This window comes from Micromonospora sp. NPDC049903, from assembly GCF_044460945.1.
GTDB lineage: Bacteria > Actinomycetota > Actinomycetes > Mycobacteriales > Micromonosporaceae > Micromonospora.
The window spans coordinates 114,399-166,614 of the sequence record NZ_JBITKL010000014.1; the positions used below are offsets into that span (position 1 = coordinate 114,399).

A 52,216-nucleotide genomic window follows, 5' to 3' on the forward strand; every position below is an offset into this window, starting at 1 on the left:
AGCCCCGACTCGGAGGTGAGCAGGTGCCCGCCCTTGCCCGGCTCGGTGGTGACCGAACCGAGGTACACCTCGCCCCGCGCCACCGCCGGCAGCACCTCGGCGCGCAGCTTCTCCCCGGCGTACGCGGCGAGCGCCGCCACCTGCTGACAGTGCATCGTGAAGACCATCGCCACCGACATGTCCACCCGACCCAACGCCTCGGTGACGTCGACCATGTCGGTGAGCGTGCCGCCGGGACCACCCTCGGCGGTCGGCACCAGCAGGCCCAGCAGCCGCGTACGGCGCATCGCGTCCAGCGCCTCGGTGGGAAACGTGGCCGTGGTGTCGGCGGCCTCGGCGTGTGCGGCGGCGACCTCCGCCACAGTGGTCAGTGCCTCGGCGTACCCGGTCATCGGGCACCACCACCGACCGGCGTTCGCAGATCCTCGATCACGTGCCACAACCCGCCCGCCGTGGCGAACGTTGAGTCGACCAGCTTGTCGTCGGGAACGGCGACGCCGAAGGTGTCCTCGATGGCGAAGAGCAGCTCGATCTCCCGCATCGAGTCCAGGCCCAGGTCACGCAGGCGGGACTCCTCGGTGATCTCCTTGTCGCCGGCGAACTTGAGGAACGGCCGGAGCATCTCGGTGAATTCGGCGTTCATGACGGTCACCTTTCGTCTCGTGGATCGGTCGGGTCGTCCGGTGCGGTGCCCGGCGTCCGGGTCAGCGTCAGCCGGGACGTCTCGACGACCTGCTCGCCGTCGCAGACGACCTCCAGCGGCGCCGGGTGGCCGAGGAAGGCCAGCAGGCTCGCGGAGAGCCCGTACGCGCCGACGTTCGGCACGCTGAGCACGTCACCGGGGCGTACGTCGGGCAGTGTCGCGGCACGGGCCCAGGTGTCCAGCGGAGTGCAGAGCGGACCGGCCACGATGGCCCCGGTCAGCGCCGGCTCGTCGGCCGAATCGGTGGACCCGTCCGCGTGCAGGGCCGGAACCAGCGGCGGCAGCCGACGCAGGCCGGACATCCCGCCGAGGTGGTTGATGCCGGACTCCAGCACCACCACGGGCGTACCGTGCGAGTGCTTGACGTCCAGCACCCGGGTCAGCAGGGTCCCGGCGGTGGCGGTGAGGAAGCGGCCGGACTCGAACGCGATCACCGGGTCGCCGTCCGGCCAGCCCGGGAAGAGGCCGTCCAGGGCGCTACGGACCTGCGCGTCGAGCCCGGTCAGGTCGGCGTTGTGCCCGGCGCGGGCGAACGGCGCGCCGAAGCCACCACCCAGGTTGAGCAGCGTCAGCTCGATGCCGAGCAGGTCGCGCAGCCGGTGCGCGGTGGCGGCGGCGGAGGCGAACTGGGTCACCAGCGCGTCCACCGACTCGACGTTGCTGCCGGTGTAGAGGTGGAACCCGGAGACGACCGCCGCCGACCGGGACCGGAACGTCTCCGGCTGGCGCTCGATCCAGTCCACGTCGGCACCGAACTGCGAGGCGACGCCGGTCATGGTCAACCCCTGGCCGGGGTTCGGCACCCGGTCGTTGACCCGCAGCAGGCAGTGCAACGTGGTGCCGAATCCACCGGCGATCCGGTCGGCCTGGTCGAGAGCGCCCGGCGAGTCGACCGAGAACCACCGCACACCCGCCTCGACGGCCTCGATCACCTCGGCGTCGCGCTTGCCGGGGCCGGTGTAGAGCATCCGGTCGCCGGGCACACCGGCGGCCAGCGCCGTGGCCAGTTCGCCGGGGGAGCAGATCTCGGCACCGCACCCGGCCTGGTGCAGTGCCGCCACGATCGCCGGGTGCGGGTTGGCCTTGAGCGAGTAGTAGAGGCGGCTGGGCGTGGGCAGGGCCGCGCGCAACGCGGCGTGGTTGGCGCGTACGTCGGCCAGGTCGTAACGGTAGGCCGGGGTCTCGAAGGGCAGGTCAGCCACGACGCTCACCCGCCAACCGGGCCAGCGCGCGGCGGTCGACCTTGCCGTTGCCGTTGAGCGGCAGGCTCGGCAGCACCACGCACCGCGCGGGCACCTTCATCTCCTCCAACTGGCCGCGCAGCCGGTGCAGGATGTCGTCGGCCGCCAGCTCGGCGACCACGAAGAGGGTGGCGCCGTCGCGGCCGTCGGCGGGCGGCAGCACTCCGGCCACCTCCACGCCGTCCACCCGGTACGCGGCGGCCTCCACCTCGGTCGCGCTGACCCGGGTCCCCTTCTCCTTGTAGACGTCGTCGCGCCGACCGGCGTAGTGCACGTAGCCGTCGGCGTCCACGTGGCCGTAGTCGCCGGTGTGCAGTTGCGGGAACAGTCCGTCGCGGCGGACGAAGCGTTCGGCGGTCAGTTCGGGGCGTCGCCAGTAGCCGGCCATCACGTGCGGGCCGCGCACCACCAGCTCACCCGGGGTGCCGGAGGGTTGCCGCCGGCCGGTGGAGTCCACCGTGAAGATCTCGGTGCCGGGCAGCGCCCGGCCGGCCGCGCCCGGCCGCCGCAGGTCCTCGTCCGGCGGCATGATGGCGGCACGCTTGCACTCGGTGAGTCCGAACATAAGTTGCACCTTCAGGTCGGGGAGCGCCTCGCGCAGACCGGCGAGCACCTCGGGCGGCATGGTCGCCCCGGTGTTGGTGATCAGGCGTAGCCGTGGGCGTTCCGCACCGGGACGGCGCAGCAGTCGCAGCAGGTTGATGGCGAGCGACGGCACGCAGGGCAGCACGGTGGCCCCGGACTCGCGCAGCGCGACCAGGAGGCGTCCCCCGGTCTGCCCGGCGTCGCCCAGGTGCAGCCGACATCCGGCGACCGTGCTCAGGAAGATCTGGTACAGGCCGTAGTCGAACGAGGTGGGCAGCACGTTGTGCACCACGTCGTCCGGGCGGTACGACAGTTCCGACTGGATCGCGCGTACCGCGAAGGTGACCTGGGCGTGGGTGGAGACCACCGCCTTCGGCATGCCGGTGCTGCCGGAGGTGTAGATCAGGCAGACCGGATCCACCGCCAGCGGCGACGCGCCGGTCAGGGCCAGCGGTGAAGTGCCCTCCGCCGCGCCGGCCAGGGCGGCCGAGTCGCGGACGGCGACGTTCCGGGCCCGCGCCAGCTCGCGCAGCAGCGGATCGTCGGTGACGACGAGCACCGGCTCGGCGTCGTCCAGCACGTGGGCGAGGGCGACCTCGGGAGCGGGCACCCGGATCACCGCGAAGACCGCACCGATCCGGGACACCGCGTAGAGCAGGGCGGGCAGGGTGGCGTCGGCGGTCACCGCGACCACCACCCGGTCACCGCGCCGCACGCCCTGCCGGTGCAGCCAGTCGGCGAGCCGGCGGCTGTGCGCGTCCACCTCCCGATGGCTGAGTCGGACCGTACCGTCGCTGACCGCGTCCGCGTCCGGCCACCGCGACGCGGCCCGGTCGAGCAGGCCGTGCAGCAGGTCGGTGCTCATCAGGCACCTCCGGTACGGCTGGCGTCGGCGAACATCGCGCACAGCGAGCCGACGTCCCGCAGGTCGGCGGCGGAGAGCGCGGTGGCCGGGACCTCGACACCCAGCCGCCGCTCGACCCGGTCGATGACGTCGACCAGCCGGAACGAGTCGAAGCCCGGCAGATCCCGCAGTACGTCCGTGGGGCGCAGACGGTCCTCGTCCAGGTGCAGCGTGTCCCGCAGCGCACCGAGCACCGCCGCCTGCACCGGGCCGTCACCGGTACGCGAGCCGTCAGCGGTACGCGGTTCGTCGTCGCTCGCCGCCGTCGTGGCCCCGATCGCCTCCACCGCCGAGAGGTACTCGTCGACCAGCGCGCCCAGCGCGTCGGCCAGCTCGGGGGAGGCGGGGCGTCCGGTCTGGGCGCGACGCAGCGCCACGTAACTGCGGGCGGAGAGCTGCTGCCATCGCTGCGCCTGCCCGGCCAGCGCGGCGGCGGCCTCCGGGCGGACCGACTCCAGCCAGTGCTCGTGCAACTGGCGGGCCCGTCCGAGCAGCCACACGTCGAGGACGAACCGGTGCAGGCCGTCCACGGTGGTCAGGCTCTCGGTGAGCGAGGTGAGATGTCCGGCCACCGCCGGACGGGACTGCCGGGCCCGCTCCGCGTTGCTTGCCAGCATCTCCGGCACGTCGAGGATCGGTGCCGGACCGGCCGTGATGGCCAGCGTGTGGGCACCGCCCGCCAGTGCCGTGTCGAACTCGTCCACCGGCAACCGCCACACCCCCGGGCGCGCCGGCCCCCAGGCGGTGTCGTTGTGGTACGCGTCCACCACGGTCACCGCACCCGAGCCCGCGTCGGTGGCGAGGAAGCTGTGCCGCATGTGCTCGTGCCCCTGGTACGGGCACCAGGGCAGGTCGTTGGCATCGGCGATGACGTACAGCGGCTGGCCGGTGGCGAACAGCCGGCGTACGCGCGGCCCGTCCAGTTGCGTCCACCGGCCCTCGACCCGCAGGCCGAGCAGACCCACCGCCTCGGCGGCGCGGTCGTCCGGCGTGGCCTCGACGGTGGGCAGCCCAGCACGTTCCCGGGTACGGAACTCGACGCGTGCGCCGAGGGCGAGATGGCTGCCGGTGCCGTGCGCGTGGTCGGCCAGCAGCGCGAAGCTCGTCTGGAGGCAGTCCAGCGCGGAGGCGCGCAGGGCGGTCAGGATCGGCGTCCACACCGGATCACCGGTCCGCCGGTCCGGCCGGCTCTGGGTTTGTGGGGGCATGGGAGGCTCCTCGTGGCTACGGCGGGCGGAACCGCCGGCGCGGTCGCCCGCGCCGGCGGCGCGGACGGCTCAGCTCTCGGCCTCGCGGTCGAGGCCGTTGGCCCACTCGGTGAGTGCCCGGGCCTGGTCGGCGAGGGCGTGCTCGTCGGAGCCGATCGGGTCCTTGAAGAAGAAGCCGAGCTCCTCGACCGGGCCGACGTGACCGGCCCGGTGCGCGGCGGCGGTCAGCCGGGCCAGGTCCAGCACCAGCGGCGCGGCCAGCGTCGAGTCGACGCCGCTCCAGGTGAGCTGCATGGACATCCGGACGCCGAGGAAGCCCTCGAAGGAGACGTGGTCCCAGGCGGTCTTGTGGTCGCCGAGGTCCGGCACGTTGTCGATGTGCAGCGGTGCGGTCACGTCCTCGCCGAGCAGCGCCGGCAGCACACCCGACTTGGAGCTCAGCTTGCTCTTGGCGTTCGCCGGGTCCTCCAGCGTCGCCCCGTCGCCGCCGCCGAGCAGGTTGACCCCGGCCCAGGAGAGCACGTGCAGCGCGCGGCAGGTGAACATCGGTGCGAGGGCGGTCCGCAGCAGCGTCTCACCGGTCTTGCCGTCCGAGCCGGCGAAGGGCACCTGCTGGCGGCGGGCCAGCAGCTCCAGAGCCGGCAACCGCGCCCCGGTCGACGGGGTGAAGTCGACGAACCCGCAACCGGCCTGGAAGGCCGCGTACGCGACGACCGAGCTGGGCGGCAGCACCCGGGCGTCCGGGTCGGTCAGCGCGCGGGCCAGCGCCTCCAGGTCGTCGTGTTCGGGCCGGAAGTCGACGGGCGGTTCGGTCGACGACACGTTGACCACCACCACCCGGGCCAGCCCGTGCCGGTTGCGGAACTCCTCGATGTCGGCGGCCAGCCGGTCGATCGCCTCGGCCTGGCTGCCGGTGTGGGACTGCGCGTCGTAGCCGGTGCGCAGCTCGCCCTCGACCTCGGGCAGGCTGCCCCGCACGGCGGCCAGGACCGGGGCCGGGATCACGCCGGAGTCGACTAGCGCCTCCGCCTTCTTCTCCAGTGGTGTGTCCACCACGTCGTGCCCACCGACGACCATGTCGGTCCAGCTCGCCAGCGGCGCGTCGCGCAGCATCTCGGTGTCGGTGACGCAGCCGGTGGACCGGGTCATCCCGGCCCGCAGCGCCAACAGGCCGGTGACGGCGGTGGTGGCGACCGAGCCTCGGGCGCCGTTGAGCCACAGGCCGATCGGCCCGTCGGAGGTCTGCGACGAGGACGTGCTCTGCGGGGTCTCGCTGTGCGTGATGGTCACGGAAGGGTCCCTTCTCTGGGCGCGCCGGGTCGGTGGCACGCGGATCGGTGGCGCGTTTCAGCGGGCCAGCACTTTGCCGAGGGCGCCGGCGACGTCGTGCATGTCGCGCTCGTCGCCGAGGAACGTGCTGTGGTGGGTCTGCACGGTGTGCGCGGCGAGCCACTCGGTCTTGGGGTACGCACGGTCGCGGTGGATCTCGGAGAACCGCTCGGCCAGCGGCGCGAGCAGCGGCTTGGTCCAGGGCTGGAGCAGCGGGCTGCGGTGCAGCGGCTCGTCGGTGACATAGAAGCGCTTGCCCAGCTCGGCGGTGAGCGCGGTGGCCAGGTCGGCGTTGCTCATCCCGGCGGGCAGCTCGTCGACGACGATGGTGCCCTCATAGATGGAGATCCGGGTCTGCGCCGGTGCGGGTTGCAGCAGGCGTACCCCGTCCAGGTCGGCCACCAGCTCGGTGAGCAGGGCGTAGTTGCGGTTCCGGACGGTGTGCTGCTCGTCCAGGAAGCCGAGTTGGGCACAGGCCACGGCGGCGGAGAACTCGCTCAGGCAGAAGTTCGCGCCCTGGATACCGGCGCTCTCCTCCAGGTCCAGCTCACCCGGGGCGGGGCGTCCGTCGCGGTAGCGGCGGGAGTCGGCCCGCAGCTCCTGGAGCACCGGTGCCAGCGAGTCGTCGTCGGTGACCACGGCACCGCCCTCGCCGCAGGTGAGGACCTTGCCGTGCTGGAAGCTGAAGCATCCGATCCGACCCAGGGAGCCGGCCTGGCGGCCCTGCCAGGTGGCGCCGTGCGCCTGGGCGCAGTCCTCCACGATCGAGATGTTCCGGGTCGCGGTGACCGCGTCCAACGCCGGGATGTCGGCCATGTTGGAGGCCCAGTGCACGGCCACCACGGCGCGCGGGTCCACCGACAGGTCGAGGTCGTCCGGCCCGATGCAGCCGGTGTCGGCGTCCACGTCGACAAGCACCGGCACCAGACCGGCACGCAGCGCGGCGGTCGCCGAGGCGGTCCAGGTCAGGGCCGGGACGAGCACGGTGTCACCGAAGTCGAGGCCGAGGGATTCGAGGGCCACCACCAGGGCGCTCGACCCGTGGTCCACGGGTACGCAGTGGCGGGTGCCGACGTAGCGGGCGAAGTCGGCGGCGAACCGGCGTTCGAAGAGCGGGGTGTCGCCGCACGTCGGGCTGCTGATCGCCCACCGGCCACCGTGCAGCACGGCGGCGAGGTTTCGCTCGGCGTCCGGGGCGGGGACCGGCCAGCGGGGCCACGGCCGGTCCGGCGGCCGCAACGGTCGGCCGCCGTCGACGGCGAGCCGTCGGTCGGTACGGATGGAGGTCGTCATGCCGTCGACACTGCTGCCGCTCGATACATCCTCCGTACACATCGGATACCGGCGGAGTTCGATGCCGTGTATCGGCGTTGTATCGGCCTGGCCGACCCTCGGGACATGAGCCGATCCCCGCAGTCATCCCGCAGCGAGCCGACCGCACCACCCGGCGTCGAGCGTGGCGTCTCGGTGGTCATCCCGGTCAAGGACCGGGTGCCCGAGATGCGCCGACAGCTCCGCAGCCTGCAACGCGCGGCCCGGAACTGCCCGGAGCCGGTGGAGGTGGTGGTGGTCGACGACTCCGCACCGGCGGCCGCCGCCGCGCACCGGGCCGCCTGCGCCCAGTACGGCGCCCGCTACGTACGCGGTCCCCGGCACGTCGGGGCCAAACGGAACCTGGGCGTCCGGCACGCCCGCCACGACCTGGTGCTGTTCACCGACTCCGACTGTCGGGTGCCGGAGGACCTGATCACCCGGTACGCCGCCCGGCTGCGCGCCAGCGGCGACGAGGTCGCCGGAGTCACCGGGCCGGTCCTGGTGGAACCCGGCGAGGGTGCCTTCTTCCGGGTGATGAGCCGCTCCTACCTGCTGCTCGGTGACCTGACCCGGCCGCTGCACCACGAGCGGGTGTCCTGGGGCGCCGGGGCGAACACGGCCGTGAAACGGGTCGCGTTCGACGCCGTCGGCGGCTTCCCGGAGGACTCCCCGATGCCGATCGGCGGCGAGGACCTGCACCTCGGCCTGCTGCTGACCGACGCCGGGTACGCGCTGCTCGCCGAGCCCGAGGCGGTCGTCACCCACGACACCTCGGTCGCCGACACCGTCGGAGCCGTCGCATACCGGTTCACCACGTACGGGCGATCCGAACAGTGGCTCTGCGTGGCCCACCCGCACCGCCGCCGGTTCGTCCTGAACACCGTCAGCGCGCTCGCGGTGACCGCTGCCGTCGGGCTGGCCACGGCTCGGCGTACCGGCGGACGCAGCCTGCTCGCGGTGCCGGCCGTCGCGGCGGCGCTGGTGGCCGCGAAGACACCCGGTCGGCTCGGCGACGACCGTGGCCCGCGCGCCCTCGCCGAGTCGGTGGCCTGTGCCGCGATCGAGACCCTCTTCGACGGCGCCGCCTTCGTCACCGCACTCCGGATGCGCCGCCCCGACCTGCTCTTCACCGGGTTCCGGGCCCCGAACGAGGACGACTACCAGCCGGTCGCCCCGTCGCGGGCGGAACCGGTCGCGGCGTGAGAGGAGCCGGTGTGCCGACCACCCTGCCGCTGGCCCCGAGCCAGCAGATGATGTGGGAGTTCATGACCGCCCTCGACCCGGCCCACCCGGGCGCCGCCCGACTGGTGGTGGTGGAGTTCCGTCGACTCTCCGGCCGACTCGACGTCGACGCGTTCGCGCAGGCCGTGCAGGACGTGATCGACCGGCACGACGCGCTGCGGATGCGGTTCGTCCGGATCGGCGTCCGGCCCGAGATCGAGATCCTGCCCCGGGTCCGGTCACCCCTGGTCCAGGTGGATCTCACCGGCCAGTCGCCGGCCGTCCAGCAGGCGCGGATCGAGCAGATCGCCTACGAGCACCGCACGGTCGCGTACGACCCGACCGAAGCGCCACTGTGGCGGGCCGCGTTGATCCGGCTCTCCGCGACCGAACACGTCCTCGCGCTCTGCTTCTTCCACATGGTCTCCGACGGCTGGTCGTGCCGGCTGTTCGTGGAGGACCTCTGCCACGCGTACGCGGCCCGGCTGGGCGCGGTCCGCCCACAACCGCCGCTCGGCGTCGACTTCGCCCGGCTCGCCGCCATCCAGGAGACGGAACTGGCCGGTGGCGGGGTCGACGCCGCCACCCGGGCCGCCCACTGGCGGGATCGGCTGCGGCCGGTGTCGCCGTACCAACTCTTCCCGGCCACCCCGCCGGCCCCCGACGCCGACCTGAGCGCCGAGGTGGCCACCCGCTTCGCGATCCCGCCCGAGGTGACCGCCCGTCTGCGCCCGGCCGCCCGACGTGCCCGGACCAGCCCGTACGTCCTGCTGCTCGCCGCCTACCTGGTGATGCTGTCGCTGCGTGCCGGTCGGGAGCGGATCGTGCTCGGCACCACCACGCTCGGCCGGGAGAGCCCGCTGTCGCAGCGCCTGATCTGCCAGTTCACCAACAACGTGTACGTGCCGGTGGAGATCGCGCCGGACGCGCCACTCGGCGCGGTGGTGCGTGCCGCCCACACCGCGCTGACCGAGGCGATCGCCCACGTGGCGCCGTTCCACCGGGTGGCCGAGGCGGTGCATCCCGACTTCGCCCGACAGCGTCCCTGGCCGGACAGCCACCTCTTCGACGCCTGGTTCCAGTCGGCGGCCACCGCCTCACCGGTGCTGCACTGCCCCGGGCTGCGGGTCGAGCCGCTCGACATCACCGCACGGGCCGTACCCGGCACACCGGCGCCGGTGGTCGCCGCCGACGTACCCGCCGACTGCCTGCCGGTCTGGCTCAAGCGGGGGTCGCCGATCGTGGTGGTGGACGACGACCGGGCCGGCGGGGTCTTCATCCGCAACCGCAGTTTCTTCGACGACGAGCTGGTCCGTGGGCTGATCGACGACTACCTGGCGGTCGTCGCCGCCCTCGTCGACGACCCGGACCGCTGCCCGGCGCAGCTCCGGCTTCCTGACGGCGCGTGCTTCTTCGATCACGCGGCGGGGTAGAAGGGGCGCGGAGAGGGGCGGGGACCAGGATCCAGGCCGACTCGGGAGAGGTACGACGATCATGACGGACACCTCGACGCACCAGCACGCCGACCGCGAGACGCCGCCGGTGCCGCGCAGCGCGGTCCGGGCCCGCTACTCGGTGGTGCTGCTCTTCGTCATCATGGGCCTGGCCATCGGCGGTTGGTCCTCCCGGGTGCCGGACGTCCGCAACGCGGTCGGCCTCGGCAACACCGGTTGGGGCCTGGCGAACATCGCCACCAACGCCGGTGAGCTGATCTCGCTCGTGGTGGTCGCGGTGCTGATCAGCCGGATCAACACCCGCCGCCTGGCCTTGGCCGGTGCCGCCCTGATCCTGGTCAACGCGCCGCTGCTCGCCGCCTCGACCACGGTGGTCGCGCTGGTGGGCGGGCTCGCCGTCTGGGGGTTCGCGGCCAACCTGCTGGCCACCCCGATGAACGCGCAGTCGGTCGAGGTGCAGAAGCAGTACGGCCGCCCGATCCTCTCCACGTTCCACGCCGGGTTCAGCATCGGCATGCTCGCCGGTGGTCTCAGCGGCACCGGAGCCGCCGCCGTCGGCCTCTCCCCGTCGATCCAGATGGCGATCACCAGCGCCCTGCTCGGTGCGGTGCTGATCGGCACCCAACGCTGGCTGCCCGACACGCCCCGTCAGGAGACGAAGGAGGGTGAGGCGCGCCGCCGGCTGCGCGACCGATTCACGCCCCAGTTGCTGCTGCTCGCCGCGATCGCGTTCCTGGCGTCGTTCGTGGAGATGGCGGGTGCCCAGTGGAGCGCCCTGTACGCCACCGAGGTCGCCGCCGCCGGGGCGGTGCTGGCCGCCGCGACGTACACCTGTCTCTCGCTGGCCGCCGCCGGTGCCCGGCTGGTCGGCGACTCGCTCGCCGGGCGCTTCGGCCGGATCCGGTTCGTCCGGCTCTCCGCCCTGGTCGCCGCCGCCGGGTTGGCGTTGCCGCTGGCCGTGCCCCATCCCGCCGCGGTGATGGCCGGGTTCGGCCTGCTCGGCTTCGGTCTCGCGTGCGTCACGCCGACGGTGCTCGGCTTCGCCGGTGAACAGCCCGGCCTGACCTCCGGTGAGGGGGTCTCGGTGGTGGCGATGGGCCAGTGGCCCGGCGCGCTGCTGGCCGCGCCGGTCATCGGTCTGCTCGCCGGTGCGCTCGACCTGCGGCTGGCCTTCGTGGTGGTGCTGGTGATGGTGCTGGCCGTGATCGTCCTGGTGGGACGGGTCCGGGCCGCCGCGCTGCCCGGCGAGGGCGCCGCCGGGTGAGCCGTCCGTCAGCGTCGCCGGGTCAACCGTCGCCTCAGCCGCCCCGGGCCACCGGTCCGATGAGCTGACCCTCGGTGCCGGTCATGCTGAGCATCACCCACTGCACCTTGCCCTTGGTGATCAGGCCGACCATCTCCGGGTGCAGTTGGGTGAACCAGCCCTGCACGCTGACCAGACCGAGGGCGGTGGCGGCGGTCGCCGCCTCGGCCTCGGTGAGCCGCTGGAGTACCACGATGTCGCTGCGGACCAGCACCTCGACGTCCCAACCGGCCAGGTCGTCGCGGACCACGAGGGTGGCCCGCCAGGGTGCGCTGAGGTTGGTGTCCGGGCCGGTGACCGGACCGGTGTCGATCACCACGAGTTGCGGTTCGGTGGGGGTGGCGGGCACCGGCGGGGCCACCCCCGGTGGAAGGAACGAGGCGATCTCCCGGCCGATCACACAGCGCCGCAGGAAGGCGTCCCACTCCTGCTCGCGAGCGGTCTGGATGAACAGCCGGGCACCGAGCGCGAGAGAGCGGAAGGCGAGCAGTTCGGCGGCGCGTACCCCGCCGGTCAGCATCAGCCGGGTCGGTTCGGCCCGGAACACCCGCAGCCCCACTGGCTCCTGCTGCCGGTTGCGCCCGACCACCAGCCCGCCGCCCCCGGCGACCAGGTGCAGGCCGGCGACGGCGGCCTCGTCGGTGACGTGCAGCCCCATCCGGCTGCCGGGGAACGCGACGCCGTTCACCTGAGGAAGCCTCCCAACGGCAGGGTGGCGGCCACGCCGTACGCGTGCTCGCCGTCGAGTCGTTGCAGGCGGCCACCGTGACCCCGGACCGCCTCCTCCAGGGCCCGGTCGGCGGCGGCGAGCGCGTCGGCGTCCGCGCCGATCAGCCGGAACGCCACCTCCACCACGGCGTCGGCGGCACCGGTGCGACCGGTCTCCCGGGCCACCGCGATGGACACCACGCCGGCCGCCGCGGGCAACCCACGCAGCAGTGGATCGACCTCCCACGACCGACGCGGCCAGTCGAGCAGCCGGTGGCAGCTCTGCGGGACGCCCTGCGCCGACCAGTGCCGCCAGCCCTCCCGGGCCAGCGGCCGGTCACCACCGGCCGGCCCGTCGGTGAGATGGGTCAGGCCGGCGACGGCGGCCAGCACCTCGTCCCGGTTGAGCAGCCGGGCGGCCACCCGATCCTGGCGCAACTGCCGCCGGGTGCGGCGGATCGCCGCAGTCAGCGCCGGGCGCAGGTCGCGGTCGGCATGGAAGTCGGGGGTACGCGGTGCCTGGAGCACCACCCACGCCTGCCGGCTCGCCGGCACCTCCCCGCCGGTCAGCTCGCGGTACGCCCGGTCCACCGCGGCGGAGCGGGCCCGAGGTGCCGGGGTGACCTGGATCAACACCTGGACCGCCACGGCCGGAGTGTCCGGGTCGGCGGCCGGCAACAGCGACACCGGCGACGGCAGGGCCTGCGGCGCGCCCATCAGCAGGGCACCCTCGGTCGGGTCCACCTCCAGCACGGCACTCAGGCCGCCCCGGTGGGTCAACAGCACGGCCGGCTGGTCGTCGATCTCGACCTGGTCGAGCTCGACGCTGCCCTCCAGATTGGTCAGCAGTTGCCAGGCCGCGTCCGTGCCGGTGGCGGTGAGCTGCCGACGTCGACCCCGGTAGCCCCACCAGACGGCCAGCCACTGATAGAGCCACCGTCCCCGGTGCCGCAGCAGGGTCGGCGAGAGCAGCAGCACCACACCGGTGGCCACCGCGATGGTCAACGGCAGTCCGTGCGCGCTCGCGGCCAGCACCCCGGCCGCACCCGCCTGCCAGGCCACGAGTTGGGCGACGTGGATCCCGCCGACCCGCAACGGACGCCGGTGCGGGCGTACCACCGGAATCGTCGCCGCGTCGGGCGCGGTCGCCGCCGTGTCGAGGCCCTCCGGTCGGACCGCCACGTCGGGCTGGGCCGGAGGCGCCGGTCTCTGCTCCACCGCCGGCTCGGCGGCCGGAGCGGCTGCGGCCAGCGCGGCGGCCTGGCTGGTGTACGCGGTCCCGACGGTCGCCCGCCCCTGCGTACGCTGAGCGGCCCACGCCTGCCCCGGCCCGGCCCCGCCGAGCGTCGGTGCCGGCGTGGCGGCCTGCTGCGGCGGTGCCGTGCGCTGCTGCGGCGGTGCCGTGCGCTGCTGCGGCGGTGCCGTGGCCCCCGGGTGTTGCTGCCAACCCGGTTCGCCCGGCCGTGCCGCACCCGGATGCGTCACCGCACGTCCCTCCCTGACCGGCCCGGCATGGTCAGCGTCCGATCGCGGCCTGGACGTCGGCGACCGTCACGGTGCGCAGCTCGTCGAGGCTGGGTCGCTGGCCGGACTGGCGCAGTCGCTGTGCCTGTGCCTTGCGTACGCCCTCGAACAGCTTGCGCGCCTCCCGGGCGTTGCCGAAGTTCTCGTCGCGCTCGATCGTGCCGAAGTGCTGCCGGAGCACCTCGGACGCCCCGTCGTCCAGAAGGTATTCGTCGCCGGAGGCCATCCGCTCCACGATGACCACCAACTGCTCCGGCGAGTAGTTGCCGAACTCGATCGTCCTCGCGAAACGGGAGGCCAGACCGGCGTTGGCGTCGAGGAACGTCACCATGTCACCGGTGTAGCCGGCGGCGATCACCGCGATCTCGTCCCGGTGGTCCTCCATCAGCTTGACCAGCGTGTCGATGGCCTCCTGGCCGAAGTCGCCGCCGCTGCCGAAGGACCGGGAGAGGGTGTACGCCTCGTCGATGAAGAGCACGCCGCCGCGCGCCTGCTCGAACGCTGCGGCGGTCTTCTCGGCGGTGTGGCCGAGATACTGCCCGACCAGGTCACGGCGGGACACCTCGCGGAACGAGCCGCCGGGCAGCGCACCCAGCGCGGCGAGCAACTCGCCGTAGATGCGCGCCACCGTGGTCTTACCGGTGCCCGGCGCACCGGCGAAGATCAGGTGGTGGCTCACCGCACCGACCGGCAGCCCGGCGCTGCGTCGCCACTCGTTGACCTGGATCTCGTCGATCAGGGCCCGGACCTCCTCCTTCACCGACTCCAGGCCGACCATCGCCTCCAGGTCGGCGAGCAGCTTCTCCACCCGCGCGGTGTCCTGCGGAGTGGCGGCGCGGGCCGCCGCCGCACCGAAGGCCGCCTGCCGGTGCACCCGGCCCTCCACGATGGTCGGTGAGGCGCCCTCGGCGATCTCGATCGCCGGTTCGGCGGTGTTCTCGGTGGTGCACTCGGTGACCGAGCCCTGGCAGCCCCGGCCGAAGGAGACCGCCGGGCCACGGGTGTCCCGGATCCGGCAGCGGCGCAGCACCGGTGCGCTCTGGTGCACGACGGCGATCCCGGCCTGACCGGTCTGCGAGATGTCGCACGCCTCGATGGTGGGCTTGCCGTACTGGTAGATGTAGATGCCCCGGTTGCCGCAGCGGGTGACGGTGGTGGTGCGGATCGTCGGGGCGGCGCCGATCCGCACGATGATGCCGTCCTCGGCGAGGTCGGTGAACTCGCAGCCCTCGACGCTGCCCTCGGAGTCCTCCACCACCAGGCCGTAGCGTCCCCCGGTGACCCGGCAGCGGGCCAGGTTGAACTCCGACCGACCGGCGACCTGGACGGCGGCGCCGAAACCGGCGCTCAGCTCGCAACCGGTCAGCGTCAGCTTCGCCCGGTCCGCCACCACGACCGGCGCGTCACCGGCCTTGAGCACGAGGTCACGCAGCTCCAGACGACCGGAGTTGCAGGAGACCGTCGGGTACGTCCCGGAGGAGGCGTCGATGGTGACCGTGCCCGGCCCCTCGGCGGCGACCACGGTGGCGCCACGGTCGTTGACGAACAGCGCCTCGTAGTAGGTGCCGGGGCTGACCGCGACGACGGTGTCGTCGCCCGCTGCCGCCAGCGCCTCACCGATGGACGGGTAGGCGCCGGCTTGGTCGGTCGAGACGAGAAGGGTGCGCGTCATGGCTCCGGGGCTTCGTGCGGCGAGCAGGCGGGGGGTCGGACCGACGATATCCCAGCCGCTCCACCGAATGTGAGCCCCGCACGCTCCTGGGACGGGCGACGCGCCTGGCCGGGACGACGCGGACCGGGCCGCGCCGCAGCGCCGTCGCTGGTTAGGCTCGGCGAGCGGTCCCGGCCGGTCGGCCCGGGAGACGACGACCTCCGGGAGGACGGATGACGCAGCCGCGGATGCTGCCGCTGGCGGCGGGTGCGCTGCTGGCCGACGGCACCGTCTACACCCACACCTCGGTACGCGGGGACGTGCCGCCGGACCTGCACCCGGTGGTCCGGCGCTTCCTGCACGGGTTGCCGGTCGACCAGCGCGAACGCTTCGCGGGCTGGTGCGCCGAGGCGGTGCTGGTCTCCGACCGCCTGTACGCCGCCGAGCAGGGTGGTCCGCCGATCGAGGCGGCGCGGGCCCGGGCGCTGCTCTGGGGCGCGAAGGTGCGGGTGACCCGGGTACGCGAGGAGGGCGACCCGCGCCACGGCGAGGTCCAGCCGCCCTGTCGATCCTGCGCCGCGCTGCTCGACTGGTTCGGTATGGAGGCGTTGACGTGACCGGACGATTCCCCGCCCTGGTGGCCGAGGCTCTGACCGAGGCGGGCTGGTCACCCGACGGCCGCGACGACGACCGGGGCCGCGAGTGGGGGCTGCGGATCGCCGCCCAGGCCAGCCCCGGCGGCCGTCAGCACATGATGACGGCAGCGGCCATCGCCGCGTACGCCGAGTTCGGGGGGTTGCGGATCAGCCCACGGGGCGACGGCGAGCAGATCGCGCCCAGCGAGTTCCACCTGGACCCGTTCCTGGTGCGGCAGTCGGTGGAGACGCTCGCCGAACTGGCCGAGGCGATCGGCGCGCCGCTGAGCCCACTCGGCGAGGAGGGCGGCGGCACCGGCATTCTCGCCGTCGACGCCCAGGGCCGGGTGTTCGTGCTGGACCACACCGGGGACTGGTTCCTCGGTGCGGACCTGGACGAGGCGATCACCGGTCTGGTGCTCGGCCGGCAGCCGCAGCGGGTGGACCGGGACGGCGGCTGGTGACCGACCGCCAGCCCATCACCGACCGGCAGCCCACCACTGACCGGCAACGCACCGACGGGCAGCCCACCATCGACTGGCAGCCCAGCACCGCGACCGAGCGGGCGATGCTGGCCGCCGCCGAGGCCGACGACCGGGCCGCCTTCCTCGCCGCACTCGCCGACGGTCCGCTGCTGCTGCCGGTGTCGCCGTCGGCGGCGGCCGGTCTGGAGCCGGTGGCCTGGCCCACCGGCACCCACGACGGGATCACCCACGTGCTGGCCTACACCTCGGCGGCGGCCGTCGCCGCCGGTCTACCCGGCCGGTCGGTCAGCTACCACGTGCTCGGGCTCGCCGACCTCGCCGTCGACTGGCCCGACGACGCCTGGATGCTGGCCGTCGACGCCGGGCTGCCGATCGCGCTGCGGCTGACCGCCGAGGAACTGCGGTCGGTCGCCGCGCCGGTGGTCGAGACGGAACGGCCGCTGCGCGAGGCGATTCGCCGACAGGACCCGAACGCGCTCATGTCGGCACTGTTCCGGGCCGAGTTGGTGCTGCCGCTGCGCCCGGACGGCCCGGTCACCCGGGACCTCTCCGACCCGGAGTTCCCCTGGTGGAGCCTGCCCGACGAGCAGGGCCGGACGAGCCTGCCGGTGTTCACCTCGGAGGCGCGGATGCGGCAGGCGTTCGGCGAGCACGACCTGGTGGTGATCAACAGCCTCCAGCTCACCGACCACTGGCCGGACCTCTCCTGGCAGTTGCTGCTCAACCCGGACACCGCGCTGGCGGCGGCGTTGCCCGGCGAGGCGTTGCTGAAGTTGCGTGAGTGGGTCGGCGAGCTGCGGCAGGTGATCACCGAGGCGACCGAGGAGGAGCAGCGTCGCCGCGAGGCGGCCGCGTACGCCGAGCCGTCGCGGCGGGGCGTGCCGGTGCCGCGTACGCCCTCGGAACCCGAGGTCGACGAGGGACCGGACCCGGACGTACCGCTGCTGCTGCAACTGGTCATCCCGCACCGCTACCTGCCGTCCTACCTCGACGACGGGTACGACCGGGCAGCCGGGCTGGTGCACGCCTGGCACGGCCCGGGACGCGACACCCCGGCACGGCTCTACCGCCGCCTCGGACTGCTCGGCGAGGGCTCGCCCTTCGAGGAGGGCGACGAGTGGGTGGCGGTGCTGCGCTGGCCGCCGGGCGAGACCACGCCGCCGGAGTGGGGCGAGGGCGGGCCCCGGATGGAGTCGCTTGTCGTACCGGACGGCACCGCCCTGCACTGCCTGCACCAGGACGGTCGTGACGAACTGCTGGCCCGCTTCGACGCCACCGCCCGGCGCTGGTCCCCGGCCTGATCAGGAGCGGCGGCGGGCGAACCAGGCGCGGGCCGGCGGACTGCACACCAGGGCGAGCGAGACGCCCGCGAGGCCGCCCACCACCAGCGGGGTGACCATCGTCGGCTGGAAGGTCAGCTTGCCCTGCGCCAGCAGCGTCACGATGACGACGACGAAGATCCCGAAGGTGAAGCCGGCCGGCACGGTCAATCCGGCCGCGCCGTCGCCCTGCCAGGCCATCATCATCCCGAGCGAGGCGAGGAACACCACCAGCAGCGCGAGCGCGAGGACGGCGCCGCCGATGCCCACCACCAGCAGCCGACCGATCCCGGTGCCCTCCGTGCGCAGCATGGCCAGGAAGAAGGCGATCCCGGCGACCAGCCAGACGACGACCGCAGGCACCATCAGCAACACTGCGAGCGTGACCACGGGCGGGCGCGGCGCGGCCGTCCGTTCGGGGCCAGGCAGGCTGGGCGGCTCACCCTGGGCACCGTGGGACGGCGCCGCCACCGACCCGGCCACCGCCGGGCCGAGGATCGGGGAAGGGCCAGGTGCTGGGTACGGGCCGGAGACCGGCGGGGGGCCGGGAGGCGGGTACGGAGATCCACCGGTGGGCGGCGACGTCACGGGTTCCTCCTCGGGCGCATCGGTCAGCCCGGCGGCCGGCGCCAGACCGAGTCGTCGGCGGGCTCGTCGGAGTCCGGTCCACCCGATGGGACGGGCGTCCCGGGTGCCGGTCCAACGGGTGCGGGTCGGTCGTCGTCCGGGGCGGCCCTGCCCCGACGGGCGCGACGCAGCAGCACGACGGCCGTCACGACCCCGACGAGGAGCACCAGGATCCCCACCCAGACCAGGACCACGACCATGGTCTCCGCCGGGCCGGGCCCCTCGACGGCACGGGCCGCCGCCAGATCCGCGTCGAGGTCCGGCTCGGTGGGGGCCGGTACGTTGCGGCCCCGGCCGTCCGGCTCACCGGTCAGGGCGGCCCGCAGGTCCAGAGCACCCCATCCGTAGTACAGGTCCTTGCCCGGATCACCGGCGTCCCGCGTGGTCTCGAGCAGCCGTTCGAAGAGCTGGAACGCGGTCAGGTTCGGGTACTTCGCCTTGACCAGGGCCAACGCCCCGGACACGATCGCTGCCGATCCGCTGTTGCCGACGGCGGTGACGTACCGGCCGCCGGGAGCGGCCTGGACGATGTCCTCGCCCGGCGCGGCGACGTCGACCTCCTCGGCCGGCAGCGCCGCCTCCTTGCTGATCACACCGGCCCGGTCGGTGCCGTTGACGGCGATCGCGCCGGGGTGCCGGGCCGGGTTACCGATGATCGCGTCCTTGCGGTTGCCGACCGCGGCGACCACGACGACGTTCCGCTGGTAGGCGCGGTCCACCGCCCGGTTCAGCTCCTCGCTGTGGCTCGCGCCCAGCGAGACGTTGACGATGTCCGCGCCGTTGTCGACCGCCCAGTTGATGCCGGCGGCGATCGCGGTCGGCGCGATCACGGCGGCACGTGGACTCTTGATCGTGACCGGCAGGATACGGGCCTTCGGCGCGACGCCGAGTACGCCGTCGCGGTTACCCGGTCCGTGTCCGTGTCCGGCGATCAGCGAGGCCATCCCGGTGCCGTGCCGCTCCCGGTCGACGCGCCCCTTGGCCTCGTCGTCATAGAGGTCGACGCCGGGCACGACGTTGTCCTTGAGATCCGGGTGTGTCGCGTCCACCCCGGTGTCGATCACCGCGACGGTGATGCCCTCGCCCCGGCTGATCTGGTGCATCTCGGCCAGTTCCAGGGCCCGGACGTGCCAGGAGTCGTCCCTGGTGGAGTCGGCCAGCGCGGGAGCGGCGGGCACGGCCAGAGCGGCCAGGACGCCCACGGCGGTCATCGCCACGGTGGTCACCGGTCGGGTGAGGACTCGCATACCCGTCAGCCTTCCGCTGTGGGCCGCCGGGTCGTCCGACGGCGAGGAACGTGGACGGTCACCGCATGGTACGGGCCGGCCACCGGAATTCCGGTGACCGGCCCGCCGCTGCTCAGGCCTGCCCGAGCGCCCGTCCCTGCTCGCGAGGGCGCTGCTCGGCCGGCGCCTCGACCACACCGACCGCCGACGACTCGGTGACCCAGAGTTCGTCGTCGCCCTCGCCGTACTCCCAGGTCTCCTGCTCCCCGTCGCGCGCCTGACCGGTACGCGGCTTGGGCACCGAGCCTCCGCCGCGGCGTCCGCCGAGGGAAGGTGCCGGGCCGGTGGTCGGTGCCGGGCGGGCGGCGCCGGTGCGACCGGTCAGGCCGGGCCGGGCACCGGTGCCCGGAGTGGGCTTGCCGGACGGCGTGGCCGGGGACGTGGCGCCCCGGCCACCCGGAGCGGCACCCGCCTTGGGCGGCGTGCCCGGTGCGGTGCCGCGCTGGCCGCCGAGGCTCGGCGGCGGCGAGGTCGCCGGACGGCCGGGGGCGGCACCCCGCTGGCCCGGACGGGCCGTGGAGCCCGGCAGTTGCGGGCTGGACGCCGGTGGGGTGGGTGCACCGGTCGGCCGCAGCCCGCCCGGTCGGCCCGGACGTGCACCCGGCGCGCCCGGTGCACCGGTGTTGCCCGGCAGGGTCGGGCGGTTCGGTGCGGGACCGCGCTTGCCGCCCGGAGGCGCTCCGGCGCCGTTACCCGGTCCACCGGCTCCAGGAAGCGTGGGACGGTTCGGTGCCGGCCCTCGGCTGCCCGGCGTGGTGGGTCCACCGGCGCCCGGCAGCGAGGTGCGGGGTGCGTTCGGTCGACCGCCCGTGCCCGGTTGGTTCAGGCCTGGGTTGGCCGGACGAAGTCCGGGACCCGTCACCGGCGGCGGGGCCGGGCCGGGTGCGACGGGCGTGTTCGGCGTGTTCACCGGCGGTGGTGCGGCCGGCGGCGGACCGGCCGGGGCGACCGGCGCCGTGGTGCCGGCGAGGCTGACGCCGTCCGGCGTACCCGGCGGCGGAGCGGCGGGTTCGGTGGGTCGGTCGCCCGTGTTCGGCCGGTTCGGCATGTCCGGCCGGTTCGGCCGGGCGCCGTTGAGCGAGGGCGCGCCGGGGCGACCGCCCGGTGGTCCGCCCGGCCCGGTGGGCCGGGGAACACTCGACTGGTCGAAGAGCACGGCGTCGGTCGGGCCCTTGAACTTCCCGCCCCGGGAGATGTTCGTGATGTACGTGTCGATGTAGAAGTCGGCCAGCGGCTTGACGATGTTCTTGGCGCGCTGGTGGTAGTCCTTCTGGACGTCCTCGTACGACCTGCCGTTGTTGCCGGTGACGCCGGGGATCCAGTCCACCAGATCGGAGGCCTGGAAACCCTTGTCGTCGGAGCGCCGTTCGCCCTGCCGGACCTGCTCGGCCCGGTACTCCTCCCAGAGGGTCTTCATCTCGGTCTGGGTGGTCTTGATCTTGCTGGCGAGCTGCTCCAGGCCGGTGGCGTTGTTGCTCGCCACGGTCTTCCACTCGTCCAGCGAGTGCAGGGTCGCGCCGACCCGGCCCATGAAGACGCGGGCGGCCGGCGACTGCCACTTGGCGTCGAGCGAGTCCGCGTGGCGTTGGAGGTTGTCCCGGGTCGACTGGAGCAGACTGGCGGCACGTCGCCACATCTCGGCGAGCGCGGTCGTGCGTTCGTCACTCTCCTTGCGGACGTACTCCCACATCTGCTCGATGTTCACCGAGTCCCACGACGTGGGTTCGTACGGCGTGGACTGGGCGGCCCGCTCGGCCGCGTAGTCGTCCGACACCCCGGAATACATGTGGTAGCTCGGCGGCTGCCAGCCGTAGTAGTCGCTCATCCCCGCTCCTCAGGTCCCACGTTCCGCCCCGCCGTCACTGCAGACTCGACTGGTCCAGTCGGAGATCCTCACCGTGCATACGCTCGCTGTCGCCCGGGATCACGTACGCGCCGGGACCCTCGCCGACGACCTCCCGCTGAGCCCACTCCGGCGTCTGTTCCCGCTGGTCACCCGTGGGGCAGGAGTCCATGCCGTAGTAGGGGTCCATGGGCACGGGGTTGGCGGCCTCCTGAGGAACGGTCCCGGCCGGATCGTCGGCGTTGCCCTCCTGCCAGGCGCCGCTGAGCGTCTCCTGACCGTCGACCCCGTGGAACGCGTTGAGGACGTCGTCGTTGGTGGCCTGGGCGAGCGCGTCACCGGTCAGGTACTCCGCCGAGATGGAGAGGGCGGCGGTGCTGAGCGCGACGAGTCCCTTCATCGCGTCGCCCATCAAGTGGGACACCGCCATCCGGCTCTCGTCGTGCCGGCCGCGGAAGAACGCGGCCTCCTTCATCCCGCCGCCGCCGAAGGGCGCCTGCACGGTGAGCATGGGTTGCAGGCCGCCCTCGAAACTGGGTCGGAAGTTCTCGTCCAGCTCCTTCTGAATCGCCTGCGCAAAGTCCTTGAGCTGCAGGATGTCGACGTTGATCTCCTCGTCGACGAGCCACTCGTCGCCCATGTCCCTCCCCCGATCACTCACCTGGCACCGGCGCGGCCGGCCGCTGCCTCCCGGTGAGGGCCGGGCCCTGCGCCGGAGTCAGCGCCTGCGGCTTCGCACCCGGGTGACGGTCCCGCAACCGCGCACGGTAATCCACTCTGGCCGACGGTAGCCCGTCCGGGCAACCCCGTACCGCGCTCAGGAACGCGGTGGGAGGTGCACCAACTGCACCAGCCGGGTCCCGCCGCGCCGGGACACCAGCCAACCCCGGCCGGGCGGCAGCGGCCCGGGACGGACGGTGCCGAGCAGCACCCCCTCGTCCCGGTTGCCGGACATCACGATGCCCGGCGTGCTGATCTCCCGCAGCCGCATCAGCACCGGCTCGTACAACGCCCGGCTCGCGCCACCGGTGCGTCGGGCGATGACCAGGTGCAGGCCGATGTCCCGGGCCTGGGGCAGGAACTCCAGCAACGGGGTCAGCGGGTTGCTGCCCGCGCCCGCCACCAGGTCGTAGTCGTCGACCAGCACGTACAGGTCGGGGCCCTTCCACCAGTCGCGGGCCCGCAGCCGTTCCGCGCTGATGTCCGGCGGTGGCAGCCGGTCCCGCATCACGGCGGCGACCTCGGTCACGATGCCCTCGGTGACCTGGGCCGTCGAGCCGTACCCGATCAGGTGCGGCGAGTCGATGTCACCCAGCAGGCTGCGCCGGTAGTCGACGAGGACCAGCCGCGCCTGGGTCAGCTCGTTGCGGTCGACGATCGTCTGCGCCAGCGACCGCAGGAACGTGCTCTTACCCGACTCGCCGTCGCCGAACAGGATGAAGTGCGGGTCGGCGGCGAAGTCCAGGTGCACCGGTTGCAGGTCCACCTCGGCGATGCCGATCGGCACCCCCGGTCGGCCGGTGTCCGGCAGGCTGCCGTACGGGACCACCGGCGGTAGCAGCCGGATCGGCGGGGCGCCCGGGCCCTGCCATGCGGCGGCCAGGTCGGTGACCAGCTTGCGTGCCCCCTCGGGCAGGGTCTCCGCCTCCTGCGAACTGTCAGCCCGGGGCAGCGCCGCGAGGAACTGCTGGCCGTCCGGCGTGATGCCGCGTCCCGGTGACTTGTCCGGCACGTTCATCGCCGCCCGGCGGTCCAGGTTGGAGTCGCTCGCGTCGGCCAGCCACAGCTCCAGCCGGGTGCCGAAGACGTCCCGGACGGCCGGACGCAGGTCCATCCAGCGTCCGGCGGTGACGATCAGATGGATGCCGAAGGAGAGCCCACGGTTGGCGATGTCGTTGATGGTGGGTTCGAGGTCCTCGAACTCCGACCGCAGCGTGGCCCAGCCGTCGATGACCAGGAAGACGTCGCCGAACGGGTCGTCGTCGTGCTGCCCGTGGCGACGTGCCCGCCGGTACTCGGACATCGAGTCGACGCCGCGCTCGGCGAACCGGCGCTCCCGCTCGCCCATCAGCAACTGCAACTCGGCCACCGTACGCCGCACCAGACCGGCGTCGAGTCGGGTCGCCACCGAACCGACGTGCGGCAGCTCGCGCAGCGAGGAGAGCGCGCTGCTGCCCAGGTCGAGGCAGTACACCTGGGCTTCCCGAGGGGTGTGCGTCAGGGCCAGCGAGGTGACCACGGTACGCAGCAACGTGCTCTTGCCGCTCTGCGGACCACCGACGATCACCGCGTGACCGGCCGCCCCGCCCAGGTCGAACCAGAGCACGTCCCGGCGCTGCTCGAACGGCTTGTCGACGATGCCCACCGCCACCTGCAACTCGCCCAGCAGACCGGCGTGCGCCACGGTCACCCCGCGCGCCGGGTCGGCGGTCAACGGCGGCAGCAACTGGTCCAACGTCGGCGGCTCGGCCAGCGGCGGCAACCACACCTGGTGGGCCGGCTTGCCCCGACCGGCGAGCCGGCCCACCAGGATGTCCAGCACGCTCTCGCCGACCCCGTCGAGCGGCTCCGGCTCCTCCTCCGGCTTCGGCGTCCGGGTCACCGGCGGGGCGACGTAGGCGGTGGTGTACTCGCGTACCCGGTCCCCGCCGTCACCGGCCGCGACCGCAGCGGCGGTCTTGCTCCGGTACGCGCCGGAGACGTACGCGGCCTTGAACCGCACCAGCGGCTCGGTGCCGAACCGCAGGTAGCCGTGACCCGGCGACCGAGGCAGCTCGTACGCGTCGGTCGCGCCGAGCACCACCCGCGACTCCATCGCGGAGAAGGTCCGCAGACCGATCCGGTACGACAGGTGGGTGTCGAGCCCCCGCAGCCGTCCCTCCTCCAGCCGTTGGCTGGCCAGCAGCAGGTGCACGCCGAGCGAGCGGCCGACCCGGCCGATCTGCACGAACATGTCGATGAAGTCGGGCTTCGCGGTGAGCAGCTCGGAGAACTCGTCACAGATGATGAGCAGGCTCGGCAACGGCGACAGCGGCGCACCCGCCGCCCGGGCCTTCTCGTAGTCGCGCTGCGAGGCGTAGTTGCCGGCGGCCCGCAGCAGCTCCTGCCGGCGGACCAGCTCACCGTTGATGGAGTCCGTCATCCGGTCCACCAACGGCAGCTCGTCGGCCAGGTTCGTGATCACCGCGCTGGTGTGCGGCAACCCGTCCAGCCGGGTGAAGGTGGCACCACCCTTGAAGTCGACCAGGACGAAGTTGAGGCTCTCCGACGAGTGGGTCGCCGCCAGCGCCAGCACCAGCGTGCGGAGCAGCTCGGACTTGCCGGACCCGGTCGCGCCGATGAGCAGCCCGTGCGGACCCATGCCGTCCTGCGCGGACTCCTTCAGGTCCAGCTCCACCGGCCCACCGTCGGTGCCGATCCCGATCGGCACCCGCAACTTGTCACGGTTGGGTCGCGGCTGCCAGGCCCGGTCGACGTCGAACTCGTACGGGTCGCCGATGTCGAGCAGGTCGGCCAGGCCCAACTCGCTGGTCAGCGGGGTGTCGCCGCCTCGCGAGGCAGCCGACAGGCGCAGCGGAGCCAACTGCATGGCCAGCGCCTCGACCTCGGCCGGGCGGCAGTCGTCGGCCCGCCCGATCTCCGCCGGCCCGTCCACCGTGACGCTGTCCAGCTTGCGGTCGGCCGACACCTCCAGCACCAGTCGCGCCCGGTCGAGCAGACGCGGCGCCGGGGTGGAGAGGTCGAGCAGGGTCACGCCCTCCACCCCGCCCTCGGTCATCAGGTGGTCGGAACCGGCGGTGTCACCGCCGTCGACGACCACCAGCACGTGCGGTCCGGAAACCTGCGGGCCACCGCCGCTGGCGTTGAACCGGGGCCGGCTGGCGAGTACGTCGTCGAGCATCGCCTCCAGGCCGGTCACCGAGGGGGACACCAGCCGCAGTTGACCCAACGCGTCGGTACGCGACGGGTGCAGGGCGTGCGGCAACCACTTCGTCCACTCCCACTCGGCCCGCCGATCCGGCGCCACACAGATCGCGATCAGCATGTCGTCCGGTGCGTGGAACGCGGCGGCCTGGGCCAGCACCGCCCGGACCATGCCCCGGGCGGCCTCGACGTCGCCGCGCAGGTGCACCCGGGCGAACCCGTTCAGGGCCATGGTCACCGGCAGGTCGGGCACCTCGCCGTAGGTGGTGAGGAAGCGACGCAGCGCCAGCGCGCACATCGGCTCCAACTTCTCCAGCGACGTGGCCGGCGGCGGCACCAGGGGCGTGGCCAGCTCCTGCGGGCCCAGGCCGATCCGGACCGTGCCGAAGTCCACGTCGCCGCGCCGACGCTCCCACAACCGCTGCCCCAACGGCAGCGACCAGAGGATGTCCGGGTCCGGATGCCGATAGAAGGCCGCCTCGCGCTGCTTGCGGATCGTCTTCAGCACCCGGCGACGCTGCCGCGACAGGTGCGTCATGTACTCCCGGCGTCGCTGGAGCATCTCCTGCTTGCCCGGCCCGCCCGCGTTGTTGCTCAACTGCGAGCCGAGCATGCCGATGGCGGAGAGCCCGAACAGGCCACCGGTGACGTATCCGAGCGTCGACCCGCCCCGCCCGGCGAACATCAGGGCCATCGCGAACGAACCGGCGAGCATCGGCAGCAGCATCATCATCTGCCCCCAGGCCTTACCGGTCGGTGCCGGCACCTCGGGCGGCGCCTCCAGGAGCACCTCGCCGGAGGGGTACTCCGGTTCCGGCTGCCGGGCGGGTCGTTTGACGACCACGGTGCTCACGTGACAGACCTCCGTTGCCTCTCGCGGGCGTGGTGTGTACGCCCGACACCCCCGTGCGCTCGGCCGTCGCGGAGAACCGGCACCCGCGTCACCGGCACATGGTAGGTAGCCTTCTCCCGTCAGGACAGCCGCGGGCCCATCGGGCCCGCTCCTCGTACCGAGGGGTCGTCAGTGGTCACCCAGGCCGGAACCGGACTCGCGCGCATCGCCGTCGTCGCCCCGCACCGACGGCTGGACCTCGCCCTGCCCGAGCATCTGCCGCTCGTCGGACTGATGCCCGCAGTGCTGCGCCAGGCCGACGAGGAACCGTCGGACGGCACCGGCCACGGCGGGTGGATGCTGCGCCGTAGCGACGGCAGCGCCGTCGACCTGACGCGTACGCTCGCCGCCCAGAGCATCCGCGACGGCGAGACGCTGCACCTGGTGCCGCGCCGCACCGAGTGGCCGGAGCTGGCGTACGACGACCTGATGGAGGCCGTCGCGGACGGCGCCCGGCGGCGCGGTGTCGCCTGGACCCCGTTCGCGACCCGGCTGACCGGCCTGATCGTGGCGGGCGTGCTGCTCCTGCTCGGCCTGGTCGTGATCGTCACCTCCACCGAACCCGGATGGCTCGGTGGCGCGGTCGCGCTCGGCGCGGCCGCAGTGCTGCTGGCCGGCGGGATCGTGCTGTCCCGGGCGATGGCCGACTCCCTGGCCGGAGCGGTCGTCGCCGCCGCCGGGCTGCCCTACGCCTTCGTCGGCGGTGTGCTGGTGATCGGTTCCGGTGAGTCGGTCTGGGCGCTTGGTGCGCCGCACGTGCTGCTCGGCTCCGCCGTACTGCTGCTCTCCGGACTGCTCGGACTGCTCGGCGTCGGTGATGCGACCAGGGTCTTCGTCGCCGCCGTCTTCGTCGGGTTCTGGGGCATGGTCGGCGGGCTGCTCGCCTTCGGCTCGATGGACGCCGCCCAGGGCACCGCCGTCGTGGTCGGCGCGGTGGCCCTCCTGCTGCCGGCGATGCCACTGCTCTCCGTACGGCTCGGCAAGATGCCGATGCCGGCGCTGCCGCGTACCGCCGAGGACCTGCTCCGGGACGAGCCGCAGCCGAAGCGGGAGATCGTCTACCAGGCCACCGCACGGGCCGACGAGGTGCTCACCGGCATGATCTTCGGGGCCTTCGTCATCACCGTGAGCTGTCTGGTCGTACTCACCGCCACCGGCACCGTCTCCGCGCTGCTGCTGGCCGGGGTGATCTCGCTCGGCTACCTGCTCCGGGCCCGGCTGGTGTCGACGGTCCGGCACCGGGTGCCGATGCTCGCCGCCGGCCTGGTCGGTCTGGGCCTGCTGCCCCTGGTCGGTGCGGCCGACGCGTCGACCGCCGCCCGGGTGCTGGCGGTGCTGCCGGTGGCCCTGGTCGCGGCCGGGCTCGCCGCCGCCGCCGGGCTCGCCTACAGCCGACGTCCTCCGTCACCCCGGCTGGCCCGCCTCGGCGACGTGTGCGACATCCTGCTCCAACTCGCCATCGTGCCGGTGGCGTGCAGCGTGCTGGGCCTGTACGCCTTCATGCGCGCCATCAACGGCTGACCCTCACTTCGGCCAGTCGAGGTCGCTGGCCTCGGTCATCGGGCCGCCTCGGATGAGTTTGACGATGGCCGAGTCGATGTCTGGGCCGACGAAGAAGTCGTCGGCCCAGTGGAGCATGAAGACGCGTCCCTGTGCGTCCACGACGAGTTCGGAGGGTCCGTCCTCGTTGTTCCCGATCGGATAGACCGGGTTGTCGAACTCCTCGATGAACTCGCGGGCGCCCTCGGTGGTGACACCACCCCGGGTCGGGTGGATGTAGCTGGTGAACCCCCCGCCGAGCCGACCGCTGCGGCCGAACTGAGGCAGCTGGAGGCCGCCGAACTCGACCATCGTGGCGCGGGCGGTGGGGAAGCACTCCAGCCCGGCGACTTCGGCGGCGAAGCGTCGCATCCAGTGGTCCACCGACGCGCTCAGGTCACGGCCCGGGAACCACCCCGCCTGCTCCAGCACGGCCCGTACGTCCGGCGGGAACCGTCCCTCGGCGCCGCGGCGCAGCGCGTACCGTTCGGCGACCACCTGCCACGGCAGCGAGGGCCACTGGGACACCTCGCCTGTCTCCCGGTCCACGACGGCGCGCGGGTAGCCCGTGGACGGCGGCGGTGCGGGTGGCCCGTCGGTCGTGGTCGCCACCGGTTCGACCAGGCACGCCACGTAGCCCAGATCGAACTCGAAGAGGGTCACATCGAGTACCGGCTCGTGAACGCCGGCCCACTGGCGTGCGATCGTCAGGGCCTGTTCGTGGTCGATCACTGAGCCACCTCTCGGCTGCCCTGGTCCGTCGCGTCCGGCCAGTCGAGGTCGCTGGCTTCCGTCATCGGGCCGCCTCGGATGAGTTTGACGATGGCGGTGTCGATGTCTGGGCCGACGAAGAAGTCGTCGGCCCAGTGCAGCATGAAGACGCGTCCTTTGGCGTCGATGACGAGTTCGGAGGGCCCGTCCTCGTTGTTGCCGAACGGGAAGACTGGGTTGTCGAACTCCTCCACGAATTCCCGGGCGCCCTCTGTTGCCACGCCACCCAAGGTGGGATGGATAAAGCTGGTGAAACCTCCGCCCAGGTCGTCATCATCACCGAACTGGGGGAGTCGCAGGCCGCCGAATTCGATCAGTGCGGCGCGGGCGGCGGGGGAGCATTCCAGTCCGGCGAGTTCGTCGGCGAAGCGTCGCATCCAGTGGTTGACGGCGGAGGTGGCGTCGCGGCCGGGGCGCCAGCCGGCTTTGTCCAGTACATGTCGTACGTCCGGTGGGAAGCGTCCCTCGGCGGCTCGGTGCTGTCGGTACTGCTCGGCAACCAACTGCGCAGGTAGCGATGCCCACTGTGACACGTCGCCGGTTTCGCGGTCGATCACCGCACTGGGGTAGCCGGTGGACGCCGGAGGAACGGGTGGTCCGTCCGTGATCGGTCGTGCCGGCATTACTCGCCAGGCGACGTAGCCGAGGTCGAACTCGTACAGTTTGATGTCGGGTTCGGGGCCGGGTCGGCCGGCGGAGGCCCACTGGCGTGCGATGGCCAGGGCCTGTTCGCGACTGATCATCGAACGACTCCTCGGACTGCCGAGTTCGGTTTCGCCGGGCGGGGCCGGGTGCGGGCATCGGCTGCTCCGGTGCCCTGCATATGGTAGGCACCGCGCGGCGCGGCCCACGTGACCGTGCCGGTGTACGCCAGGGGGAGGGGTGCCATGCCGTCGCGGCGGGACCAGGTCCAGTCGTACCAGTTCTTCGTGCAACGGATGACCTCCGCGCTGGTGGCGCGTGAGCCCGATCCGGAGTCCGCGCCGTTTCGTCGGCTCGGCGGCGCCGGCTTCGCCAGCGTGATGGTGGCCGTGCTGTTCCTGGGCGCGGTCGGCGTCTACGGCCTGCTGCGTCCCGGCGGCGCCACGAAGTGGAAGGAAGGCGGCGCGGTCATCCTGGAGAAGGAGACTGGCACCCGCTACCTCTACCGGGAGGGCCGCCTGCACCCGGTGCTCAACTACGCCTCGGCCCTGCTGGCCATGGAGTCCGCAGCACCGACCGTGTCGGTCTCGCGCAACTCGTTGGTCGGTACTCCCCGTGGCCCCCGCCTCGGCATCCCGTTCGCGCCGGACTCGCTGCCAGCCGCCAACCGGATCCTGGACGGACCGTGGACGCTGTGCACGCAGCCCGCCCGTAACCCGGCCGGCGGGATCGTCGCCACCACCGTGCTCACGGTCGGCCGGGCGCCCGAGGGCGGGCGCGAGCCCGGCGACGCGGCGCTGCTGGTACGCGACCGCAAGACCGAGCGACTGCACCTGGTCTGGCGCGACCACCGGTACGAGATCCGCAACGAGAAGATCGTGCTTGAGGGACTCACCATGAGCGCCGAACCGGTGGTGGAGGTCGGTGGCGCCTGGCTGAACGCGCTGCCCGCCGGAGAACCGATCGCGCCTCGCCGGGTCTCCGACCGGGGGACGACCTCGACCGCGTTGTCGAACGCCCGGGTCGGTCAGGTCTTCGTGGTGGAGAGCCAGAACGGCACGCGCCAGCACTACCAGGCCGAGCGGAACCGGCTCGTACCGCTGACTCCGGTGCAGGCGGACGTGGTGCTGGCCGACCCGGAGACCCGCGCGGCGTACCCGGATTCCTCGGAGCCCCGGGCGCTGGAACTCGCCGCCGGCACCGCTGCCGCCGCGCCGAAGGGCGAGGCGCCGGCCCAGGGCCGGCACCGTGCCCCGGAGCAGCGGCCCGAGATCGCCCGACTGACCGGTGACCAGCCCGCCGTCTGTGCCGCGTACCAGCCGGACCAGGACGAGCCGACGTTGCTGCTCGATGCCCAGGTGCAACCGGTACGCGAGCCGGTGCGGACCGGTGAGCAGACCGGCGACGGCATCCCGCTGGCCGACCGGGTGGTGATCGCACCCGGCTTCGGCGTCCTGGTCGACGCCGTGCCCTCGCCGGATCAGCGGACCGGCACTCTCAATCTGGTCACCGACATCGGCTACCGCTACCCGCTGGCATCCCAGGGGGTGGCGGCGATGCTCGGCTACTCCGGTGTGCAGCCGGTGCGCCTGCCGGCCAGCCTGGTGGTCCGGCTGCCCGCCGGTCCCGCCCTCGACCCGGCGATAGCCAAGCGGGCACTCGACCCGGAATGACCCGACCAGCCACAATGGAAGTCTGGGGCGGGCGCCTGGTCTAGCGTCGACTGGACACGACCCGTTACCGTTCGTACGACGATGGTGCGTGAGCGCCGACTGACACGCCGCCCCCGGTGACGCGGGGCGATCGAACGAGGACGGGGGTGACTTCCGCCATGTCGATGAATACCGACACCGGCTTGATGCTGAAGACCGAGGGTGACGTCGATGCCGTCGCCGACCGGCTCACCGGCAACCTCAACTCGCTGATGGACCAGCTCGCTCCGCTGTACGACCAGTGGAAGGGTGCTGGCGCGGGTTCCTTCCACCAGGTTCGGGAGCGGTTCGACCAGGACATGGCCCGGCTCAACGTCGCGCTGCGCGCGATCGCCGAGGCGGTGGGATCGGCCGGTAAGGACTACGACGTCAGCGACGAGGAGATCCGGTCGGACATGGAGGGCGCGGGCGCGACCGCCGGCCAGATCACCGCGGCGCTGAAGCTCTGACGGGGAGATAAGTCATGACGGAGATTCGGTACAACTTCGCCGGCCTGAACGCGGCGGCGGACAGCTGTGGTGGTGCGGTCCGGAACATGACCGGCGAGCTGGACGGGCTCAAGTCCGGCATCGCCCCGCTGCTCGCCACCTGGGACGGCGACGCCCGCGAGGCGTACTTCCAGCGGCAGGGCGAGTGGGAGTCGGCCGCCAACGACCTGCGTGACCTTCTCACCCGTATCGAGCGCGCGCTGCGCGAGTCGGCGGGCAAGATGCAGGCCCGCGAGGCGGCCAACCGCCAGAAGTTCGGCGGCTGACCCCGCCACCGAGAGACACCTCGACGGCCCGGCCCTGTGCCGGGCCGTCGGCGTCTCAACCTCTCTTGAGAGCCGCGCTGCTCAGCCGCGTGGCGTCGACGTCGGCACCCGGAAGAACGCCTCCTCGGGCTCGTCGATCTCGGGCATCGGGGTGGGTGGCGCGGACGGCCGGGTGGGCTGCCACCGGGTGCGTCGCCCGCGCGGCAGCAGTGCCGCCAGTACCGCCACGCCGACCGCGAGCACGGCCAGCGGCAGGCCGATCCAGAGCGCCCACCGGCCGAAGACCGCCCACCGTTCCTCACGGGCCGCCGCTGCGGCGTCATAGGGCACGTCGGGCAGCGGAGGCTGGGCCACCGGTGGCGCGCTGGTCAGCCGCTCGGTGACCGCGCGGTACGGATTGACGACTCCACTGCCGTACCCGGCTTCGGCGTCGCCACGGGCCGGGTCGGCGGTGGCCAGGATCCGGCGGGTGACCTCCTTGGCCGACAGGTTCGGCTCCGCCGCGCGGATCAGCGCGGCGGTGGCGCTCACCATCGGGGCGGCGAAGCTGGTGCCGTCCCAGACGCTGTGGCCGAACACGCGGGTGGCGGCCACCACCGCCCCTCCCGGAGCGACGACGTCCACGTACGGCCCGATCTGGGACTGCCTGATCCGGGCCCCGTTCTGGTCGACGGCGCCCACGCCGATCACCCCGTCGAAGTCCGCCGGGTACGGCACCGGGTCGGGACGGGCGCCGTCCTGGTGCTGGTTGCCTGCGGCGGCCACCAGCACGACGTCCCGGTCCACGGCGTACTTGACGGCCTGCTCGACGTCCTTGTCCCAGTAGTAGAGCGTCACCGACATGTTCACGACCTTGGCGCCATCGTCGACCGCCCGCCGGATCGCCCGGGCGAAGACCTCGCCGGTGACGGTTTCGCCACCGGTCCCCGGCTGCTCGTTGGCGTTGCGCTCGCTGACCCGGATCGGCACGATCGTGGCGTCTGGAGCGAGGCCGTAGAACCCGACCCCCTCCATCCGACCGGCCGCGATGATGCTGGCCACTGCGGTGCCGTGGGAGACGCAGTCCACATCGCCCCCCGGTGCGCCACGCAACGCGTCGAACCCGGTGGCCACCCGACCGGCCATCTGCGGGTGGGTGCTGTCCGTGCCGGAGTCGATCACGGCGACCTTCACCCGTGCGCCGGTGCTGAACGGCCAGACCCGCTGCGGTGCCAACCACCGCTGGTGCCACGGGGTCTCGATGTTCATCTCTCCCGGATCGCTGGGATTCCGGCAAATCGTCGGATCGGCCCGGGCCGGGGTCGGAGCGGGTGCGGTCACCATCGTGGCCAGGACGGCTCCCACGAGGGCAAACGCCGCCATCGGACGGTCACGGAACATTGCCTGCCCACCTCCCCGTCGACCGGTGCGGGTGCATCCTAACGACGCTCGGCCGCAGACCGACCACCCCGATGTCGCGCCCATTCAGTATGGTCGAGTCGCCACGCCCAAGGCGCGGGCGAGACGTGGACGTTCGCGGGAAGGGACGTGCGCGGGAAGGGGCTGGACGTGCGCGGGGAGGGACACGCCATGGACGTACAGGCGCTGCGCGCGCGTGCCGACGAACTGATGGCTCAGTTCGAGCGGATGCGTTCCGGTGTGGGTGATCTCCAGCAGAAGATCAAGGCGGTGAAGGCCACGGTCACCTCCGACGACGGCCTGGTCACCGTGACCGCCGGGCCCCGTGGGCAGGTGACGAAGGTCGAGTTCGACCCGCGCATCTATCGTCGGCCGGATTCCAAGGAGCTGTCCGCCACCGTCACCGAGACGATCCGCCGGGCGAGCGAGAAGGCCATGGCCGAGGTCGAGCAGCTCCTCCAGCCGTACGTGCCGGACAGCCAGTTCCAGGCCTACATCGACCACGATCTCGATGGGATCTTCCGACAGCTGGACAGTGACCTGCCCGGGGAGGAGAAGCGGTGAGCGAACTGCGCGAGACCTTCGTCAAGCCCGACGCGGCTCTGGACGGTGCCAACCAACTGGGCTCCGCCGGTGCCCTGCTGGCCATGCGCTTCCGGAGTGCGGCCACGACGATCGAGACGCTCAACGGCGGTCGGCCGTGGGGCGACGACGAACCGGGCAACGAGTTCAACAAGAACTACCTCGGCGGTGACAACCAGCCGGCGCAGAAGGTCCTTGAGATGGGCCACGGTCTGGTGCCGGTGGTGGAGCTGCTGGGCCCGACCGTCAAGGGTGCGGTCGAGGGCACCGTCGACGTCGACGACATGACCCGGACGCTGTTCGGCGGCGAAGAGAAGTAGCCGGCGGCCGTACACCGGTCGACATCGGACGGAAGGGCACGCGGGGTGGCGGTACCCAATCCCAGGAACTCGCTGGGCGAGTACGCGTGGGTCTGGGATGCCATCTGCTGGGTGAGCGCGGGCGAGGCGTGGCCCAGCGGCGACGAAGACAAGATGCGGGAGCTCGCCGACGCCTGGCAGGTGATGGCGGACGCGATCACCGAGGCGTTGGGCGAGGCCGACCCGGCGGTCATGAAGATCCTGCAGGCCTGGGGCGGCGGTGCCGGCGAGGCGTTCGGCGGGCTGTGGAACCAGATCGCCGTCGACCCGAACACCGGCCTGCCGCTGATGCAGGAGGTCGCCGCAGCATACGCCGCCGGCTGCGACCAGGCCGCCCTGGAGATCGAGTACGCCAAGCTGACCGTACTCATCGCGGTCTTCATCACCGTCATCGCGGTCTTCGTCGCGCTGCTGATGGCCTGGCTGGGTGGTGTGTCGGCCGGCGCGATTCCGGGCATCCTGGCGGCCGGACGGCAGGCCGTGACGGTCGCCTTCCGCCGGTTGATCGCCCAGATGGGCCGGCAACTGCTCACCCGCGCCGGCATGCAGACAGCCCTGCGCGCCGCCGGCACCCGGCTTGGGCAGATCGTCAGCAGTCAGGGATTCCGTCAGGGGATGACCCGGCTCGGCCTGGAACTGGTCGAGGAGATCGGCGAAGAGCTGATCATCGACGTGGGCGCCCAGGCGTACCAGATGCACACCGGCGAGCGGCGGCAGTGGGACGGCAACCGCACGCTGACCGCCGGGGTGGGCGGCGCGTTCGGCGGTGTGCTCGGCACCGGTATGAGCTTCGCCGGCCGGCGGCTGGCACCCCGGATGCCCTTCTCGTTCAGTCCCTCCGGTCTCACCTTCCCGGGCAGTGGGGTGGTCCGCTGGGGCAGCAGGAGTCTCGCCTCCGGCATGCAGAATGCGGTCGTGTCCCCTGCGGCCAGCGTGCTCGCCAACGGCACGGTCAACGGGCAGTGGGCGATGCCGGGCGCGGAAGCGTTCCTCGGCGGGTTCACCAGCGGCGCCGGCCGCACCGGGTTGACCATGATCGGCAGCAGCATGGGCAACGTGGGTGCGAACGTCACCAACTGGGGCCTCGGCCGGACGGGTGCGGAATTCAACCCGGGCGCCGGTCTCCCGGCGGGCGGGATCGACCCGGCGCTGAACGTCGGCGGCGCCAACGGTCTCGGCAACGTCGGCGGCGTCAACGGCGGCGCGGGCACCGGCTCGGCCGGAGCCGGCTCCACGGGTAGCGGTGCCACGGGTGGCACCAACGGAGGTGCCGCCACCAACGCGACGTCGGGAAGCAGCACCGGCGCGACGAACACCGACACCAGTGGTACGGCGTCCGGCGCGACCGGCAGCACCAGTGCCGATTCCGGCGCGACGGTCACCGGTGGCGCCGACGGTGCGTTGAACGTCCCCGGCGACGGGAACATCGACACCACTCCCGTAGACACCGTGCCGGACAGTGGCTCAGGCTCTATCAGCCTCGCGCCGCCTAGCGCCGACGCGGCGGTCACCTCGCCGGCCGACACCTCGGCGGTCCCGTCGGCCGACGGGGCTACGACGGGTACTCCGACCACGACGGACAGCGTGACCGGAACTCCGGTCGGTGTCGTCGCCGAGGGCCCGGCCACGGCGCCTGCCGGCGACACCGCCGCTACGAACCCACCCACCAGCGACACCACGACGCAGCGTGTCCCGGACGGGCAGGTCGCCCCGACCCCCGATTCGGTCGGTGCCGACCGGCTCGGCAGCGGCTCCACCGATAAGGCCAGCGGTGGACCGGTGACGGCTCCGGGGCCGGAAGCGGGTACCACCACACCCGGAGACGGCACGGCCGGACCCGCCCGCAGCGTGACCGAGACACCCACCACGGACGGCTTCGCCGACACCAGGTCTGTCGATGTTCGCGTCGATCCCACCGTCGCGGACACGCCACCAGCCGTGCTTTTCGGCAACTCGGTCACCGCGCCGCCGGCTGCTCAGACGCCGGGCAATGTCGCTCCGACGGTCCCGTCCGCCGCGAACTCGGCTCCCCCGGCCGGATCTACGGTGTCCACCGGTCCTCAGGTGGTGGCGGGCCCCAACGCCGCATCGCCGGCCAACACCGCACCGCCGACCACCACCGCCGGCCCGCCGACGACCGGCACGAACAATGCGGCCACCACCACTGCGCCCAGCACCACCAACCCCACCGCGCAGCCGGCGGCGAACCGTACGCCTCCGGTCGGGCCGACCGTCAATCCGGCGGCGGCGAACTCGGCGGGATCGGTCTCGCTGTCCCCGTCCACCGGCCCGACCTCCACCAGCCCCAACCAGCCCGGCACCGGCCCCCAGCAGAGCGCACCCAACCAGCAGGCCACTCCGGCCCAGGGCGTGCCGGCCCAGCAGGACACCACGAGCCGCCCGGACAACCGACCCGCTCCGGGCCGGACGGACGCGGGTGTGCCGACCGCACCCACGGTGCCGGCCCAGACGGCCGGCAGCGATCCGGCAGCCACCACCGTCGACACCAGCGGGCCGACCGCTCCCGACACCGCCGGCGATCCTGCGCTGGGGCGGACCGACCAGGTCTCGCAGACCGACGGGCCGGTCGTCGTTCCTGTTCCGGGCAGTACGGGCAGCACCGTCCACAGCGGGCCGGTCGGGCCGGTGGGACCGGGTATGGACACCGGGCAGGTGAACCCGGACACCCTCAGGCGGTCGGACTCACCGACCGGCCGGGGTACGCACAGCTGGCAGCTCGATCCGACATCGGTGGATGGTGACCCTGCAGGTCCAGATGCTCAACGCAGCCTCGTAGAGGCTTCGCGGACGCTGGCCGAGACCGTCCGAAGAGCGATCAAAAGCGCGGTTGTTTCCAAGAGCAAACAGCCGGGTATGGCTGGAGCGCTACTCATGCCCGGTGGTGTCATTACGACCCACACCAGCATGACTGCAGACAGGAGCACCAGTCCTCCAACGCAGCCTGCAGTGCACCCCCTTGCCCAGGCTGCGCTTGATCGTATTGCAGCGCAACTCGGTAAAGGAAAGGGAGGAGGCCATGGGAAATGTGCCGAGGTAGCTCTGGTTTCCGATCAGCTTTACCAGATCGAGCAGCAGTGGCACGACGCGGGAAAACCCGGCGCCTTTGAGCAATACGCGCTGACAGCACTGGACGGCGCCAAGATCGTCACTCACCAGGTTAAGTCCGCATGGGTAGATGGTGTTCCCTATGAGCTTGGGCACTATCGGCCGCCTTGCCGGTCGTGCGCACACTTTCTGCCGCAGTTCAATGTAGAGCCATTAACAGACTCAGAACGGAGCGTCGATACATATCAACCACCGGTGCCCGGATTGGTGGGTAACGGACGACCGCTGAGCGAGACTCGACCGTATGGGCGACCGGAGGGTCTGGTAGCGCCGCAGCAGGCCGACCAGGATGCTCTAGCCGATGCCGTGCCCCGAGAACCGGTAACCGGACGCCCGACGCCCTACCCGGATCCCCGTCTTGGAGTTTGGGCTGGACTACTGAACGACGGTGGTCCCACCGTGCCAGGTCGGAGTACGAATTGCGCGGACGTCGGCCTTTCTGTCCTTTCAACCTGGTACGGCCGTCCAGAAGTGGCAGCGCTGACGGAACCTTCGGCAGAGGCAGAGCTTGGCAGTACTGCTCGTCAGGAACAGGCATTGCAGGCACGCTTCTCCCATCAGGGAAGCGGCAATACGGCTCTGGAGGCCGTTGCGGCGCGGCTTCTTGAGGCGGGACCCGGCTCGGCGGCCCTGGTCGCGGCCAACCTTTCGGATTCCGACGAGCGTGGGCACACATGGAACGCCGTCAACCACGAGGGCACGATCATCTGGCTCGATGGCCAAAACGCGACCTTGTCTGACGGTGAGCCTCTGTACGCCGACAGGGTGGGCGACGTCTGGGTCATCGTCCTCGACGCCGAGGGCGACCCGGTCCTGCCGACGCAGACCGACGGCACCACGAGCGCGGTCCTGCCGCCGGATTCGACCGCGTCGGACGACGGGCCGAGGATCGAGCAGAGCATCGATCCGGCGTCGGTGGTCGACCCGAGGTTCACCGATCCGAACGCCGCGATCTGGCCTGACATGCAGGGCTGGCCGATGCCGGACACCCGGCAGTACGGGCCGGAGCAGTTGGCGCCGCTGGAGGATCCGCGCTATCAGGACGACGTCGCGGACAGCCTGTGGACCCCCGAGGGGTACGCGGTCTTCGCCGACCCGTCCACGCACCCGTACGGGCGGTTGATCAACGATGGTGGGCCGGACCAGCCAGGGCGGAGCAACAACTGCGTCGACTCCACGCTCGCCGCGCTGGCCAGCTTCTACGGTGATCCGCAGGTGTCCCACCCGCGCTGGCCGGATCGGCTCGACGACGGTTCCATCGAGGCCGAGTTGGGCGAGCTGGCCGGCGTCGACCGGATCGCGAACTGGATCGGTGGCGACTGGGTCGGTGACGGTGCCAACGACGCGATGCCGGGTACGCCCGCCGAGCGGGCCGAGGCGATGGCCGACCGGTACGCGGAGCTGTACCAGAGCGTCCGCGACGCGGGGCCGGGCGCGGCGGCGGTGGTCGTGGTGGACTGGGTGCAGTTCGACGGGAACGCGGCTCCGCTGCTCGACGCCGCCGGTCACACCCAGGCGGCGGCCCAGCATGCTTTCCTGCTGGTGTACCCGGACGGCGCGGACGGGCCGGTGTGGTGGGACCCGCTGTACGCCAGCACCACCACCGACCCGCACCCCGGCGACTATGTTGGACTGACGCACAACCTGTGGTCGATGGAGGTGCACCCCGGTTATGCCGATGAGCAGGGAGGAAGCCCAGCAGCTGATGACTCGGCTGCTCGGGACGGACAACCCGGTGGCGGTCTTCCCGTTCGAGTTCGGCTGGGCAGCCCAGGAGACGCTCTCCCCGCAGCAGCGGGCCCAGGGACGACAGATGGGCCAGGGGGTCTTCATCATCGACCGGACGGGAGTGGTGACCGCGCATCCCAGCCTGCCGCCACCGTTGGTCATGAAGCGGTACACGACGGCCCGCCGGGAGGGCCGGATCACCGGCCGCCAGGTCTGGCCGACGGAGGACCCGACGGCCTGACCGACGTCGGTCCCGCGCCGTCGCTGCCGGAGAGCCGGCGGTACGGGCCGGGCGAGTTGGCACCACTCGAGGATCCGCGCTTCCAGGACGATCTGGCCGCGAGCCTGGCCACACCGGAGGGGTACGCGGTCTTCGCCGACCCGTCCACGCACCCGTACGGTCAGTTGGTCAACGATGGCGGGCCGGAGCAGCCGGGCCGGGCCAACAACTGTCTCGACGCGTCGCTGGCGGCCCTGGCCAGCTTCCACGGCGACCCGCAGGTGTCGGTGCCCCGCTGGGCGGACCGCGCCGACGACGGCGCTATCGACCTGGTCTCCGGTGAGCGGGGCGGCCTCCAGCGCGCCGAGGCGTGGATCGGCGGGGAGTGGATCGGCGGGCCGGACATCCTGCCCACCGACCTGTCGGCCCGGACCGAGGCGGTCGCCGACCAGTACGCCGACCTCTACCAGCAGGTGGCGGAGGCCGGGCCCGGCGCATCGGCGCTGGTGGTGGCCGACTGGGTGTACGTCGACGCTGCCGGGCAGCCCGTCCTGGACGCCAGCGGTCAGTTGGACATCGACGGTGCCCACGCGTTCGTGATCGTCTTCCCGATCGGCGCCGACGCGCCGGTGTGGTGGGATCCGCAGAGCGGGACGACGTCGACGGACATGCCGGCTGCGGACATCCGGGAAACCCATGCCCTCTGGGCGATGATGATGCCTGACGGAGAGGGGCGAGTTGACCGAGGACGAGGCGCTGACACTGATCAGCCGTCTGCTGGCGACCCGGAATCCGATCGTGCTCCGGGAGTTCGAGTTCGGCTGGCTGGCCCGGGAGAGACTCTCGGAGCAGGAACGGGCCTCGGGGACGCACGTGGGCCAGGGGAGCTACATCATCGACCGCTCGGGAGTGATCACCGTTCACCCCAGCCTGCCGCCCCGGCGGGTCATGCAGGAGTACGCCCAGGCGCGACGCGAGGGACGGACCAGGGGCCGGCAGGTGTGGCCCGAGGCGGAACCGACAGCCTGACCGGACCGGCCGACCGGACCGAGGTCGGCGACGCCCGGGCGAACGGTGACCGCGCCGGCACGGTGATCACCGCCAGCGCGCTGCCCGGTACAGACTTCCACGGTCAGGGCCGGGCGGACCCGGACCCGGACGCGGTGCTGGACCGGGCCCGTACGGTCGCCGGCCAGGTGGCGACCCACGCCGGGGTCACCGAGGTGTCGATCCGCCCGGACGGTACGTACCAGGTCACCCGGGCCGACGGCAGCACGTTCACGCTCCGCCTGACAAGTGGGCCGGTGGCGGACGGCGCGGTGGCGACCGGCCGGTTCGGTAGCGACGGCGTCGCCGTGGTGACGCTCTCGGACCAGGCCGCTGACCGGGTGGTCGAGCGGGCGCTGGCGCACGAGGTGGCCGAGCTGTCGGCCCTCGGGCGACCGATGGACCCGGGAGCACCGACGGTCGCCCCGCTCTCGCCCGCCGACCTTGCCGAGCTGCGGACCGCCGCGCACCAGGTCGCCGTCGCCGACCGCTGGTCGTTGGGCGCGGCCCGACGCGAACTGGCCGCAGTGGTCGACCGCCTGGGCCTGCGGGACGGCATGCTCGGCGCGGAGCAGCGCCTCGCCGGAGTGCCGGATGCGACGCGCACCGCCCTGACCGAGGTGTACCCGGACTGGTACACCGACCGCAGGGGCAAAGCGCTGGACCGTCTGCCCGCCGCGCCGACCAGCGACCCCCGTCCGACCGGTCTGCCCCGGCTGCGTACGTATGTGATCACCCACTTCGCCACCAACTCGCTGCTCGCCGCGTTGGCGGTGAAGCTGACCGTGGACGCCGGTCGACCGGAGCTGGCACTGATGCTCGGCGTCGGAGGGGCGATCGGCGCGGTCGCCACCGGCCCGGCGAAATGGCTGGCGAAGCGGGTCGGTCTGGCCGCCGAGGACCGTCGGGCCCGGCACGACGCACGTCAGGACGCTCGCTCCGCCGCCGACTCCGATCTCACCACGGGCCGCGAGGTCGCCGGCCGGGCCGACGACGTGGGTGCCTCGACCCGGGCGGCCGATTCGGCGACTGCCAGCCTGGAGAGCCACGTCGAGGCGCTCGGGCAGCGGCTCGATGCCGGGGAGCGCCGCCGTCGACTGATCGGCCGGCCGCGACGTTTCGCCCCGCCGGATCCCGGCCCGTCGGCGGGCACCGCCCCCGCACCGACCACCAACCGGCCCGGCGATCCGGCCGCGACGACGGCCTCCCCCGACCCGGTCGGCCTCACCCCGCACGAACAGGGGCGGCTCGCCGAGTTGCGGGCCCTCGCCGCGCAACGCGACGCCGCATCGACGTTCGCCCGTCCCCGGGTGACCCGCGAGATCCGGGGCCTGCTCGACGCACTTGGTCTGCGGCAGGACACGCCCGGCGTCGCGCAGCGTCGGGAACTGTTGCCGGAAGACCTCCGGTCGATGGCGGACCGCTTCGGTGGTACGCGTACGGCGATGGTGCGGCACCGGCTGGCGGCGGTCGCGGACGGGCGACCGGCCGAAGGGGACCGGCCCGGCAAGGTGGCGCCCTGGTGGATGGGCACCGTGGAGAACACGCCGAGCGTGCTCGCCGCAGGCAGCATCGCCGTCGTCGGTGACCTGATCGGCCAACTGAGGCTCGGTTGGTTCGCGATCACCGCCGGTCTGACCGCGATGGCCAGCGGGGCCGTGGTCGACCCGATCATGGCCCGTCGTGAGGCGGCGGCCAAGGACGCCCGCGACGCCTGGGACACGGACCACCCGGCGATGCCGGCGGACGCCCAGCTCACCCAGCTCACCGAGGCCGTGGCCGGTCCGGTGGACCTGGTGACCGAACGGGTCGCGGACGTCTCCCGCCGCGCCGCCGACCTGGAACAGCGGGTGGCCGACCTCGACCGGCGGCTGGCCGAGTCGCACCGCCGCAACGGGGCCGCCGACTCGTTCCGGCGACTGCTCTTCGGCGACCCGGCCTGGGCGGGGCTCACCGCCCCCGACGCCACGTCGTCGGCCCGACCCGGCGATCCGGCGGGGACTGTCACGACCACCGCTGATCCGTCGACCGGTACCCGCGATCCCGGCGACGCGGCGGCGCTCACGCAGCTCGCCGAGTTGGCGGCCCAGCACGACGCGGCCAGCGGTCCGGCCCGGATCCGACACGCCCGTCACCTGCGGGCGTTGCTGGACCAGCTCGGCCTGCGCGACGGCACTCCCGGGGCGGAGCAGCGACGCGAGCACCTGCCGGCCGAGCTGCGGCAGGTCGCGGAGCGCCACGGCCGTCGACTGCTGGCCGACCGGATGGCACGGATCTTCGTCGGCCGACCGGCCGACGCCACGGACAGCGACGCCCGGCCGAGCAATGTGCCGAACGCCGGTGTGTACGCGGTGGAACAGAGCCCCGGGCCGCTGGTACAGGCCGCCACCACCGTCGGTCTGGCAGGTGTCGTCCAGGTCGCGGCCGGGGCGGGACCGCTGAATATGGCTGCCGGTGGCGTCCTCGGGCCGGTCCGCGACCTGGCGCTGAAGCGGATGGAGACCAGCGTCAAGGACGCCCGCCGCAAGTGGGACCTGGACCATCCGAACCCGGCGGCGGACTCGTCGGCACGGGTGGACCGGCTCGCCGCACCGACCGAGGTCGTCGTCGCCGACGCGGCCCGTCGGCTCCGGGTGGCGGTGGCGAACCTCGACCGGGTCACCGCGGCGGTCGACCGACTGGCGGCGCAACGCTCGGAGACCGGACCGCCGACACCGACCCCGCCGCCCTCCCAGGACGGCGACACCGCCACGACCGAGGGCCGCGACGTCCTCAGCCGAGCCGACTCGTGGGAACTCCAGGTCGCCCGGAGCCACGTACGCAACGCCGACCCGATGTCCCTCAAGCCCGCCCTGCGCGAGCTGTACGCGGTCATCGACCGACTCGGTCTGCGCGAGGGCATGTTCGGCCGGGCGGAGCGGCTGGCCCAGTTGCCACCCGAGGCGCGCCAGGTGGTCGTCGACTACGGCGGCGACCGGGCCAGCCGGTCGGTCCGGCTCCGGACGCTGCGCGCCGAACAGAGAGGCGTCGACCGTCCGCCGGGCGTGCCGAGCCTGAAGGCGTACCTGCGTGCCAGCATCGCCACGACCGGTCTGGCCGCCGCAGGGGGTACCGCGATCGCGATCGCCCTGTCGAGTCCGCTCGCCCCGATCATCCCGGTCGCCGCGCTCGCCGCCGTTCCGGTGATCGGCGCCGCCAAGTGGTACGCGAAACGGGCCGGCCTCGCCGCCGACGACGTACGGACCCGGTTCGACGCCCGTAGTGACGCCCGGTCGGCGGCCGACCGGGTGGACCAGGTCGTCGACCAGTTGCAGGAACCGGTCCGGGAGCTCGAACAGGCGACCGCCGACCTGGAGGCCCGGCTCGACGCGGCCGAGTCGGCGGCCGACCGGCTCACCGAGCGCCTGGCCGGGGCACAGCAGCGCAACGGCGTGCTTGGGCGTCTCTTCGGTGCCTTCCAGCGCTCCGCCGACCCGGCCGCCGACCCGGCCTCGCCGGATCCTGCCGCCCCTGACCCTGCCGCCCCTGACCCGACCGCTCCGGACCCGACCTCGCCGGACCCGACCGCCGGTCGGCCGGACGGGGGGACCGACCCGGACTCGGGCCGGATCACCGCAGCTCCCGTACCGAACTCCGGGTTCCACGGACTGGGCCGTCCGACCGCCGACCCGGCGGCCGTACTCGACCTGGCGCGGGCCGCCCTGCCGCAGATCGCGCCGTACGCCCAGGTGGACGCCGTGGTGCAGGTCGGTCCGGACCTGTTCGAGATCCGCGCGGCCGGGCAGTACCCGCTGACGGTGCGCCTCACCACCGGCCCGATGACCGACGGCGTGGTGGCCCAGTCGACCCGCGAGCCCGACGGGACCTTCACCGTCACCGTGTCCGACCGGGCCGTCGACCAGGTCGTGGCGCGGGCACTCGCGCACGAGGTGGCCGAGCTGGTGGCCCTGCACGAGTCCGGGCAGGCACTCGTCGGGCCGCTGGACCCGGGCAACGTGGACGGCCGGATCGACCCGGCCGGGCTCAGCGCCCACGACCTCGGCCGGATGGCCGAGATCCGCCTGCTCGCCGCCGCGTACGCCGACGCCGACCCGGCCGGGCGGCTCGCGCTCCGTACCGAACTCGACGCCCTCGCCGCCCACCTCGGCCTACGGGTGGGCGATCCGGACGTCCGGGACCGGTGGGCGCTGCTCCCCGGCGACGTGCTGGCCCACCTGGTGCAGCTCAGCCTGCCCGCCCTCACTCCGGACGCGGTGTCGGCGGTGCTGGCGGGCGCACCGACCCTGACCGAGGTCGAGCGGGTTCGCATGTTCGACTACCGGGCTCAACTGGCACCGGACTTCCAGGTGCCGCAGCAGGCGGATCTGACGGCGCGGCTGCGGGAACTCGCCGTCGAGGTCGAGTGGGCACAGGCCGGGCTGCCCCGAATGCCGTCCTTCGCGGGACAGATCGTCGGCCTGCGCCCCGGACAGATCGGACGGATCCGGGCGGTCGATCCCGGCCTCGCCGACCGAGTCGCCCGTGACGGCGTCTACGTCGACGTGGCGGGCCGTTACGACCTGCGCCCGTACATGGTGAACGGCGTTCCGGAGATCGACCTCGGCGCGGCCCGGCCGGCGTTCGACCTGACCACCGAGTCCGGCCGGCGGGCCCAACTGCACGAGGACCGGCAACGTGCCCATGCCGCCCTACGGGCGCTGCACGGCGACCAGGCCGCCGTCCTGCTCGCCGACCACGAGTTCCACTACCACGGCACGGCCCGCTGGATGGGGCTGGTGCCCGACGTCCTGACCGAGGCGCTGCGCGCCATCACCCCCGTGCCACGGGACCGCGTCGTCGCCGCCGAGACCGTCCCGACCCAGGAGCCGTCCGGGGACGTTTCGGTCACCGCGGACCGGGTCACGCTCCCCTCCGACACAGCCGGCGGCGGACCGGTCTACGGCTCGCCGCGCGATGCTCGCACCGGCCAACCGGCGCCACTGTTCGACGGTCCGCCGAAACGGGAGGACGTGCAGCAGGGTGGGCTGGGTGACTGCGGCATGATCGCCGTGATCGGCTCGGTCGCCGGTCACCTGCCGGACACCGTCGCGCAGATGTTCCAGCCGAACCCGGACGGCTCGGTGGACGTGCTGCTGCACGAGACCGACGGGTCGGGCAGCACGAGTACCCCCACCGGACGCAGGCTACGGGTCACCGTGTTCCCGGATGTACCCGTGCTCGCCTCCTCGAACGGACGCAGTGCCTACGCCGACCAGTCGACGGTCGGCACGTCCTGGGCCTCTCTGCTGGAGAAGGCGATCGCGGCGGTCGACCGCACCTGGACCCCGCAACGCCACGACCAGTGGCAGCGCGGGTGGAGTGCCCGACCCGACGTGGGCGCCGCCCAGGCCGCCCCACTCGGCTACGCCCGGCTGGACAACGGCAGCACCCACCACATGCAGGCGGAACTACTCAGCCAGCTCACCGGCCTGCCGACCAGGGTGAACCAATTCGACCCGACACCCGGACGGGAGTCCGACGCCCAGGCCCGACTGGCCGAGCTGCTCGCCGCCGGCAGCCCGGTGATCACCGGTACTCGTCCGGCCAAGAGCTACGAGTCGTACGAGCACGGCAAGCCGCCCCACGGGCTGTACGCCGGGCACGCGTACGAGGTCGTGTCGGTGACCGACGGCAAGGTGCGGCTGCGCAACCCGTGGAACGACAGCCACCCCGAGCCGATGCCGATCCGCGACTTCCTCGACCTGACGACCTCCACGTACGCGCACGTCGAACTGGCCCGCAGCACGGTCACGGCGCTGCCGGACTCCGGGTTCCACGGCCACGGCCGCCCGGTCGCCGACCCCGCGGCGGTCCTGGACCGGGCCCGGCTGGTGCTGCCCACCCTCGCCGAATCGATCGGCGCGACCCAGGTCGTCGCCGTCGGCCCGGACGTCTTCGAGGTGCGGGCCGACGGCCTGGATCCCCTGCGGGTCCGGGTCACCACCGGCGAACTGGCCACCGGCACGGTGGCGCAGACCATCCGCAACCTGGACGGCACCTTCACCCTGACCGTCTCCGACCGGGCCGCCGACAGCGCGGTCGACCGTGCGCTGGCGCACGAGACCGCTGAACTGTTGGCCCGGCACGAGACCGGTGACGCCCAGGTCGGCCTCTTCGACCAGGACGCCGTCGACGGACCGATCGACCCAGCCGGCCTCACCGCCGCCGACCGGGGGCGGCTGGCCGAGCTGCGCGTCATGGCCGCCTGGTACGTGCAGGGCGAACCGGCAACCCGGGTGGCATTGCGCGCCGAGATCGACGCGCTGGTCGACCACCTGGGCCTGCGCTGGGGTACGCCGGACGTACAGGAACGCCTGTCGGTCGTGCCCGGTGACGTCTGGCACCACGTGCTGATGCTCAGCCTGCCGGCGATGACACCGGAGACGGTGACCGACGTCCTGGCGTACCAACCTGACCCGACGCTCGTCGAGCGGTACCGTGCGATCGACTACCGCGATCATCTGGCCCCGGACTTCCGGCCGCCGCCGGAGGCTGCCGAACTGACCGCGAAGCTGCGCGAGTTGGCCGTGCACGGGGAACAGCGCCAGTCCTCGATGCCCCGGATGCCCGCCCTGGCCGGGCAGCTCGTCTATCTGCCGCCGAGCCTGTTGGACCAGATCCGCCAGATCGATCCACGGTTGGCCGACCGGGTGGCCGCCGAAGGCGTCTACGTCGACCTGACCGGCCGCTTCGACCTGCGCCCGTACACCGTCGACGGCGTATCGGAGTTCACACTCGGCTCGTCGGCCCCCGCGTACGACCTGCGCACCCCGGCAGGCCGCCAGGCCCTCCTGGCCGAGGACCGGGTCCGCGTCGACGCCGCCTTCCGGGCCGCCTACGGCACGAATCCTGCCGCGATGGCCGTACTCGCCACCCACGCGTTCCACTACCAGACCGACGCGCGGCGGATGGCGCTGGTGCCGAACGCGCTGACCGAGGCGCTGCGGTTGATGATGCCGCCGGAGACCGAGGTCGACATCGAGGTCACGTCCGTCGACACCGGCAACGAGGTGGTGGTGGCAGCCGACCGGCTCACCCTGCCCGACCTCGATCCCCGACGTCCCGTCGATTACGGGCGACCGATGGACGTCCGGACTGGGCGACCGGCACCGGTCTTCGACGGTCCACCACACCGTGAACAGGTACGACAGGGCATGCTCGGTGACTGCGGAATGCTCGCCAGCATCGCTGCCGTCGCCGGTCACCGGCCGGACGCGCTGGCGCAGCTCTTCCGTACGAATGCTGACGGCACCGTCGACGTGCTGCTGCACGAAAGCACGCTGCTCGGTGAGGCGATGGCGCCCACAGGTCGTCGACTGCGCATCACGGTGACCCCCGACGTACCTCTGCGATCCGTGACGGCCGGATCGACGGCCTACGCCGACCAGTCGATCAATGGGGCGGCCTGGGCCTCCCTGCTCGAGAAGGCTCTGGCGGCCGTCGACCGGACCTGGAGTGCGGAGCAGCGCCAACTCTGGCAGTCGAGATGGCTGACCTGGCACAGCCCGAACGATCCGCACCAGGCGGCGCCGACCGGTTACGCGCGACTGGACGTCGGAAGCACCCCAGACATGCAGGCGCAACTGTTGACCCAGCTCACGGGTGCTCCCAGTCGTGCGTCGACGTTCGACGCCCGCCCAGGACAGGAGGCTGCGGTCGCGGCGCGACTCGGCGAACTGCTGGCCTCCGGCAGCCCGGTCATCACCGGCACGTTGCCCAAGCGGGACTACCCCGAGGAGATCCGTGATGATCTCCCGTTCGGTCTGGTGCCCGGCCACTCGTACGAAGTGGTTGCGGTCGCCGATGGTCGCGTGTCGCTACGAAATCCGTGGAACTTCGATCATCCGGCGGCGATGCCGATCCGGGACTTCCTGAAGCTGGCGAGTGCCTCCTACGCCCATCTGGACATCGCGCCCGCAGTCGCGGCCGGGCCAGCCGAAGCAACCGCCGGCCCGCTCGTCACCGATGCCGCCCCGGCGTGGCTCGGCACGCCTGGTGCCGCGCCGAAGGTGCCTGCTCAGAGAGAGTCGGAACGCTCGTACCGTCATTCGCTCGGTCGCACCTTCCTCGAAGAGCACCCGACGACGGTCGGCTACTTCGCCCTGCTCGGCGCCGACGGTACGGTGAATGGTCTGCTCGTGGTCGTCTCCTCCGAACATGGGCAGCGCACGGCCCACTGGAGCGCCGATGGTGGGCAACCAGGCGTCGGCGGATCGGTGCCCGTGAGTCGGGAGGCCGCCGAACAGCTCGCGCAGGACGTGCTCGGGTTCAGGCTCCCTGAGGAGTCCGTGCTGCACGACATGGTGAACGGCTGACGATGCCGACGACAGGACAGGGAGAACGGCCGTTGCGCTCCTTCACGGGGATCACCTCCATTCCGAACAACGTCCCGGTCGACATCGGGCACGCCCGCCTCGCGGTGCGATGGGTCGACGTGGGGCCGCCGGTGCGCGCCGAAATGATCGTCATTCCGCACTGGGCCGAGGAGTCCACGCATCACGAGGTGAGGCTGGGTGAGACGTTCCCGGTGGGCGACGAGACCTGGCGGTTCGCCGACCTGGACATGGCCAGCGAGGACCAGTGGGAGGTCACGGTTCGCCGGGTGGACGCGAACGAGGTGATGGACCCACCCACCGGACGTCTCTGGAAACCCGCTCGGCTGCGGCCCTACGGCCAGCTCGACGAGGACCAACTCCAGTCGGTCGAATCCGCTCTCGGCCTCCGCCTACCGCCGGACTACCGCCAATGGCTGCGCCGGAACAACGGCGCGCAGCCCGAGGTGCCGCACCACGTACCCGGAGTGCCGTTCGCCCTGACGCCGGAACGTCCGCTGTTCGGAGTGCACCCCGACTACCCGCTCTTCGATCTGGTGTATGCCCAGCGCCGACACCGCGACCTGTGGCTGTCGCCGGCCTGGCTGGTGATCGCGAACGCCTCCGGCGGACTGCTGGTCGTCTCGACGCAGTCGGGCGACTCGATCGTGTACTTCGTTCACGAACTGGACCTGGTCGGCCCGCCCGGTCCACCTGCTTCCCTCGCCCGGGAGCGGAAGCTACGCGGAGTGGCCAGGTCCATGGGCTATCTGCTGGGCCGACTCACCCCCGTGGAGGTCGACCACCTCCCGCCGGCGCAGACGCTGCCACCCGGCACCTTCACCGACCCCCGCAACCACCAGGACGGGCAGCCATGAGTACGCCGACCCCAGAGGCCCTGCTGCTCCCGCTCGGGCAGTTCTTCGGCACCTTCCACCCCAAGGTCGGTGCCTCGGAGCGCTACCAGCGCGTCCGGCTCGGCCCGGACGTCTGGGACCTGGACGATCAACGCTTCGCGCTGTGGGCGCTGGCGCACAGCACCGCCGACCGCGAGGAGGAGCAACCCTGGTCGCTCGCCTCGGTGCGGCAGGCGGCGGCCGTACACCTTCCCGGTGTGGACGTCGAACCGCTTCTCGACAGCCTGCTCACCGAGGGTCTGCTCGCCGAGGTGACGCCGGACACCTCGGCGGCGGTCGACTTCGCCCAGCGGCACCGGCTCGGGTCACGGATGGTGGGGTTGGGCAACAGCGCCGACGAGCCCTGGCTGTGGTCGATCGGCTTCTTCGAGCGGCCGATCGTGAAGGTCACCCGCACCGTGTACAACCTCTGGGAGAGCGGGCGCTCCGGGGAGAGCCTCTGGGACGTGTGCGAGTCGCTGGCCGCCGACGAGCGCGAGAGCGGAGGCACCGACACGGAGTTGACCGAGCCGGAGTTGCTGCTCACCGCGCTCTTCCGTGCCCTGCACCCGTTGCTGCTGGCCAGCGTGGTCTACCTGGAGCCGCAGCCGTGACCGAGACGAGGACGCCGCCGATGACCCAGCCGTTGATCCTGCCGGTCGGCCGCTACACCGGCGAGTTCCATCCGGAGACGGGTGCCCCGGTCGCCTACTACTCGTTGGGCATCGGTCGCCTCGTGGTGACGATGGAGGACCCGCAGGCTTTCGCCGTCTGGGCTGCCGCCCATCCTCCGACCGACGCCACGGCCCGGCCGTGGACCAGGAGCGCGCTGGTGGAGTCCGCCACCGCCGTCGGGGTCACCGATCCGGAGCGGATCGTCGAGGGGTTCCTGGAGGACGGTCTGCTGATCGAGGTGAGCCCGGACGATCCCGACCTGGAGGGGTTCGCCCGGGCGCATCGGGTGTTGCCGCTGATGGTGTCACTCGGCAACAGTCCGGACGACCCGCTGAACTACGGCATCGGCCTGTTCGGTATGGAGCCGGTGATCCGGGTGCCGACCCTCGTGCACGACGTCTGGCAGTGGAGCAGCGTCGGCGACAGCCTGTGGGAGGTGTGCGAGGTGTTCGCCGAGGCCGGCGCACGGGTCGATTTCGTCGACGAGCGGGAGCACGATCCCCGTCACGTGTTGCGGGAGTTCCTCGGGGCGCTGCCCATGCTGCTCGCCACGAACGCCGCCTGCCTAGACGAGGCCCGCGGCCTCTGACCGCGTCACCGCCGTCGGAGGCCGGCGGGGCCGCCTCAGCCGAGCTGCGCCAGCATCCCGGCGTACGTGTCGCGCACCGCCCGCAGCCGGTCCCGGCGGAACCGGCCGGGCTCACGCCGGTGCAGCTGACGCCCCCGGTCACTGTCGAAGGTCTCCGGGGGGACCGTGTCGCCACCCGCCGGGATGAACTTGCCGACCTCGTCGAGCGCGGCGACGGCCCGGGTCAACGCGGCGCGAGCCCGCTGCCCGGCGTCGCCGTCCGCAGGCGTTGCCGGCACCTGTCCGGCGTACGCGTCGGCGACGAGCAGCCATTCGCCCGGGTCAAGCAGCTCGGACGGCTCGTCGCCGCCGTAACGGAACCCGGTGCCCGCCGCGCCGAGTCCCGGCGGCAGCCGGAAGACGAACTCCCGTTCCCGGCCGCACCCCGCGCAGGCGCCGGTGTAGCGACTCGCCAGCTCGCCGTCGGCCAACGCGACGACCGCGCTCTGACGAGGGAACCGGACGTTCCCGCACGAGCAGGGGCGCAGGTCCATGTAGAGGTGCGCCTCCGCGTTGGTGCGGCTCAGCGGCGGGGTCATCGACCCACCGTACCGATCGGCCGATCCGGGCACTGTCCCCGTCGTCCGCTGGCATACTCGCCGACCATGGTGGTGTCGCGTGGCTGGGCCGTGTTCCTCGCAGGTGTGGGCGTCTGGACCTGGGTGATCTGGCCGAGGTTCGCGGTGGCCATCTGGAACGACGAGCGGTCCTGGTCGAGTGGCACGGTCGGTGACTGGCCGGCGACCGGCTTCCTCTGGGTGCACGCGCTGCTGATCGGGACGTCACTGGCGATCGGTACGGCAGTGGGTCTGTTGGGCGTACGCGCCTGGCGGATGTCCCGGCGCGGCCGGCGCTGAGCTGGGCACAAGGTTCGCCCACGAGCCCGCCCGCCCCGGGGCGAGCTGCGGCCCGGTTCCCCTGTGCCGCTGCGTGTGGACCTGGTCGGACGGACCACTTCGGACCGGGGAAGCGTTCGCGGGCACCGGAGTGTGACGGGGACCGCTTCCCCCGGATTTGACGATCAAACCTGTGGACGCGTAACTTTCTCTCTGCCGCTGCGGAACGGGCAAACGGGGCGAAAGCCACGAGGTCCGGACCAGGCGGTGCCGAGTTCAGTGCGGAGTGATCCTCAATGGACGCGGCCCGGGCGGGGCCCGACGAAGACGCCGAGGGGCGGATTTGGCGGAGCGGAACCGACCGGGTAAGGTTCACGACCGGCAGGGAACCGGGCGAGCTAGCGGGAGACCGCAGCGGCCGGCCTGCCAAATCCGACGATCGAGCGAGGCGGTCACCGCTGCGCCTGATCACGGATGCCGAACCGCCAGAAGCGTGACGTACCGGGACACACCGGTTGACACGGGCCAGACGGTAAGGTAACGTAGTAAAAGTGCTCGCCGCGAGGTGAGTGCGGGTTGGTCCCCGGAGGGGTGCCTGCTGATGTGGGTGTTCTGATGGTGTGTGGTTGTTCTTTGAGAACTCAACAGGGTGCTTGATAAGCCAGTGCCAAATTGTTTTATGATGCCCCGTGCCAACTTTCGGGTTGGTGGGGATTCCTTTGGCAACATTTTGTTGCTGGGGTTTGCTTTTCCAATAGGTTTTTGTTGGAGAGTTTGATCCTGGCTCAGGACGAAC

The 52,216-nt window shown here is 72.4% G+C and carries 36 protein-coding genes (1 of these 36 running past the window's edge); 17 read left to right on the plus strand and 19 right to left on the minus strand.

Annotation, left to right across the window (positions count from 1 at the left end; all coding sequences use genetic code 11):
- From ACIBO1_RS21170 to ACIBO1_RS21200, 7 genes are all read right to left on the minus strand, one after another.
- Nucleotides 1-392 carry the 5' portion of an acyl-CoA dehydrogenase family protein gene (locus ACIBO1_RS21170; protein ID WP_396749053.1) on the minus strand. The gene continues 760 nt to the left of window position 1, outside the view, so the window shows 392 of its 1,152 coding nt (coding positions 1-392); the start codon lies at nt 390-392; its stop codon lies off the left edge, out of view.
- Nucleotides 389-643, minus strand: coding sequence for an acyl carrier protein (locus ACIBO1_RS21175; protein ID WP_396749056.1), 255 nt, complete (start codon nt 641-643; stop codon nt 389-391). Before ACIBO1_RS21175 ends, ACIBO1_RS21170 begins: the two co-directional genes overlap by 4 nt.
- Nucleotides 644-648: 5 nt before the next feature.
- Complete coding sequence (locus ACIBO1_RS21180; RefSeq protein ID WP_396749059.1) at nt 649-1,914, minus strand: type III PLP-dependent enzyme; 1,266 nt, start codon at nt 1,912-1,914, stop codon at nt 649-651.
- The gene (locus ACIBO1_RS21185; RefSeq protein ID WP_396749062.1) at nt 1,898-3,394 is read right to left on the minus strand and encodes a class I adenylate-forming enzyme family protein; all 1,497 of its coding nucleotides are present in this window, start codon (nt 3,392-3,394) and stop codon (nt 1,898-1,900) included. Before ACIBO1_RS21185 ends, ACIBO1_RS21180 begins: the two co-directional genes overlap by 17 nt.
- On the minus strand, nt 3,394-4,641 hold the full coding sequence (locus tag ACIBO1_RS21190) for an acyl carrier protein (protein WP_396749065.1): 1,248 nt from the start codon (nt 4,639-4,641) through the stop codon (nt 3,394-3,396). The genes ACIBO1_RS21185 and ACIBO1_RS21190 overlap by 1 nt, the downstream gene beginning before the upstream one ends.
- 69 nt (nt 4,642-4,710) lie before the next feature.
- Nucleotides 4,711-5,931, minus strand: a complete 1,221-nt coding sequence (locus ACIBO1_RS21195) for an inositol-3-phosphate synthase (protein ID WP_396749068.1) — start codon at nt 5,929-5,931, stop codon at nt 4,711-4,713.
- A 57-nt stretch (nt 5,932-5,988) separates the two neighbouring features.
- Nucleotides 5,989-7,263, minus strand: coding sequence for a DegT/DnrJ/EryC1/StrS family aminotransferase (locus ACIBO1_RS21200; RefSeq protein ID WP_396749070.1), 1,275 nt, complete (start codon nt 7,261-7,263; stop codon nt 5,989-5,991).
- Nucleotides 7,264-7,368: 105 nt separating this feature from the next.
- Between ACIBO1_RS21200 and ACIBO1_RS21205 the strand changes: the two genes are divergently transcribed.
- From ACIBO1_RS21205 to ACIBO1_RS21215, 3 genes are all read left to right on the plus strand, one after another.
- Entirely contained in the window at nt 7,369-8,487 is a 1,119-nt protein-coding gene (locus tag ACIBO1_RS21205; protein WP_396749072.1) for a glycosyltransferase family 2 protein, read from the plus strand.
- A gap of 11 nt (nt 8,488-8,498) precedes the next feature.
- Nucleotides 8,499-9,938 carry a condensation domain-containing protein gene (locus ACIBO1_RS21210; protein ID WP_396749074.1) on the plus strand — a complete coding sequence of 480 codons (1,440 nt, stop codon included), beginning with the start codon at nt 8,499-8,501 and terminating at the stop codon, nt 9,936-9,938.
- A 61-nt stretch (nt 9,939-9,999) separates the two neighbouring features.
- Complete coding sequence (locus tag ACIBO1_RS21215; RefSeq protein WP_396749076.1) at nt 10,000-11,223, plus strand: MFS transporter; 1,224 nt, start codon at nt 10,000-10,002, stop codon at nt 11,221-11,223.
- A gap of 34 nt (nt 11,224-11,257) precedes the next feature.
- On the opposite strand, the gene ACIBO1_RS21220 is transcribed toward ACIBO1_RS21215, so the two are convergent.
- From ACIBO1_RS21220 to ACIBO1_RS21230, 3 genes are read right to left on the minus strand one after another with little or no spacing between them, the layout of a single operon-like run.
- On the minus strand, nt 11,258-11,950 hold the full coding sequence (locus tag ACIBO1_RS21220; protein WP_396749077.1) for a hypothetical protein: 693 nt from the start codon (nt 11,948-11,950) through the stop codon (nt 11,258-11,260).
- Nucleotides 11,947-13,455, minus strand: a complete 1,509-nt coding sequence (gene eccE / locus ACIBO1_RS21225; protein WP_396749079.1) for a type VII secretion protein EccE — start codon at nt 13,453-13,455, stop codon at nt 11,947-11,949. The genes ACIBO1_RS21220 and eccE overlap by 4 nt, the downstream gene beginning before the upstream one ends.
- A 31-nt stretch (nt 13,456-13,486) precedes the next feature.
- A complete protein-coding gene (locus tag ACIBO1_RS21230; RefSeq protein WP_396749081.1) occupies nt 13,487-15,166 on the minus strand; it encodes a right-handed parallel beta-helix repeat-containing protein in 1,680 nt (559 codons plus the stop codon).
- A gap of 212 nt (nt 15,167-15,378) precedes the next feature.
- Between ACIBO1_RS21230 and ACIBO1_RS21235 the strand changes: the two genes are divergently transcribed.
- The 3 genes from ACIBO1_RS21235 to ACIBO1_RS21245 all read left to right on the plus strand — a co-directional run bounded on the left by ACIBO1_RS21235 (nt 15,379) and on the right by ACIBO1_RS21245 (nt 17,566).
- Nucleotides 15,379-15,762: a YwqJ-related putative deaminase gene (locus ACIBO1_RS21235; RefSeq protein ID WP_396749084.1), complete on the plus strand. Its 384-nt coding sequence runs from the start codon at nt 15,379-15,381 to the stop codon at nt 15,760-15,762.
- The gene (locus ACIBO1_RS21240; RefSeq protein WP_396749086.1) at nt 15,759-16,244 is read left to right on the plus strand and encodes an SUKH-3 domain-containing protein; all 486 of its coding nucleotides are present in this window, start codon (nt 15,759-15,761) and stop codon (nt 16,242-16,244) included. The genes ACIBO1_RS21235 and ACIBO1_RS21240 overlap by 4 nt, the downstream gene beginning before the upstream one ends.
- Before the next feature lie 104 nt (nt 16,245-16,348).
- The gene (locus tag ACIBO1_RS21245; protein ID WP_396749136.1) at nt 16,349-17,566 is read left to right on the plus strand and encodes an SseB family protein; all 1,218 of its coding nucleotides are present in this window, start codon (nt 16,349-16,351) and stop codon (nt 17,564-17,566) included.
- Here ACIBO1_RS21245 and ACIBO1_RS21250 read toward each other — a convergent pair whose 3' ends face one another.
- The 5 genes from ACIBO1_RS21250 to eccCa all read right to left on the minus strand — a co-directional run bounded on the left by ACIBO1_RS21250 (nt 17,567) and on the right by eccCa (nt 26,117).
- Nucleotides 17,567-17,956 (minus strand): hypothetical protein, encoded by a 390-nt coding sequence (locus ACIBO1_RS21250; RefSeq protein WP_396749089.1) that lies wholly within the window; start codon nt 17,954-17,956, stop codon nt 17,567-17,569. It abuts the gene before it with no gap.
- 239 nt (nt 17,957-18,195) lie between these two features.
- Nucleotides 18,196-19,458 (minus strand): type VII secretion-associated serine protease mycosin, encoded by a 1,263-nt coding sequence (gene mycP, locus ACIBO1_RS21255; RefSeq protein WP_396749091.1) that lies wholly within the window; start codon nt 19,456-19,458, stop codon nt 18,196-18,198.
- A 112-nt stretch (nt 19,459-19,570) separates the two neighbouring features.
- Nucleotides 19,571-21,322, minus strand: coding sequence for a hypothetical protein (locus ACIBO1_RS21260; protein WP_396749094.1), 1,752 nt, complete (start codon nt 21,320-21,322; stop codon nt 19,571-19,573).
- A 34-nt stretch (nt 21,323-21,356) separates the two neighbouring features.
- Nucleotides 21,357-21,980: a hypothetical protein gene (locus ACIBO1_RS21265; RefSeq protein ID WP_396749096.1), complete on the minus strand. Its 624-nt coding sequence runs from the start codon at nt 21,978-21,980 to the stop codon at nt 21,357-21,359.
- A 177-nt stretch (nt 21,981-22,157) separates the two neighbouring features.
- A complete protein-coding gene (eccCa, locus tag ACIBO1_RS21270; protein WP_396749098.1) occupies nt 22,158-26,117 on the minus strand; it encodes a type VII secretion protein EccCa in 3,960 nt (1,319 codons plus the stop codon).
- Between the two features lie 171 nt (nt 26,118-26,288).
- On the opposite strand from eccCa, the gene eccD reads away from it, so the two are divergent.
- On the plus strand, nt 26,289-27,677 hold the full coding sequence (eccD, locus tag ACIBO1_RS21275; RefSeq protein WP_396749100.1) for a type VII secretion integral membrane protein EccD: 1,389 nt from the start codon (nt 26,289-26,291) through the stop codon (nt 27,675-27,677).
- A gap of 3 nt (nt 27,678-27,680) precedes the next feature.
- Here the strand turns inward: eccD and ACIBO1_RS21280 are convergent, their stop codons facing one another.
- Nucleotides 27,681-28,427, minus strand: coding sequence for an SUKH-3 domain-containing protein (locus tag ACIBO1_RS21280; protein WP_396749102.1), 747 nt, complete (start codon nt 28,425-28,427; stop codon nt 27,681-27,683).
- Nucleotides 28,424-29,209 (minus strand): SUKH-3 domain-containing protein, encoded by a 786-nt coding sequence (locus ACIBO1_RS21285; RefSeq protein ID WP_396749104.1) that lies wholly within the window; start codon nt 29,207-29,209, stop codon nt 28,424-28,426. Before ACIBO1_RS21285 ends, ACIBO1_RS21280 begins: the two co-directional genes overlap by 4 nt.
- A gap of 144 nt (nt 29,210-29,353) precedes the next feature.
- Between ACIBO1_RS21285 and eccB the strand changes: the two genes are divergently transcribed.
- The 3 genes from eccB (at nt 29,354) to ACIBO1_RS21300 (ending at nt 31,574) form a co-directional block, all read left to right on the plus strand.
- The gene (eccB, locus tag ACIBO1_RS21290; RefSeq protein ID WP_396749107.1) at nt 29,354-30,781 is read left to right on the plus strand and encodes a type VII secretion protein EccB; all 1,428 of its coding nucleotides are present in this window, start codon (nt 29,354-29,356) and stop codon (nt 30,779-30,781) included.
- 158 nt (nt 30,782-30,939) lie between these two features.
- Nucleotides 30,940-31,269: a WXG100 family type VII secretion target gene (locus ACIBO1_RS21295; RefSeq protein ID WP_131057127.1), complete on the plus strand. Its 330-nt coding sequence runs from the start codon at nt 30,940-30,942 to the stop codon at nt 31,267-31,269.
- Nucleotides 31,270-31,283: 14 nt separating this feature from the next.
- Nucleotides 31,284-31,574 (plus strand): WXG100 family type VII secretion target, encoded by a 291-nt coding sequence (locus tag ACIBO1_RS21300; RefSeq protein ID WP_396749110.1) that lies wholly within the window; start codon nt 31,284-31,286, stop codon nt 31,572-31,574.
- An 81-nt stretch (nt 31,575-31,655) separates the two neighbouring features.
- Here ACIBO1_RS21300 and mycP (ACIBO1_RS21305) read toward each other — a convergent pair whose 3' ends face one another.
- Complete coding sequence (gene mycP / locus ACIBO1_RS21305; protein ID WP_396749113.1) at nt 31,656-32,954, minus strand: type VII secretion-associated serine protease mycosin; 1,299 nt, start codon at nt 32,952-32,954, stop codon at nt 31,656-31,658.
- Nucleotides 32,955-33,143: 189 nt separating this feature from the next.
- Between mycP (ACIBO1_RS21305) and ACIBO1_RS21310 the strand changes: the two genes are divergently transcribed.
- The 6 genes from ACIBO1_RS21310 to ACIBO1_RS21335 are packed head-to-tail and all read left to right on the plus strand — an operon-like array spanning nt 33,144 to nt 50,545.
- Complete coding sequence (locus ACIBO1_RS21310) at nt 33,144-33,536, plus strand: YbaB/EbfC family nucleoid-associated protein (RefSeq protein ID WP_350699159.1); 393 nt, start codon at nt 33,144-33,146, stop codon at nt 33,534-33,536.
- Entirely contained in the window at nt 33,533-33,874 is a 342-nt protein-coding gene (locus ACIBO1_RS21315) for a hypothetical protein (protein ID WP_396749116.1), read from the plus strand. Before ACIBO1_RS21310 ends, ACIBO1_RS21315 begins: the two co-directional genes overlap by 4 nt.
- Nucleotides 33,875-33,919: 45 nt before the next feature.
- The gene (locus ACIBO1_RS21320; protein WP_396749118.1) at nt 33,920-48,388 is read left to right on the plus strand and encodes a toxin glutamine deamidase domain-containing protein; all 14,469 of its coding nucleotides are present in this window, start codon (nt 33,920-33,922) and stop codon (nt 48,386-48,388) included.
- Nucleotides 48,389-48,420: 32 nt separating this feature from the next.
- Nucleotides 48,421-49,263, plus strand: a complete 843-nt coding sequence (locus tag ACIBO1_RS21325) for a DUF6406 domain-containing protein (protein WP_396749120.1) — start codon at nt 48,421-48,423, stop codon at nt 49,261-49,263.
- Nucleotides 49,260-49,895: a hypothetical protein gene (locus ACIBO1_RS21330; protein WP_350699149.1), complete on the plus strand. Its 636-nt coding sequence runs from the start codon at nt 49,260-49,262 to the stop codon at nt 49,893-49,895. Before ACIBO1_RS21325 ends, ACIBO1_RS21330 begins: the two co-directional genes overlap by 4 nt.
- A 20-nt stretch (nt 49,896-49,915) precedes the next feature.
- Complete coding sequence (locus ACIBO1_RS21335; RefSeq protein ID WP_396749123.1) at nt 49,916-50,545, plus strand: hypothetical protein; 630 nt, start codon at nt 49,916-49,918, stop codon at nt 50,543-50,545.
- A 35-nt stretch (nt 50,546-50,580) separates the two neighbouring features.
- On the opposite strand, the gene ACIBO1_RS21340 is transcribed toward ACIBO1_RS21335, so the two are convergent.
- Nucleotides 50,581-51,123: a hypothetical protein gene (locus tag ACIBO1_RS21340; RefSeq protein WP_396749125.1), complete on the minus strand. Its 543-nt coding sequence runs from the start codon at nt 51,121-51,123 to the stop codon at nt 50,581-50,583.
- Nucleotides 51,124-51,189: 66 nt separating this feature from the next.
- On the opposite strand from ACIBO1_RS21340, the gene ACIBO1_RS21345 reads away from it, so the two are divergent.
- The gene (locus ACIBO1_RS21345) at nt 51,190-51,441 is read left to right on the plus strand and encodes an SCO4848 family membrane protein (RefSeq protein WP_396749127.1); all 252 of its coding nucleotides are present in this window, start codon (nt 51,190-51,192) and stop codon (nt 51,439-51,441) included.
- The last annotated feature ends 775 nt before the right edge of the window (nt 51,442-52,216 follow it).

Coding starts and splice junctions, on each gene's coding strand:
- ACIBO1_RS21200 (WP_396749070.1), bottom strand. CDS start 7,263: ATGACGACCTCCATCCGTACCGACCGACGGCTCGCCGTCGACGGCGGC.
- ACIBO1_RS21310 (WP_350699159.1), top strand. CDS start 33,144: ATGGACGTACAGGCGCTGCGCGCGCGTGCCGACGAACTGATGGCTCAG.
- ACIBO1_RS21330 (WP_350699149.1), top strand. CDS start 49,260: ATGAGTACGCCGACCCCAGAGGCCCTGCTGCTCCCGCTCGGGCAGTTC.
- ACIBO1_RS21215 (WP_396749076.1), top strand. CDS start 10,000: ATGACGGACACCTCGACGCACCAGCACGCCGACCGCGAGACGCCGCCG.
- ACIBO1_RS21245 (WP_396749136.1), top strand. CDS start 16,349: ATGCTGGCCGCCGCCGAGGCCGACGACCGGGCCGCCTTCCTCGCCGCA.
- mycP (WP_396749113.1), bottom strand. CDS start 32,954: ATGTTCCGTGACCGTCCGATGGCGGCGTTTGCCCTCGTGGGAGCCGTC.
- ACIBO1_RS21300 (WP_396749110.1), top strand. CDS start 31,284: ATGACGGAGATTCGGTACAACTTCGCCGGCCTGAACGCGGCGGCGGAC.
- ACIBO1_RS21335 (WP_396749123.1), top strand. CDS start 49,916: ATGACCCAGCCGTTGATCCTGCCGGTCGGCCGCTACACCGGCGAGTTC.
- ACIBO1_RS21190 (WP_396749065.1), bottom strand. CDS start 4,641: ATGCCCCCACAAACCCAGAGCCGGCCGGACCGGCGGACCGGTGATCCG.
- ACIBO1_RS21230 (WP_396749081.1), bottom strand. CDS start 15,166: ATGACGCGCACCCTTCTCGTCTCGACCGACCAAGCCGGCGCCTACCCG.
- ACIBO1_RS21175 (WP_396749056.1), bottom strand. CDS start 643: ATGAACGCCGAATTCACCGAGATGCTCCGGCCGTTCCTCAAGTTCGCC.
- ACIBO1_RS21340 (WP_396749125.1), bottom strand. CDS start 51,123: ATGACCCCGCCGCTGAGCCGCACCAACGCGGAGGCGCACCTCTACATG.
- mycP (WP_396749091.1), bottom strand. CDS start 19,458: ATGCGAGTCCTCACCCGACCGGTGACCACCGTGGCGATGACCGCCGTG.
- ACIBO1_RS21185 (WP_396749062.1), bottom strand. CDS start 3,394: ATGAGCACCGACCTGCTGCACGGCCTGCTCGACCGGGCCGCGTCGCGG.
- eccB (WP_396749107.1), top strand. CDS start 29,354: ATGCCGTCGCGGCGGGACCAGGTCCAGTCGTACCAGTTCTTCGTGCAA.
- ACIBO1_RS21205 (WP_396749072.1), top strand. CDS start 7,369: ATGAGCCGATCCCCGCAGTCATCCCGCAGCGAGCCGACCGCACCACCC.
- ACIBO1_RS21265 (WP_396749096.1), bottom strand. CDS start 21,980: ATGGGCGACGAGTGGCTCGTCGACGAGGAGATCAACGTCGACATCCTG.
- ACIBO1_RS21295 (WP_131057127.1), top strand. CDS start 30,940: ATGTCGATGAATACCGACACCGGCTTGATGCTGAAGACCGAGGGTGAC.
- ACIBO1_RS21260 (WP_396749094.1), bottom strand. CDS start 21,322: ATGAGCGACTACTACGGCTGGCAGCCGCCGAGCTACCACATGTATTCC.
- ACIBO1_RS21285 (WP_396749104.1), bottom strand. CDS start 29,209: ATGATCAGTCGCGAACAGGCCCTGGCCATCGCACGCCAGTGGGCCTCC.
- ACIBO1_RS21345 (WP_396749127.1), top strand. CDS start 51,190: ATGGTGGTGTCGCGTGGCTGGGCCGTGTTCCTCGCAGGTGTGGGCGTC.
- ACIBO1_RS21235 (WP_396749084.1), top strand. CDS start 15,379: ATGACGCAGCCGCGGATGCTGCCGCTGGCGGCGGGTGCGCTGCTGGCC.